This is a genomic window from Streptomyces sp. NPDC056480, assembly GCF_042795405.1.
In the GTDB taxonomy this organism is placed as follows: Bacteria; Actinomycetota; Actinomycetes; order Streptomycetales; family Streptomycetaceae; genus Streptomyces.
Map to the genome: position 1 here is coordinate 1 of NZ_JBHTSA010000014.1, position 57671 is coordinate 57671.

The window sequence follows — 57671 nt, forward strand, 5'->3', positions numbered from 1 at the left end:
GGGCCACCGCCCCGCGGTTCGGGCGGGTGGGGCCCCGGGTCCTGCCGGGGCCCCCCTTGGCTCGGGGGGGGGCCGGCGGGGGGGGGTGACGCCGGCCCGCCGGCCGCGGGGGTGCCCCCGGGCGCCCGTCGGCAGGTCGGCGCGGGTGCGTCAGACGGCCGTCCTGGTGTGGACGTACTCGACGAGCTGCGACAGGGCGTCCGGGTCCATCGACGGCATGACGCCGTGGCCCAGGTTGAAGACGTGCCCCTCGAGGTTCTTCGCGGCGGCCAGGACCTCGTCGGTCTTGGCCTCGACCACCTCGCGCCCGGCGAAGAGCACGGCCGGGTCCAGGTTGCCCTGGAGCGCCTTGCCGGGGCCGACGCGGCGGGCGGCCTCATCGAGCGGGACGCGCCAGTCGACGCCGACGACGTCCGCGCCGGCCTCGCCCATGAGGCCGAGGAGCTCGCCCGTACCGACGCCGAAGTGGATGCGCGGAACGCCGTACCCGGCGACCGCGTCGAACACCTTCACGGAGGCCGGCATCACCGAGCGGCGGTAGTCGGCCGGGGCGAGGGCGCCGACCCACGAGTCGAACAGCTGGACGGCGGAGGCGCCGGCCTCGATCTGGACCTTGAGGAAGGCCGAGGTGATCTCGGCGAGGCGGTCGAGCAGATCGGCCCACAGCTGCGGGTCGCCGTACATCATCGCCTTGGTGCGCTCGTGGCTGCGCGACGGACCGCCCTCGACGAGGTAGCTCGCGAGGGTGAAGGGCGCGCCCGCGAAGCCGATGAGCGGGGTGTCCCCCAGCTCCTCGGTGAGCATCCCGATGGCCTCGGTGACGTAGTGGACGTCCTCGGGAGTCAGGTCGCGCAGCCGGTCCAGGTCGGCGCGGGTGCGGATCGGGTCGGCGACGACCGGGCCGACGCCGGGCTTGATGTCGAGGTCGAGGCCGATGGCCTTGAGGGGGACGACGATGTCGCTGAAGTAGATCGCGGCGTCGACCTTGTGGCGGCGGACCGGCTGGAGGGTGATCTCGGTGACCAGCTCGGGCCGCATGCAGGACTCGAGCATGGGGATGCCCTCGCGCACCTTCAGGTACTCGGGGAGCGAGCGCCCGGCCTGCCGCATGAACCAGACGGGGGTGTGCGGCACGGGCTCACGCCGGCATGCCTTGAGGAACGCGGAGTCGTGCGTCCGCGACTGCTGCTTCGTCTGCTGGCCCTGCGGGCTGTCGTTGGCACTCACGCCCAGAATCTTCGCATGTGGCGGGAAGCCGCTCGTCCGGGCCGGGTGTCCTCCCTGCACAGAGGCCCCGTTCCGCCTACTCTTCCCCGCATGGCTGCGGCTCAGGGACATTTTTCCGATCATTCCGACGGCGATCGAGGGACGGACGAAACGGCGGACAGTACGGAGGCGAACCCGGTACCCCCCGCGTTCCGCCGGGCGGTGGAGGCGCTGCGCGCGGCGCGGTTGCGGCCCGAGATCGAGATCGACCCGACGAGGCCCCCGCAGCGCCTCGCCCCTCACGCGTACGCGGTCGAGGCGGCCGTCGTGGACGGCGAGGAGGACCTCGCGGACGGGCGGCTCGTGCTGCTGCACGATCCGGACGGCCACGAGGCCTGGAAGGGCACGTTCCGGCTCGTGACGCTGGTCCGGGCGGAGCTGGAGCCCGAGATGGCGGCGGATCCGCTGCTGCCCGAGGTCTGCTGGTCCTGGCTGACCGGCGCCATGGAGGCCCGGGGGCTCGCGTACGGGGAGGCGAGCGGCACGGTCACGATGGCGGGCTCGCACTACTTCGGCGGTCTCGCGGACCGCAGGCCGGCGACGCAGATCGAGATCCGGGCGTCCTGGACGCCGCGCGAGGGTCTGGGCGGGGTGCCGGACACCGGGGCACACCTGGCGGCCTGGTGCGATCTGCTCTGCCAGATCGCGGGACTGCCGCCCGCGCCGGCCGATCCGGCGACGGGTGCGGCGGGCACGGTGTCGGGCGCGGGGATCGTCTCGCTGCCCCAGCGGCGGGGGCCGCAGCAGGTCTGAGGGGTGGGATCAAGCCAACCTTCGGAGTGTCCGAACGACGGCCCCGCCACTCCCCCTCAGGGGTGACGCGAGGGGGCCCGCTCGTAGGATGATCGATCACGCGTCCGAATTGCCCTAATTGTTACTCACCAAATCGTGATCTTTCCCTAAAGGCGGGCGGCCCAGCTGCCGAAGGAACGAGTGACCCCTTCACAGCACGGGTTCGCCCCCGGCTTCTTCCCCGAGCCGGCTCCGTCCCGCATCCTTCCCCCCAGGAGGCCTGGTGTCCGTTCTCCTCGAGCAGCCCGCAAGCCTGGTCGCCTACCGCCCGAACAAGCCGACGGCCATGGTCGTCGTGGCCGACCCGCGCGTCCGCTCCACCGTGACCCGCCACCTGTGGGCCCTCGGAGTACGCGACGTGATCGAGGCTTCTTCCATCGCGGAGGCACGTCCCCGCGTCGGCAACCCGCGCGACATCTGCGTTGCCGACGTCCACCTGCCCGACGGCAGCGGCCTGACCCTGCTGTCCGAGACCCGCGCCGCGGGCTGGCCCAACGGCCTCGCCCTCTCGGCGGCGGACGACATCGGTGCCGTGCGCAATGCCCTCGCGGGCGGCGTGAAGGGCTATGTCGTCACCGGCACCCGTACGAACATCGGTCACCCGACCCGACCCGGCGCCGCCCCCATCGGCGCCGCGGCCGCGCGGCTCGGCCACCGCCGCCCCCCGGGTGCCCCGAGCCACCCGGGCGGCTACCGCGAGCTCTCCGGCCGTGAGGTCGAGGTGCTCCGGCTCGTCGCGGAGGGCCAGTCGAACAAGGCGATCGGCGTCTCCATGGGCCTCTCGGCCCTCACCGTGAAGAGCCACCTCGCCCGGATCGCCCGCAAGCTGGGCACCGGCGACCGCGCCGGCATGGTCGCGGTGGCCCTGCGGACGGGGATCATCCACTGACGGAGCGCTCGACGAGAAGCCGGCGCCTGTCGACGGAACGTTCCGTCGACAGGCGCTTGCCGTTCACCGATACCCTTGACAGGTGACCGACGCCCAAGAGACCGCAGCAGACACAGCACTGCGCACCACCGGGGGCGGCCCCCCGGACGACGATGTCCCTGCGAATGGGCTTCCGATCCCGTTGCTGGAGCCCCGCGAGGGGATTCCGCCCGTCGTCGAGACCGAGGACGCCCTCGCCGAGGTGATCGCCGCCTTCGCGGCCGGCCGCGGCCCCGTCGCCGTGGACGCCGAGCGCGCCTCCGGCTACCGGTACGGCCAGCGCGCCTATCTCGTACAGCTCCGCCGCGAGGGCGCGGGGACCGCGCTCATCGACCCGGTGGGCTGCCCCGACCTCTCCGGACTCGGCGAGGCGCTCGCCGGAACCGAGTGGATCCTGCACGCCGCGACCCAGGACCTCCCCTGCCTGCGCGACATAGGCATGCTGCCCACCTCGCTCTTCGACACCGAGCTCGCCGGGCGGCTCGCGGGCTTCCCGCGCGTCGGCCTCGGCGCGATGGTCGAGTCCGTCCTTGGCTACGCCCTGGAGAAGGGCCACTCCGCCGTGGACTGGTCCACCAGGCCGCTGCCCGAGCCCTGGCTGCGGTACGCGGCCCTCGACGTGGAGCTCCTCGTCGACCTGCGGGACGCCCTGGAGAAGGAGCTCGACCGGCAGGGCAAGCTCGAATGGGCGCACCAGGAGTTCGACGCGATCGCCTCGGCCCCGCCGGCCCCGCCGCGCAAGGACCCGTGGCGGCGCACCTCCGGCATGCACAAGGTGCGGCGCCGCCGTCAGATGGCGGTCGTACGGGAGCTGTGGACGGCCCGTGACAAGGTCGCCCAGCGGCGGGACGTCTCCCCCGGCAAGGTGCTCAGCGACGCGGCGATCGTCGAGGCGGCGCTCGCGGTGCCGGTGAACGTGACCGCGCTCATGGCGCTGCCCGGCTACGGCCACCGGATGGGCCGCCGTCAGCTCGAGCAGTGGCAGGCGGCCGTCGACCGCGCCCGCGCCCTGCCCGAGAGCGAGCTGCCCCAGCCGGGCCAGCAGGTGGCCGGCCCGCCCCCGCCGCGCGCCTGGGCGGACAAGGACCCGGTCGCGGCGGCCCGTCTGTCGGCGGCCCGCGCGGCGGTCTCGGCCCTGGCGGAGGAACTGAACCTGCCGCAGGAGAACCTGATCACCCCGGACACGGTCCGCCGCGTCTGCTGGGAGCCGCCGACCGCGGGCGACGCGGACGGTGTCGCCGCCGCTCTGACGGGCCACGGGGCGCGCCCCTGGCAGGTCGAACTGGTGACCCCGCTCCTCGTGAAGGCGCTGACGGCCACCGCGTGACCCCGTACGCCATCCGATTCGAGAGCCCCCGGCACGCCGAAATGCGCCGGGGGCTCCGTCATGTCCGGCACGCTTCGGGGTGTGACCTTCGCCGCTTGGGCCCCAGGGGCTGGGCAGCCTGGTTACCCACAAGTAGCATGGGGGAAGCAAGCGCACGCTTAGGCGTGTGCCGCAGCAGTGCCATCCCGCACCCTGGAGGAGAGCCATCGTGCCTCGTACCGTCAGGGACGTCGTCTTCGTCGACGGCGTCCGCACCCCGTTCGGCAAGGCGGGCCCGAAGGGCATCTACCACGAGACCCGCGCCGACGATCTCGTCGTCAAGGCCATCCGGGAGCTGCTGCGCCGCAACCCCGGCCTCGACCCCGCGCAGATCGACGAGGTCGCCATCGCCGCGACCACGCAGATCGGTGACCAGGGTCTGACCCTCGGCCGCACGGCGGGCATCCTCGCCGGACTGCCGCAGTCGGTGCCGGGCTACTCCATCGACCGCATGTGTGCCGGTGCGCTCACGGCCGTGACGAGTGTCGCCGGTTCGATCGCCTTCGGCGCGTACGACGCCGTCATCGCCGGTGGCGTCGAGCACATGGGCCGCCACCCCATGGGTGAGGGCGTCGACCCGAACCCGCGCTTCGTGTCGGAGAAGCTCGTCGACGAGTCCGCCCTCTTCATGGGCATGACCGCCGAGAACCTGCACGACCGCTACCCGAGCATCACCAAGCAGCGCGCCGACGAGTACGCCGTGCGCTCGCAGGAGAAGGCCGCCAAGGCGTACGCCGACGGCAAGATCCAGCAGGACCTGGTGCCGATCTCGGTCCGCCGCACCGACGCCTCCACCGGTGAGACCGGCTGGGGCCTGGTCACCGCCGACGAGCCGATGCGCCCGGGCACCACCCTGGAGTCGCTGGCCAACCTGAAGACGCCGTTCCGCGTCCACGGCAACGTCACCGCGGGCAACGCGGCCGGTCTCAACGACGGCGCCACCGCCTCGATCATCGCCTCCGAGGACTTCGCCCGCGAGAACGACCTCCCGGTGAAGATGCGCCTCGTCTCGTACGCCTTCGCCGGCGTCGAGCCCGAGGTCATGGGCTACGGCCCGATCCCGGCGACCGAGAAGGCCCTCGCGAAGGCCGGTCTGTCCATCGAGGACATCGACCTCTTCGAGATCAACGAGGCCTTCGCGGTCCAGGTCCTCGCCTTCCTGGAGCACTACGGCATCGCCGACGACGACGCCCGCGTCAACCAGTACGGCGGCGCCATCGCCTACGGTCACCCGCTCGCCTCCTCCGGCGTCCGTCTGATGACGCAGCTGGCCCGCCAGTTCGAGGAGAACCCGCAGGTCCGCTACGGCCTCAACACGATGTGCGTCGGCTTCGGCATGGGCGCCACGGTCATCTGGGAAAACCCCCACTGGGAGGGCAAGTGAGCACCACCGCCGAGCTTCTGAAGGGCGCCGCGGAGCTCTTCCCCGACGAGGTCGTCACGAGCGCCCACGTACGGCACTTCGAACTGCCCGCGGGTGCGGGCCGGTTCGCCCTGATCACGCTGGACAACGGCTTCGACCACACCAAGCCGACCACCTTCGGCCCGCAGTCGCTCGCCAACCTGAACACGGCGATCGACCAGGTCGAGGCCGAGGCCGCGAACGGTGAGATCACCGGCGTCGGCATCACCGGCAAGCCGTTCATCTTCGCCGTCGGCGCCGACCTCAAGGGCGTCGAGCTCCTGAAGAAGCACGACGAGGCGCTCGCCATCGGCAAGGGCGGCCACGACGTCTTCAAGCGGCTGTCCGCGCTCGCCGTCCCGACCTTCGCGTACTACAACGGCGCGGCCATGGGCGGCGGCGTCGAGGTCGGTCTCCACTGCACCTACCGCACCGTGTCGAAGGCCCTGCCGGCCTTCTCGCTGCCCGAGGTCTTCCTCGGTCTGGTGCCCGGCTGGGGCGGCTGCGCCATCCTGCCGAACCTGATCGGTGCCGAGAAGGCCGTCTCGGTCATCATCGAGAACTCGCTGAACCAGAACCGTCAGCTCAAGGGCAAGCAGGTCTTCGAGCTCGGCATCGCCGACGCGCTGTTCGAGGGCGCCGACTTCCTGGAGCAGTCGCTCATCTGGACGGCGTCCGTCCTCAACGGCTCCGTGACCGTCGAGCGCCCCGCGATCGACCGCGGCGAGGCCTGGGACCAGGCCGTCGCCAAGGGCCGTCTCGTGGCCGACTCCAAGGTCCACGGCGCCGCGCCGGCCGCCTACCGCGCCCTCGACATCATCGAGGCCGCCAAGGACGGCGACCTGCAGAAGGGCTTCGACGCCGAGGACCAGGCCCTCGCGGACCTGATCATGGGCGGCGAGCTCCGCTCCGGCATCTACGCCTTCAACCTGGTGCAGAAGCGCGGCAAGCGCCCCGCCGGCGCCCCGGACAAGTCGCTGGCCCGCCCGGTCACCAAGGTCGGTGTCGTCGGCGCCGGTCTGATGGCCTCCCAGCTCGCCCTGCTCTTCCTGCGCCGCCTCGAGGTGCCGGTCGTCCTGACCGACATCGACCAGGAGCGCGTCGACAAGGGTGTGGGCTACGTCCACGCCGAGATCGAGAAGCTGCTCGGCAAGGGCCGCATCAACCAGGACAAGGCCAACCGTCTCAAGGGCCTGGTCTCCGGCGTCCTGGACAAGGCCGAGGGCTTCGCGGACGCGGACTTCATCATCGAGGCCGTGTTCGAGGAGATGTCCGTCAAGCAGAAGGTGTTCGCGGAGGTCGAGGCGGTCGCCCCGGCGCACGCGATCCTCGCCACCAACACCTCCTCGCTCTCGGTGTCGGAGATGGCCTCCAAGCTCCAGCACCCGGAGCGCGTGGTCGGCTTCCACTTCTTCAACCCGGTCGCGATCCTCCCGCTCCTGGAGATCGTCCGCGGCGAGCAGACGGACGACGCCTCGCTGGCCACCGCCTTCGGTGTCGCCAAGAAGCTGAAGAAGACCGCGGTCCTCACCAAGGACGCCCCGGCGTTCGTCGTGAACCGCATCCTGACCCGCTTCATGGGCGAGATCCAGAACGTCATCGACGAGGGCACGTCGGTCGAGACCGCCGAGAAGGCGATCGAGCCCCTCGGCCTGCCGATGTCGCCGCTGGTCCTCCTGGAGCTCGTCGGCCCGGCCATCGGTCTGCACGTCTCCGAGACCCTGAACCGCGCCTTCCCGGAGCGCTTCACCGTCTCGCCGAACCTCAAGCGCGTCGTCGAGGCCGGCAAGCGCGGCTTCTACGTCTACAACGCCGAGAACGGCTTCAAGCCGGAGCTCGACCCCGAGGTCGCCGCCCTCCTCGTCCAGGGCGAGTCCGTCCTGACGGAGGAGCAGGTCCGCGACCGCGTCCTGGACGCGGTGGCGCAGGAGATCGGCCTGATGCTGGAGGAGGGTGTCGTCGCCGAGGCGCAGGACATCGACCTCTGCCTGATCACCGGCGCGGGCTGGCCCTTCCACCTGGGCGGCATCACGCCGTACCTGGACCGTGAGGGCGTCTCCGAGCGCGTCAACGGCAAGCCTTTCCTCGCGCAGGGCGTGGCGAGCGTCCCGGCGTAACAACCGGCCTCGCGCCCCCGGGCGTACGTGAACGGCCCCGGCACCTTCTCCAGGTGCCGGGGCCGTTCGCGTCGTCCGGGGGCGGTCGTCACCCCCCTATCGGGCGCCAGCTCTCCAGGAGCAGCCCCTCCGCCCCGGCCTTCTGCCGGGTGGTGATCAGGTTCCTGTCGCCGACCAGGGCCGTCACGACCAGCCGTCCGTCGAGCCCGCGGGTGAGGACGGCGGAGAGCTCGCCGTGCGCCGCTCCCCCGGTCTCGGACCACTCGATGCCCTGCTTCTCCTGCTCGCTCGGGTAGGCGGCGAGGGCGAGCCGGCCGTCGGCGGACCGCTGGGCGAGGACCGTGCAGTCGAAGCCGTCGATGAGACATCGGGTGGCGGCGAGCCGCCCGGTGCCCACGGCCGGACCGAGGACGGTCGGCTCCAGTTCGCGCTCCGGCGACCAGGCCCGGACCTGGCCCTCCTGGTCGAGGTAGAAGAGCGTCACGTGCCCCGAGGGGCCCGTGGTGGCCGCCAGGGTGCCCATGGTCACCGAGGCCGGGAGCAGGTCCTCGCGGATCGGCTTGGCCCCGGCCTCGCGCTGTACGTAGCGGGCGAGACCGGTGGCGTGCGAGCTGTACAGCTCGACGAGGCCGGAGCCGTTGGTGACGGCGACCGGCAGGGGATCCGTCCGGGAGCCGTGCAGGTCCCACCAGGGGTGCCAGCCGCCGGCGTCCTTCTGGGCCCGGACGCTCAGACCGCCGCCGCCGTTCCGTACGAAGACGTAGGCGCGGCCCTGGGCGTCCACCGCGACGGCCGGGTAGCCGTACCGCGGCCCCTTGCCGTTGGAGTGGCCGATCGAGCGCCAGGCGACCGCGGGGCGGCCCGTCTGGAACTGGACGCTGTGCACCAGCTCGACGTGGTCCTCGCCGCTGTTCGTGGGGCGCAGACCGACGAGGTGGACGTAGCGGTCGGCGCCCTGGCCGACCGAGAGGACGGGGGTCAGACCGTCGCCGCCGAGCGAGACGGGTCCGCTCCAGCTCCCGTCCGGCTCCTCGGTCCAGCGCACCACCTCTCCGTCCCGGGGGAGGTAGGCGCTGAACCGGCCCTCCTCCCCTCTGGTCAGCCACGCGCCCTGGAGCTCGGGAGCGGCGGAGGAACGGTCGGCGGGGGCCTGGGATCGATTAGCCATGGGGGGATCCAGCACTCCGGTCGTCGGAAGGAGTTCGGGCACGAAACGACTGTAGTCGCCCTGCCGAACGGTCCCTTCCGCGCCTGCGGTATCACCGCCTTACGGCCCGCTCAGTACTTCGCGCCCTGGCCCTCCTGCCCGAGCCGGCTGTGACTGCGTCCGTACAGGAAGTACACGACGATGCCGATCAGCATCCAGACCGCGAAGCGGAACCAGGTCTCGCCGGGCAGGTTGAGCATCAGCCAGAGCGAGGCGGCGATGGAGAGGATCGGCAGCGCGGGCACCCAGGGGGTGCGGAAGGCGCGGGGCAGGTCGGGGCGGGTGCGGCGGAGCACGATGACGCCGAACGCGACGACGACGAAGGCGAAGAGGGTGCCGATGTTCACCAGGGTCGCGAGTTCGTTGATGCTGGTGAAGCCGGCGACGATGGCGATGATCACACCGAGCAGGATGGTCGGCCGGTACGGGGTCTTGAAGCGCGGGTGGGTCTTGGAGAAGAAGCGCGGCAGGAGGCCGTCGCGGCTCATCGCGAAGAACACCCGGGTCTGGCCGAGCAGCAGGATCAGACAGACCGTGGTCAGGCCGACGGCGGCGCCGAAGCTGATCACGCCCGCGTAGAAGGGATGCCCGGCGGCCTTGAAGGCGTCGGCGAGCGGGGCGCTCACGGACAGCTCCGTGTAGTGCTGCATACCGGTCACGACCAATGCCACGGCCACGTAGAGCACGGTGCAGATGAAGAGCGAGCCGAGGATGCCGCGGGGCATGTCACGCTGGGGCAGCTTGGTCTCCTCGGCGGCGGTGGCCACCACGTCGAAGCCGATGAAGGCGAAGAAGACGACCGAGGCGGCGGTGAAGATGCCCATGACGCCGAAGTTGGTCGGCTCGTACCCGAAGAGGAGCTGCACGAGCGGGGAGTCCCAGTTGGAACCGCCGCCCTCGGGGGTGACGGCCGGCGGGATGAAGGGGTCGTAGTTGTCGCCGACGATGAAGAACAGACCGGCGACGATCACGATCATCACCACGGTCACCTTGATCGCCACGACGAGCGCGGTGATCCGGGCGGAGAGCTTCATGCCGAGGACGAGGACCACGGTCAGCACCAGGACCAGGATGAAGGCCAGGATGTCGAAGGTGCCGCCCGGCACGTCCGGCCCCTGGAGGGCCGCGGGTAGGTGCCAGTCGATGTTGTCCATGAGCGAGCGGACGTAGCCCGACCAGCCGACGGCGACCACCGCCGTGCCCAGGGCGAACTCCAGGACGAGGTCCCAGCCGATGATCCAGGCGGGCAGCTCGCCGATCGAGGCGTACGCGAAGGTGTACGCCGATCCCGCCACCGGCACCGTCGAGGCGAACTCGGCGTAGCACAGGGCGGCGAGGGCGCACACGATGCCCGCGGCGACGAAGGCGAGGGCGGTGGCCGGGCCCGCGTTCTCCTTGGCGACCTTGCCGGTCAGGACGAAGATGCCGGTGCCGATGATGACGCCGACGCCGAACACCATCAGATCCCATGCGGACAGGGATTTCTTGAGTGCGTGCTCCGGTTCCTCCGTGTCGCGGATCGACTGCTCGACCGTCTTGGTCCGGAAGACGCCGTTGTTGGCGCGTGGCTGCTGGTCCGTACTCACTCGTCGTACCTCCCTGCCATGGGGCTGCCCGCCCTGTGGTCAGAATGCACGCGAAAGGGCCGATCGGCACTCCGAAGAGTGAACCGATCGGCCCCTGGGTGACGCGGGGTGACGGTGACCGTCAGTCGCGGGCGGGCTCCACGGCCTGCGCGCTGCTCTCGAACCTGCCGTCGAGGCGCGAGACCAGACCGGTGACCTGCCGGGCGATGTCCGGGGCGGTCAGGCCGATCTCGGCCAGGACCTCGCCGCGGGAGGCGTGGTCCAGGAAGCGCGGCGGGATGCCGAAGTCACGCAGCGGCACGTCCACGCCTGCGTCGCGGAGCGCCTGGGCGACGGCCGAGCCGACGCCGCCGACGCGGCTGTTGTCCTCGACGGTGACGACGACCCGGTGACGCTCGGCCAGTGGGGCGAGGGCCTCGTCGACGGGCTTGACCCAACGGGGGTCGACGACCGTGGTGGAGATGCCGTGCCGGTCGAGCAGGTCGGCGATCTCCAGGCACATCGGGGCGAGCGCCCCGACGGAGACCAGGAGGACGTCCGGCCGGTCGGAGCCGGGCTCGCGGAGAACGTCCATGCCGCCGACGCGGCGCAGGGCGGGTACGGCGGGGCCGACCGCGCCCTTGGAGAAGCGGACCACGGTGGGGGCGTCGGTGACCTCGACGGCCTCGCGCAGCTGGGCGCGGACCTGGTCGGCGTCGCGCGGGGCGGCGAGCCGCAGGCCGGGGACGACCTGGAGGATCGACATGTCCCACATGCCGTTGTGGGAGGCGCCGTCGGTGCCGGTGACGCCGGCCCGGTCCAGGACGAAGGTGACGCCGCACTTGTGCAGGGCCACGTCCATCAGGACCTGGTCGAAGGCGCGGTTGAGGAAGGTCGCGTAGACCGCGAAGACCGGGTGCAGACCGCCGGTGGCGAGGCCGGCGGCGGAGACCGCGGCGTGCTGCTCGGCGATGCCGACGTCGAAGACCCGCTCGGGGAAGGCCTTGGCGAACTTGTCGAGACCGACCGGCTGGAGCATGGCCGCGGTGATGGCGACGATGTCCGCGCGCTCCTTGCCGAGCGCGACCATCTCCTCGGCGAAGACGCCGGTCCAGTCGGCGCCGGAGGAGGCGATGGGCAGACCCGTGTCGGGGTGGATCTTGCCGACGGCGTGGAAGCGGTCGGCCTCGTCCTGGAGGGCCGGCTGGTAGCCGCGGCCCTTCTCGGTGAGGCAGTGGACGATCACGGGGCCGCCGAAGCGCTTGGCGCGCGTCAGGGCGGACTCCAGGGCCTCGATGTCGTGGCCGTCGATGGGGCCGACGTACTTGAGGCCGAGGTCCTCGAACATGCCCTGGGGGGCGATGAAGTCCTTGAGGCCCTTCTTGGCCCCGTGCAGGGTCTCGTAGAGCGGCTTCCCGACGACGGGGGTGCGCTCCAGGATGTCCTTGCCGCGGGCGAGGAAGCGCTCGTAGCCGTCGGTGGTGCGCAGGGTCGCCAGGTGGTTGGCGAGGCCGCCGATGGTGGGCGCGTAGGAGCGCTCGTTGTCGTTGACGACGATGACGAGCGGGCGGTCCTTGGCGGCGGCGATGTTGTTCAGCGCCTCCCAGGCCATGCCGCCCGTGAGGGCCCCGTCGCCGATGACGGCGACGACGTGGTCGTCCTTCCTGAGGACCTCGTTGGCCTTGGCGAGGCCGTCGGCCCAGCCGAGGACCGTGGAGGCGTGCGAGTTCTCGATGACGTCGTGCTCGGACTCGGCCTGAGAGGGGTAGCCCGAGAGGCCGCCCTTCATCTTGAGCTTCGAGAAGTCCTGGCGGCCCGTGAGCAGCTTGTGGACGTAGCTCTGGTGGCCGGTGTCCCAGAGGACCTTGTCCTTCGGGGAGTCGAACACGCGGTGCAGGGCGATGGTCAGCTCGACCACGCCGAGGTTGGGCCCGAGGTGCCCGCCGGTCTTGGAGACGGCGTCCACGAGGAACGTCCTGATCTCGTCGGCCAGCTGATCCAGCTGTTCCGGGGAGAGCCGGTCCAGATCTCGCGGTCCCCTGATACGGGTCAGCAGAGCCACCCGTGCCTCCTTGCGTTTGAGCTGGTCGAGCTTGCCGATTTGTCGAGTCTAATGTTCCGTCTTGGATCGTGGGCATCGGGCCGGGGGGTGACGCGTCACCCCCACGGTCTACATGTCGCTGATCTGTACGGCTTCGCGCGCTGATCCGTACGGCTCCCCGAGGGTCGGGGTACTGCTCCGGACGCAGCAGTGCCCGGCGCCGGTTTCACGGCGCCGGGCGGTGTGGCGAGCGTTACGCGCGCGGGACGGGGTCCCTAGGCGCGTCCCGCCGTCTTCTGCGTCTTGCGGGAGACCGAGTCGATGATCACGGCGATGAGCAGGACCGCTCCGGTGATCATGTACTGGATCGCGTTCGAGGACAGGTTCATCTGGTTGAGGCCCTGGACGATCGACTGGATGACCAGGATGCCGAGGAGCGCCGACCAGACCTTGCCGCGTCCGCCGAACAGGGACGTGCCGCCGATGACCGCCGCGGCGATGCACATCATCAGCTGGTTGCCGCCGCCGAGGGAGCGGTCGGCGCCGCCGGTCGCGGAGGCGAGGAACAGACCGCCGATCGCGCCCATCGTGCCGGAGATCATGAACACCGAGATCCGGATCCACGAGACGTTGATGCCGGCGCGGCGGGCGGCCTCGATGCCGCCGCCGACGGCGAAGACCTGACGGCCGTAGGTGGTGCGGCGCAGCACGAAGTCGGTGACGAGCAGGATGACCAGGAAGATCACCAGGGAGAGCGGCAGGCCCTGCTCCTGGTTGAAGCCGTAGGCGGCGACGAGGACCAGGACCGCGAGGACTGCGGTGCGCAGGATGATCTCGCTCTGCGGGCGGTGCGGCAGGTCGGCGGCCTTGCGGCGGCGGGAGTCGCGCAGCTGGGCGAGGTAGAACGCGGCGACGACGGCCACGGCGAGGCCGTAGGCGGCGGCGACGTCGGAGAAGTAGTACTTGGTGAGGTCGGCGACGAAGCTGCCGATCGGGGTGGGGATGGTGGACTTGTCGCCCATCACCCAGGTCTGGAGACCGGCCCAGCCGAGGAAGCCCGCGAGGGTGACGACGAAGGCGGGCACGCCGATCTTGGCGAAGACCAGGCCGTGGAAGGCGCCCAGCAGGGTGCCGGAGAGGATGCCGAGGAGGATCGCGAGGCCGTCCGGCATGTCGGTGCCGAGGACGCCCCAGACCGAGCCGGCCAGACCGGCCACGGAGCCGACGGCGAGGTCGATCTCGCCGAGCAGCAGCACGAAGACGATGCCGACGGCCATGATGCCGGGGCCGACCGCGTACAGCGTGATCTGGTCGAGGTTGTACGAGGTGATGAAGTTGCCGGTGAGCGCCTGGAAGACGATGCCGATGACGATCAGGCCGACGACGACGGGCAGCGAGCCGATCTCACCGGAGCGGATCTTGCGCTTGAACTCCTCGACGTACCCCTTGAAGCCCTGCTCGCGCACGAGGAGGCGGGGGTCTACGGCGGGGATCGCGGCGGCGGCCGGGGCCTCGGTCACCGGGGCCGTCTCGTCGGGGGTACGGGGCTCGGGCACCGCTGCCTCTTCGCTCGCGGTGGGAGGGGTGTTGCTCACTTCGCTACCTCCGCGTTGCGGGCCTGACGGCGGGTCACGGCGTTGTCCGTGGCACCGGTGATCGCGGCGATGATCTCTTCGTGCGTGGTGGTGGCGACCGGGAAGGTGCCGTTGTTGCGGCCCAGGCGCAGGACGGCCACGGTGTCGGCGACGGCCTTCACATCGGCCATGTTGTGGCTGATGAGGATGACGCCGAGGCCCTGCTCGCGCAGCCGCTCGACCAGGTCGAGGACCTGGGCGGTCTGCTCGACGCCGAGGGCGGCGGTCGGCTCGTCGAGGATCACGATCTTGGGGTCGCCGACCAGGGCGCGCGCGATGGCGACGACCTGGCGCTGACCGCCGGAGAGCGCGGCGACGGGGATGCGCACGCTGGGGATGCGGATCGAGAGCGTGGAGAGCAGGTCCTTGGCCCGCTTCTCCATGGCGACCTCGTCGAGGACGCCGCCCTTCTTGATCTCGCGGCCGAGGAACAGGTTGGCCACGACGTCGAGGTTGTCGCAGAGCGCGAGGTCCTGGTAGACGGTCGCGACACCGAGGTTCTGGGAGTCGTGCGGGCGCTGGATCTCGACCTGCTCGCCCTCCCACTCGATGACGCCCTCGTCGATCGGGTGGACACCGGCGATCGTCTTGACCAGCGTGGACTTGCCCGCTCCGTTGTCGCCGACGAGCGCGACGACCTCTCCTGCGTGGACTTCGAGATCGACACCGGAGAGGACCTGAACCGCTCCGAACCGCTTGAAGATCCCGCGCAACGCCAGCACGGGCGCCTGCGTCTGGGACACGTGAACCAACTCCTTCGCCGCCCGCGGGCGGCGGCATGTCGCGCCGCCGGTGCAGCGCCAAAGTTCGAGGGGGGGCTGAGCTCGTCCGGCCCCCGGACCGACAGCGGGGTCTGGGTCGGCCGGGGGCCGGACGGGCAGGGGGACGGATCGTGTCGACGGGCACCGGTCGGGCGGCGGGGGAATCACCCTCCGGCGGGGGATCCACCCCTCTGACGGGGTTTCACCCTCGGCGGGCTCCTCACCCCGTGTCCGGGGCTTCAGCCTCTGTACGCGGGCCGGTGTCGGGATCCGTGACGCCGGGCCCTCAGGGGGCCCGACGGGCTCGGCTCAGGGCTTACTTGATGCCCAGTTCCGTGCACTTGGCGGCCAGGTCCGAGGTGCAGAGGTCGGCGGCCTTGTAGATGCCGTCCTTGATCACCGTGGTCTGGATGTTGGTCTTGTCGACGACGACCGGCGGGAACAGCGTCGACGGCACACCGTCGGTCGCGCCCTGGGCGCCGAGCTCCTTGCCCTGGAGCAGGTTCACCGCGAACTTGGCGGCCTCGGGGGCCAGCTGGAGCGGCGACTTGTAGATGGTGAAGGTCTGCGAGCCGGCGATGATGCGCTGGATGCCCGCGACCTCGGCGTCCTGGCCACCGACCGGGATGCCCTTGATGCCGGCGTTCTCGAGGGAGGTGATGACGCCGCCGGCCATGCCGTCGTTGGCCGAGTAGACCGCGCCGATCTTGTCCTTGCCGACCGAGGAGATCGCGGCGGACATCTTCTCGCCGGCGACCTTCGGGTCCCACTCGCCGGAGGCCTCGTAGGCGATCTTGCCGACCTTGCCGTCGAGGGCGGTGTGGGCGCCCTTCTTGAAGAGACCGGCGTTCGGGTCCTTCTCGTCGCCGTTGATCATCACGACGTTGGCGGAGGCGGCCTTGGCGCCGAGGGCGGCGAGGAGCGCCTGGCCCTGGAGCTCGCCGACCTTGTTGTTGTCGTGGCTGACGTAGGCGTCGGCGCCCTTGACGGCACGGTCGTACGCGACGACCTTGACGCCCTTGGCCTTGGCCTCGGTGACCCAGCCCTCGGCCTTGGTGGCGTCGACCGGGTCGAGCGCGATGACCTTGATGCCGTCGGCGATCAGCTGATCGAACTGCTGCTTCTGCTTGACGACGTCGGAGACCGCGTTGTTGTACACGACCTCGCAGTCGCCGCACGCGGCCTTGACGGCCTTCTCGAACTGGGGCTTGTCCAGAGCCTCGTAGCGCGAGGTCTTGTTCTCCGGAAGGAGCAGGCCGATCTTGGTCGAGCTGCCCTTGTCACCGCTGTCGTCGCCGCCGGCCTGGCCACAGGCGGCGAGCGAGAGGGCCATCGACACCGCGGCCGTGGCTATGACGGCGCGACGCGTCACTGCGTTCATTGGGGTTGCCTCCCTGACGAGGCCGCGACGTTGCGGCCGAGGTGGCACGAAGTCAACTCGGCCGTCACACCGACGTCAAGAAGTAAATCCTTAACGAGATGACAACGGTGGTGTTCGTTATCTAAGTGAACGCAAGGCGTGAGGTCGGAGCAGCCGCCGGCAGGGCACTCTCCAACAGGGTCGAATCGCCCATTTCGCTCAGCACGAGGGCCAGTGCGCCGAGCACCTCCGCGCGGCCCCCCAGGGCCCCCTGGGCCAGCGAGAGCTGCCGGGCGGCACTGGGGATCGCATACCGCGAGACGGAGTCCCTGATGGGCGCCAGGACCAGCTCCCCGGCCTCCGCCAGGTCGCCGCCGAGCACCACCCGGCTCGGGTTCAGAAGATTGCAGAGGTTGGCGATGCCGCTGCCGATGTGCCGCCCCACGTCGGCGATCACCCGGCGGCAGCCGGGGTCGCCCTCGCGGGCCAGCTGGACGACCCGTTCCATGGTCAGATCGGGGCCGTGGCTGGGCTGGAGCAGCGGCAGCACGTACCGGGCGGCCGTGAAGGTCTCCAGGCAGCCGCGGTTGCCGCAGCGGCAGACCGGGCCCGACTCGTCGAGCGTGATGTGCCCGATCTCCCCCGCGGTGCCGCCGGGGCCCCGGTAGACCCGCCCGTCGATGACGAGGCCGGCGCCGACGCCGCTCGCCACCTTGATGTACGCCAGGTCCTTGACGCCCCGCCCGCTGCCCCAGACGAGCTCGCCGAGCGCGCCGAGGTTGGCGTCGTTGTCGACGTGCACGGGGACGCCGAGGCGGCCGGAGAGCTCCTCGGCGGGGTTGATCCCGCTCCAGCCCGGCAGGATCGAGGTCGAGCCGAGGGTCCCGGAGGAGACGTCGATGGGGCCCGGCACACCGAGCCCGACGCCGATCACCTTGTCCGGACCGATCCCGGTGGCCAGGATCAGCCGCTTGACCAGCTGCTCCGCCCGGTCGAAGCCCTCCGCGGCGGAGGCGTCCACGTCGAGCGGCTCCGCCTCCTCCGCCAGCACCTGGTGGGCGAGGTTGCCGACGGCGACCCGGAGGTGGGTGTGGCCGAAGTCCACGCCGATCACGATGCCGGCGTCACCGGAGAGCGAGACGCTGCGGGCCCTGCGGCCGCCCGCCGAGGTGGGCGTGACGTCGACGGTGCCGCCGTCCTTCAGTTCCCGGACGATGTTGGAGACCGTCGCGGCGGACAGTCCCGTCGCCCGGGCGATCTCCGCCTGGGTGAGCGAGCCGGCCATGCGCACCGCCCGGACGACCCGTTCGAGATTGGCCCTGTGCAGAGACGTCTGCGACCCCGGAGTCTCCATCGACTCACTCACTCCCACCGTTTTCTCCAACATGTGAACTCTAAGGGGACGCTTTCGGCTTGCTCCCCGTCAAGACCTTGAGTGGCGGAGGGTCTGTGTCACACGACGCGCGGGGCCCCCGGCGCGGGTGCGCCGGGGGCCCTGGGGACCGCGGGATCGGGGTTACTTCACGGCGCCGGCGGTGAGACCGGCCACCACCTGCCGCTGGAAGATGATGTAGGCGGCGAGCACCGGGAGCATCGCCATCACCAGACCGGCGAAAAGGCCTGACCAGTCGCCCTTGTAGCCCTGGCTCGTGGCGAGCTGGACGAGGCCCTGGGAGAGCACCTTCTGGTCCTGCTCGGTGTTGAGCACCGTGGGCAGCAGGTACTGGTTCCACTGACCGAGGAAGTTGAAGATGCCGACGCTGATGAGGCCCGGCTTCGCCATCGGCAGCATCACCTGGAAGAAGGTCCTGGTGTGCGACGCGCCGTCCACGAAGGCCGCTTCCGCCACCGAGGTCGGCAGGGTGCGGAAGAAGGCCGTGAGGAAGAAGACGGTGAAGGGCAGCGAGTACGCGATGTAGACGAGGATCAGGCCGTGCGGGGTGTTGAGCAGGGCCATGTTCTGCATGACGTAGAAGAGCGGCACCAGCGCCAGGATGATCGGGAAGCTCATCCCTCCGATGAAGAGGAAGTAGATGAAGCGGTTCCCGGGGAAGTCGAAGCGGGCCAGCACGTACGCCGCCATCGAGCCGAAGAGCAGCGTGCCGATGAGGGAACCGCCGACGACCACGATCGTGTTCATGAAGTAGTCGCTCATGTGTGCCTGGGACCAGGCGCGCGACCAGTTCTCGAAGTGCAGGGTGTCGGGCAGCGACCACGGGGAGGTGAAGATCGCCCGGTCGGTCTTGAAGGAGGTCATGACCGCCCAGAGCAGCGGCATGACGACCATGATCGCCCAGATGATCAGGACGCCGTGCGAGAAGACGTTGAGGACCGCGCCCTCGCTCTTGGACTCCTTGCGGGGCTTGGCCGCCACCGTCTTGGTGACCACCGGTCCCGAGCCCCCCGAGGGGCCCGGGGTCTCGACGCCGGGGGTGGCAGTGTCGGTCGTCTTCATCAGAACTCCAGCCGCTCGCGCCGGCCCAGCTTCATCACGATGGCCGCGAAGGCCAGGGTGACGAGAAGGAGCGCGACACCGATGGTCGTTGCGTAGGCGGCCTGACCGTCCCGGAACGCCTTCTGGTACACGTACAGCGGAAGGACGACGGTGGAGTAGTCGGGCCCGCCGCCGTTGGGGCCGACGGTCATGATCTGGACGACGGCGAAGGACTCCGCGCCGAGCGCCAGGATGCCCATGTAGATCCAGCCGGACTGCACGGTGTCCCAGAGCAGCGGCAGGGTGATCTTGAAGAAGGTCGTGAAGCGGTTGGCGCCGTCGAGCAGCGCCGCCTCGTAGAAGTCCCTCGGAATGGACGCCATGCCGGCCGAGAAGAGGACGACGAAGAAGCCGACCGTGGACCAGACGAGAACCGCCATCACGCAGATGAGGGCGAGTTTCGGATCGCCCAGCCAGTCCGGCTGAATACTGCCGAGGCCCACGAGCTTCAGAGCGGAATTGATGGCTCCGCTATTCGGGTTGTAGGCGAACTGGAAGAGCAGCGCGACGATGGCGATCGACAGCACCTGCGGGAAGAAGTACACGATCTTGTAGAAGGCCGATCCGCGCACGCCGGCGATGGCCGCCCCGCGACGGCGCCGGCCGCCGACATTGAGCATGAACGCGAAGAACAGCGCGAGCCCGACGGTCACCAGCGGCAGCACCACCGCGAGGGTCAGACTGTGCTGGAGCGATTTCCAGAAGATCTCGTCGTCCAGCATTCTGCTGTAGTTGTCGAACCCGACGAACCCGAATTCGGGACTCAGTCCGCTCCAGTCCGTGAGCGAGTAGTAGATGGACTGGATGAAAGGCCAGATGACGAAGAGCGCGTAGAGCGCGAGGGGTGCCGCCAGGAACCCCACGATGAAACGGTACTTGCCGTGCTGCATTCCTACCGACCCCGATCTTCCCGCGGAGGCGCGCCGCGGGTGCCGCGCGCGAAGGGGCCGGGGCCCGCTCCCGGTCGGCGGGAAGGGGCCCCGGCACTGCTCACTGGTGCTTGTAGTGCTTGATCGAGGAGTCCTTGGCCGCCTCGTCGGCGAACTTCTGGATCTTCTTGATCGTCTCGGCCGGGGTCGCGCGGCCGGCCATCATCTCGCCGATGCCCGCGACACCGATCTTCTCCTTCTGGAGGGCGACGTACCAGTCCTGGAGGCGCGGGTTGACGACGTTCTCGCCCGCCTTCTTCAGGGCCGCGACCCCGGACTTGAGGCCCGGCGTCAGCTCGATGCCGTCGGTGCCGCCGTTGAAGGCGGAGAGGGACTTCACGGACTGCGTGAAGTTCTTGGACGAGGCCTCGCTGAGCATGATGCGCAGCTGCTCCATGCCGCCCTCGGGGTTGGCCGCCTTGGCCGGGACGATGAACGGCTCGCCGCCGGAGGCCCACATGGTGCCGAAGGGCATCTTGTCGGAGGCGTCGATGCCGCTCGGGGCGGAGACGGCCAGGTCGAAGTCGGCCGGCATGGTCTTCGCCGCCTCGTTCTCGACCCAGGAGCCGTTCGGGATGAACAGCGCCTTGCCCTCGGTCCAGGCGGTCTGCGACTGGATGTGGTCGAGGCCGGGGGTGCCCTTGAGGATGTAGCCCTTCCGGACGAGCTCGTAGTAGGCCTCGAAACAGGTCTTGACCGCGGCGTGCTCCCAGGCCTTCGGCTCCAGGTTGTCGATGGCGTCCAGGACCTCGCGGCCGCCGACCTTGCCGATCATCGGGTAGAGCGAGAAGGGGAGGTAGTACGGGTGCTTGCCCGCGTACGTCCAGCCCGCGATGCCCTTCTTCTTGGCCTTCTCGCAGACGGCCAGCATCTCGTCCCAGGTCTCGGGGTACTTCGCGTCGAGCGAGTCGAGCAGCTTCTGGGAGTACCAGACGCCGTAGACGGTGTACGCGTAGTAGAGGATCCAGACCGGGGCGCCGTCGAACTGGCCCATCTCGACGATGCCGGGCCGCAGGGTGTCGCGGACCTTCTTGTTCGGGTCGTCGACGGAGGCCGAGTCCAGGAGGGCGGTGAGGTCGGCCAGCTGCTTCTGGCCGACGAGGACGCCCATGTCCATCTGCTCGGCGCCGGAGTTGTCGATGAGGTCCGGCGGGTTGCCGCCGTTGAAGCGCGGCTGGAGCTCGGTGGTGATCTTCTGGGTGGGCGTGAACTTGACCTTGGCCTTGGGGTAATTCGTCTCGTAGACCTTGATCGCGTCCTTGGCGTACTGCTGTCCGAATCCGCCGTCGAAGAGGACGAAATCAAGCGGTGCCGACTCGTTCACCCCGAGCGGGTTCTTGTCGGACTTCGTGCCCTTCTCGACCTTCGCGTTTCCGTCGCCGCTGCTGCTCGCGCAGGCGGAGAGGAAGCCCATGGTCGGCACCGAAATCAGGCCGATCGCGGCAGAACGCTTGATCAGATCGCGACGGCCAAGGCCCTCATTGGTCTGAGCGGAGGTGGATCCCATGCTCAAGTCCTCGCCTTCATTCAGGACTCAGGCGGTGTACCGGTCGCCCGTACTCACTCGCCACAGGCGAAGGGCCCCGCCACCGCGGTCATTTGCAGCCGGGTCGTGCAGGCGTCGGGCCGTCGTGTGATGGAACCGACTGGCTGGACGCCGACAGGTATAGTCCACTTCCCTTCGCCTGAGCAAGATCGAAAGCAGGTTTCTACGGCCATCTTTCCCGAGTTGAGACCTCCGGGATAAGCACGCTGGATCTGCGGCGTTTCGTCCAACCACTCGTCCGTCAATGCCCTTGACAGTGCCTCAGACCTCCCCGTAGTGGGACACCTTGAGGGGTCGGTCCGGGGCGCGGCGGGGACGCGGGCGGGCAAAGCGGGCATACGGTCGGGATCGAAACAGTTGTGTCACAGACACCCGGAAAAGTAAGGATCCTGTGAGGGCGACCGGGGATCATAGGGGGACGCCGACCTCGACCATGCGTTCGATCGTCCGGCGGAATTCACTTGTCCCTCTCCCCTATGGAGTACTACGTGGCCAACTCTTCTGGCCTGAAGCGCTCGGGTCTCCTGTCCCGAGTCACGGTCGCCGCGATAACGGCCGCCCTGGTGGGCACCTCGACCGCCGCGGTCGCGGCGGAGCCGGGCCCGACGTTCAACCGCCCCGCGGCACAGCAGTCGGACCGCGTGTCCGCCGCCGCGGCCTCCGCCGCCTCCGCGCCCGCCCCGCTGAACAACCTCTACGGCGTGAACAGCGCCGGCACCGTCTGGGGCTACACCCCGGTCAGCGGCGGCGGCATCCAGCGTCTGGCCAGGGAGTCGGGCACCGGCTGGACGTCGTACAAGCACTTCAACCAGGCGGACGCGGACGGACGCCTGGAAGGCGACTGGTACCACTCCGACGGCTGGTACGCGGTCCGCAGCGACGGCCGGCTGAACTACACCGACGGCGGTCCCCTCCGCGACCTCGGCGGCGGCTGGAACATGTACAACAAGGTGCTCTCGGCCAGCAACACGGGCGGCGCCTCCCCCGACGACATCCTGGCCCGGGACAACTCCGGCGTGCTCTGGCACTACCTGGGCCTCGGCAACGCCGCGCTGAGCCAGCGCTACCGCGTCGGCGGCGGGTGGGACGCGTACACCCAGATCGCGGGCAAGGGCGACGTGACCGGCGACGGCCGCGCCGACCTGGTCGCCCGCGACCGCAGCGGCGTCCTGTGGCTCTACAAGGGCACCGGCGACTACCGCGCCCCGTTCTCCGCCCGCGCCCGTGTCGGCGGCGGCTGGAACATGTACAACTACCTGTTCTCCCCCGGCGACCTGACCGGCGACGGCCGCGCCGAGCTCGTCGCGCGCGACAGCCGCGGCGCGCTGTGGATGTACAAGGGCACGGGCCGCGCCTCCGTCCCGTACTCCGGCCGCGTGCAGATCGGCACGAACGGCTGGAACGGCTTCCGCGCGATGTTCTGATCGCCCCCGGCACAGCGAAAGGGCCCCGCTCCTCTTCCGAGGAGCGGGGCCCTTCCCGTACGACCGGATCCGGCGCTGGTGTCAGCCGCGGATCAGGTTGCGGAGCACGTACTGCATGATGCCGCCGTTGCGGTAGTAGTCCGCCTCACCGGGGGTGTCGATGCGGACGACCGCGTCGAACTCGACACCGGTGTCGGTGGTGACCTTGACCGTGCTCGGCGTGGTGCCCTCGTTCAGCTCCGTGACGCCCGCGATGGAGAAGGTCTCCTCGCCGGTCAGGCCGAGCGAGTCGGCCGACTGGCCGGCCGGGAACTGGAGCGGCAGGACGCCCATGCCGATGAGGTTCGAGCGGTGGATGCGCTCGTACGACTCGGTGATGACGGCCTTGACGCCGAGGAGCGCGGTGCCCTTGGCGGCCCAGTCGCGGGACGAGCCGGAGCCGTACTCCTTGCCGCCCAGGATGACCAGCGGGGTGCCGGCGGCCTGGTAGTTCTGCGAGGCGTCGTAGATGAACGACACCGGCGCGCCCTCGACGGTGAAGTCGCGGGTGAAGCCGCCCTCGGTGCCCGGCGCGATCTGGTTGCGCAGGCGGATGTTGGCGAAGGTGCCGCGGATCATGACCTCGTGGTTGCCACGGCGCGAGCCGTAGGAGTTGAAGTCACGACGCTCCACACCGTGCTCGGTGAGGTACTTGCCGGCCGGGGTGTCGGCCTTGATGGCGCCGGCCGGGGAGATGTGGTCGGTGGTGACCGAGTCGCCCAGCTTGGCCAGGACGCGGGCGCCGGTGATGTCGGTGACCGGCGTGGTCTCCATCGTCATGCCCTCGAAGTACGGGGGCTTCCGGACGTAGGTGGACTCGGTGTCCCACTCGAAGGTGTTGCCGGTCGGGATCGACAGCGCCTGCCACTGGGCGTCGCCCGCGAAGACGTCCTGGTAGGACTTGTTGAACATGTCCTCGCCGATGGCGTTGGCGACGACGTCGTTGACCTCGGCCTCCGTCGGCCAGATGTCGGCCAGGTAGACGGGCTTGCCGTCCTGGTCGACGCCGAGGGCGTCCTTGGTGATGTCCACCTTCATGGAACCCGCGAGGGCGTACGCGACGACCAGCGGCGGGGAGGCCAGGTAGTTCATCTTGACGTCGGGGTTGATGCGACCCTCGAAGTTGCGGTTGCCCGAGAGCACCGAGGTCACGGCCAGGTCGTGCTCGTTGACGGCCTTGGAGACCTCCTCCGGCAGCGGGCCGGAGTTGCCGATGCAGGTGGTGCAGCCGTAGCCGACGAGGTTGAAGCCGACCTTGTCGAGGTACGGGGTGAGACCCGCCTTGTCGAAGTAGTCGGTGACGACCTTCGAGCCCGGGGCGAGGGTGGTCTTGACCCACGGCTTGCGGGTCAGGCCCTTCTCGGTGGCCTTCTTCGCGACGAGCGCGGCCGCGACCATCACGTACGGGTTCGACGTGTTGGTGCAGGAGGTGATCGCGGCGACGGTGACGGCGCCGTGGTCGATCGTGTAGGTGGAGCCGTCGGGGGCGGTCACCTCGACCGGGTTCGACGGGACGCCGTTGGAGACGGCCGGGGCGTCGGAGGCCGGGAAGGACTCCTGGCCCGCCTCGTCGGCGGTGGAGACGTAGTTGCGCACGTCCTGGGCGAACTGCGCGGCGGCGTTCGCGAGGACGATGCGGTCCTGCGGGCGCTTCGGGCCGGCGATGGAGGGGACGACCGTGGAGAGGTCGAGCTCCAGCTTCTCGGAGAAGTCGGGCTCGGCGGCCGGGTCGAGCCAGAGGCCCTGCTCCTTGGCGTACGCCTCGACGAGCGCGACCTGCTGCGCGGAGCGGCCGGTCAGCTTGAGGTAGTTCAGGGTCTCGCCGTCGATCGGGAAGACGGCGGCGGTGGAGCCGAACTCCGGCGACATGTTGCCGATGGTGGCGCGGTTCGCGAGGGAGGTGGCGGCGACGCCCTCGCCGTAGAACTCGACGAACTTGCCGACGACGCCGTGCTTGCGCAGCATCTCGGTGATCGTGAGGACCAGGTCGGTGGCGGTGGTGCCGGCCGGGAGCTCGCCGGTCAGCTTGAAGCCGACGACGCGCGGGATGAGCATGGAGACCGGCTGGCCGAGCATCGCGGCCTCGGCCTCGATGCCGCCGACGCCCCAGCCGAGCACACCGAGGCCGTTGACCATGGTGGTGTGGGAGTCGGTGCCGACGAGGGTGTCGGGGTACGCCTGGCCGTTGCGGACCATGACCGTACGGGCCAGGTGCTCGATGTTCACCTGGTGGACGATGCCGGTGCCCGGGGGGACGACCTTGAAGTCGTCGAAGGCGGTCTGGCCCCAGCGCAGGAACTGGTAGCGCTCCTTGTTGCGGCCGTACTCCAGCTCGACGTTCTCCGCGAAGGCGGAGTTCGTGCCGAACTTGTCGGCGATGACGGAGTGGTCGATGACCATCTCGGCCGGGGAGAGCGGGTTGATCTTCGCCGGGTCGCCGCCGAGCGCCGCGACGGCCTCACGCATGGTGGCGAGGTCGACGACACAGGGAACGCCGGTGAAGTCCTGCATGATCACGCGGGCCGGCGTGAACTGGATCTCCTGGCTCGGCTGGGCCTGCGAGTCCCAGTCACCGAGGGCCCGGATGTGGTCGGCGGTGATGTTCGCGCCGTCCTCGGTGCGGAGCAGGTTCTCCAGGAGGACCTTCAGGCTGTAAGGGAGGCGCGCGGAGCCCTCGACCTTGTCCAGCTTGAAGATCTCGTACGACTCGTCGCCCACGCGCAGCGTGCTGCGGGCGTCGAAGCTGTTCGCCGACACGACAGTCTCCTTCATCAAAGTGCGCGTATTACCGCCATGCTGCCGCCACGACTCCCTCGCCGATCCGCTAAGGTAAGGCTTAGTTAGGCAAGCCTTACCGGGTGGGCGGCCGCGGTGCGCCGTAAGCAGTTATCTCGATGTCGAGATAACTCTAGTGCATCCCCGCTGCTCGGTCATGCCCGGCATGCCTGTGACGGCCGTCATCCTGACGGCCGTCCCGCGGGCGACCCCGGAGGCGCGGCGGGCGCGCCCGGCGGCACCGCGGCCCTCACCCGCCCGCCCGGCGGGTCGACGCGCGCGGACACAGCCGGGCCGGGACCGTGAGACCGCCCGGCGCGGGGGCGGGCAGGGCCGGGTCGAGCCGGGCCACCAGGGTCGTGATCGCCGTCTCCGCGATGGTCTCGGGCCGCAGCGTCACCGTGGTCACCGGCGGATCGGTCTCGGCGTAGGCCGGATCCTCGCTGGCGCAGACGAGGAGCAGATCGTCGGGGATCCGCAGGCCGTGGCGGGCCGCGGCGGCGAGGACCTGCCGGCCGCCGGGGTCGTACAGGGAGTGGACGGCATCGCAGGACCGGTCGGAGAACGCCCGGTCGAAGGCGTGGCCGGGCGCGTCCTCCGGGTCGAAGGTGATCACCGACGGCTCCCGGCCGTGCTCCCGGCACCATTCCCCGTACGCCCGGGTCACCGCTCCGGTGTAGTACTCGCGGCCGTACCCGGCGTGCAGGGCGATCCGGCGCGCGCCGGCGGCCGCCAGCCGGTCGAGGACCTCGCGGGTGGTCGCGGCGTGGTCGTTGTCGACCCAGACGTCGTCGGGGTGCGGGTCGGTGGGGCGGCCGTCGAAGACCACGGGGATGTCCCGGGCCCGCAGGGCGCGCAGCACCCGGTCGTCCTCGGGGCTGTCGAGCAGGAGCATGCCGTCGACGGTCAGGGTGTGCCACAGGGTCTCGCCGCCGCGCGCCGCGGGCAGGACCGTCAGCGCGTAGCCGAGGGCGTGCGCGGTGGCCGCGGCGGCGGTCAGCAGGCGGGAGAAGTAGGGGACCTCGAGGTAGTTCCAGGGCGCGCCCGCGTAGGTGGTGACGGCGAGGCCGAGCGTCCCGGTCCTGCTGAGGGGCGTCCGGCGCGAGCCGTAGCCGAGGGCCGCCGCCACCTCGCGGACCCGGCGCCGGGTGGACTCACCGAGCCGGCCCGTCCCGTTGAGGGCGTGGGACACGGTGGCGGTGGACACCTCCGCGGCACGGGCGATGTCGGTGAGGGTGGGCCCTGACATGCGCGCCATCGTACGGATTTCGCGGTCTCGGGAGGGTACTGGTTACGACGTTAATCAGCGAACGTCCGGCCACAGCCAATGTTTGGAGTGGTCATGACTTCTTCCCTGAGCCGGCGCACCGTCCTCGCCGCCGCCGGCGCGGCGGGTCTCGTCGGGGTCGCCGGGAGCCCCGCGGCGGCGGGCTCGCGCCCCCGGTCGGCCGCGCTGGTCGTGCACAACGCCCGGGTGTTCACCGGCCGGTCCGGCGGCCGACCCGTCGAGGCGGTGGCCGTCGGCCGCGACGGCCGGATCCTGGCGACCGGGCGGGGCGGCGAACTGCGCCGCCTCGTCGGCCGGGACACCGAGGTCGTCGACGCGCGCGGCGCGACCGTGATGAGCGGCATCCACGACGGTCACGTCCACCCCCTGGGCGCGGGCAGCCGCTCGCTGCGGCCCTCCCTCGAAGGGGCGGAGACGACACGGGAGGAGCTGCTCGCGATCCTGACCGGCTTCCTCAAGGACAGCCCGGGGCAGGAGCCGGACGGCTGGCTCGTGGTCGAGGACTGGAACCCGATCGGCCTGCTGCCGCAGGGCTCGCTCCCCCACCACTCGCTGCTCGACGCCCTGCCCACCCGCCGTCCGGTCGCCCTGGTCGGCGGCGACGGTCACAACATCTGGGTCAACGGCCGCGCGCTGGAGATCGCCGGCGTCACGGCCGCCACTCCGGACCCGGTGGGCGGGAAGATCGTGAAGGGCGCGGACGGCCGGCCGACCGGCGTCCTCAAGGACGACGCCCAGCCGCTGGTGACCCGGCACATCCCGGAGCCGAGCGAGGCCGAGCTGGTCGCGGCCTGCGCGCGGGTGCTCGCCCAGGCGGCGGCCTCGGGGGTCACCACGATGATGGACGCCCTGGTCGGGCGCGGGGAGCTGAGCACGTACCGGGCGCTCGCCGCGGCCGGGAAGCTGCCGCAGCGGATCGTCCCGGCGATCCGGCTCGACCCGGACCAGGCGAAGGACCCGGCGGCGGCGCTCGCGTACGCCCGGGGACTGCGCCGGGAGTTCGGCGACGTGCGGGGGCTGCGCTTCGGGATGATCAAGGTGTTCCTCGACGGGGTGATCGAGTACCCGGCGCAGACGGCGGCGCTCCTCGAACCGTATCTGGACGGTGAGGGACGTCCCACCACCAACCGGGGCGAACTGTATGTATCGGCCCTGGACTACGGACGGCTCTCGGCCGTCTTCAACCGGGCCGGCTGGCAGATGCACGCCCACGGCCTGGGCGACCGTGCCGTACGGACGGCGCTCGACGGGTACGCGTACGCCCGCCGCGCCACCGGGCTGCGCGACCCGCGCAACGCCGTCGCCCATCTCCAGCTGGTGGACCCGGTCGATCTGCGGCGCTTCGCCCAACTGGGCGTGGCGGCCTGCATGCAGCTGCAGTGGGCGTCAGCGGACACCTGGACGATGGAGGCGCTGCTGCCGTACATCGGGCCCGAGCGGCACCGGTGGATGTACCCGGCGCGCTCGCTCGAACGCCACGGCGCGGTGCTCTCGGGCGGCTCGGACTGGCCGGTGGACGCGCTCCAGGTGTGGAACCAGATCCGGACCGCGATCGACCGGCAGGGGGCGTACGGCCAGGGGCCTCTCCACCGCGACCTTGAGAGCCTGAGCCGCGCCTCGACGCTGCGGATGCACACGTACGGCACGGCCTGGCAGCTGCGGATGGACGGGGAGACCGGCACGATCCGGGAGGGACGGGCCGCCGATCTGCTGGTGCTCGACCGGGATGTCATGAGATGTCCGGTCGCGGACATCAGTGACACCGCGGTGCGGCTCACCCTGGTCGGGGGCCGCGTGGTCCACGACGCGGAGTCGGCCTCGGGCCGTTCGGCCTCCGCGGGGCTGGCCCGCGCGGCGTCCGCGCCGCGGCCCTCGACGTACGCGGCGGTGCACGGCGGCCGGCACCGGGCGTGCGGCTGCGCGGCGCACTGAGCTCCCGCACCCGCCCCCTCGCACCCGCCCGTACGGCCGCGGACGAATTGCCGCGGCCGTGCGGGCGGCCGACGATCGGGACATGTTCAGTGGCGCGCATGTGATTCTCTACACGCGGGACGCGGAGGCCGACCGGGCCTTCCTCAAGGACGTCGTGGGCTTCCCGCACGTGGACGCCGGGCGCGGCTGGCTCATCTTCAAGCTGCCCCCCGCCGAGGTCGCCGTCCACCCGACGGCCGAGGAGCCGAAGCACGAGCTCTACCTCATGTGCGAGGACCTCACCGCGACCCTGAAGGACCTGGAGGACCGGGGCGCGGAGATCTCACGCGCCATCACCGACCAGGGCTGGGGCCTGCTCGCCGCCGTACGGCTGCCGAGCGGGACCGAACTCCCCCTGTACGAGCCGCGTCACCCGACCGCGCACACCCTGTCACTCTGATGGCCCACCCCAACAGCAAGCACCATCTCATATCTGAGATAACGTGACGCCATGGCAGACGACTACCTCGTACGCATCGGCAAGCTCATCCGTGACGCCCGGCAGCACCGCGGCTGGACACAGACGCAGCTCGCCGACGCACTGGCCACGAGCCAGAGCGCCGTCAACCGGATCGAGCGCGGCAACCAGAACATCAGCCTTGAGATGATCGCCCGGATCGGCGAAGCACTCGACAGCGAGATCGTGTCCCTGGGTTACGCGGGACCCATGCACCTCAGGGTCGTCGGCCGCCGCCGGCTCTCGGGCGCCATCGACGTCAAGACGAGCAAGAACGCCTGTGTCGCACTGCTCTGCGCCTCCCTCCTCAACAAGGGCCGCACGGTCCTGCGCCGGGTCGCCCGCATCGAGGAGGTCTTCCGGCTCCTCGAAGTGCTCAACTCCATCGGGGTCCGCACCCGCTGGGTGAACGACGGCGTCGACCTGGAGATCGTGCCGCCGGCCGAGCTGGACATGGACTCCATGGACGCCGAGGCCGCGATCCGCACCCGCTCGATCATCATGTTCCTCGGCCCGCTGCTGCACCGCATGGACCGCTTCAAGCTGCCGTACGCCGGCGGCTGCGACCTCGGCACGCGCACGATCGAGCCGCACATGATCGCGCTGCGCCGCTTCGGCCTCGACATCACCGCGACCGAGGGCATCTACCACGCCCAGGTCGAGCGCTCCGTCTCCCCCGACCGCCCGATCGTGCTGACCGAGCGCGGCGACACCGTGACCGAGAACGCCCTGCTCGCGGCCGCCCGCCACGACGGCGTGACCGTCATCCGCAACGCCTCCTCCAACTACATGGTCCAGGACCTGTGCTTCTTCCTGGAGGCCCTGGGCGTACGGGTGGACGGCATCGGCACCACCACCCTCACCGTGCACGGCGTGCCCCAGATCGACGTGGACGTCGACTACTCCCCCTCCGAGGACCCGGTCGAGGCGATGAGCCTGCTCGCCGCCGCGGTGGTCACGGAATCCGAGCTGACGATCCGCCGGGTCCCGATCGAGTTCATGGAGATCGAACTCGCGGTCCTGGAGGAGATGGGCCTCGACCACGACCGCTCCGCCGAGTACCCGGCGGACAACGGCCGGACGCGCCTGGTCGACCTGACGGTCCGCCCCTCCAAGCTGGAGGCGCCGATCGACAAGATCCACCCGATGCCGTTCCCCGGCCTGAACATCGACAACGTCCCCTTCTTCGCGGCGATCGCGGCCACGGCGCAGGGCAAGACGCTGATCCACGACTGGGTCTACGACAACCGGGCCATCTACCTCACGGACCTCAACCGCCTCGGCGGCCGCCTCCAGCTCCTCGACCCCCACCGCGTCCTGGTGGAGGGCCCCACCCGCTGGCGCGCCGCCGAGATGATGTGCCCGCCGGCCCTGCGCCCGGCGGTGGTCGTCCTCCTGGCGATGATGGCCGCCGAGGGCACGTCGGTCCTCCGGAACGTGTACGTCATCAACCGCGGCTACGAGGACCTCGCGGAGCGCCTGAACTCGATCGGCGCGCAGATCGAGATCTTCCGGGACATCTAGGCCCCGAAGCCACGAGGCCCCCTCGCTCTCCAGGAGCGAGGGGGCCTTCGGCGTGGGGTGTCGGGGTGCTCGGGTCGGGGTGCTCGGGTCGGGGTGCCGGGGGTGTCAGGAGGCCATCGGTGTGCTCGGGTCCCGGTACGGCGCGCGCGTCGTCAGGCGGGTGAGGAGGGAGGTGCGGTGGTCGGGGTCGGTGGCCAGGTCGAGGGCCGTCCAGGCCATCGCGAGGCCGCCGTCGAGGACCGCGCGGTCGGCCTGCGGAGTCGTTCCGTACCGGGTGAACTCGGGGTTGTGCATGATCGTGTCGCCGCAGTCGTAGCCGATCATGGGGTGGATGGTCGGGACGTGGTGCGAGACGTTGCCCATGTCGGTGGAGCCGCCGCGGATCGAGGGGTCCTCGGCCTTGGCGTCGCGGCCCAGCGCGCGGGCGGCGGCGAGGTAGCTGCGGCCCATGGCGAGGTCCTGGCGGAGGTCGGCGTAGTCGTTGCCTACGGCCTCCAGGGCGAGTTCGGCGCCGGTGGCGAGGGCGCCGGCCTCGAAGCAGGCGCGGACGCGGGCCTGCAGCTCGCGGAGTTCCCCGTGGGTGACCGCGCGGCAGTCGTAGTCGGCGGTGGTGCGGGCCGGGATGACGTTGGCGGCCTCGCCGCCGGAGGTGACGAATCCGGAGACGACGGCTCCGGGACGCATCTGCTGGCGGTACGCGGCGATGGCGACCTGCGCGATCATCATCGCGTCGGCGGCGTTGACGCCGCGCTCGGGCATGGCCGCGGCGTGCGCGGCGCGGCCCGTGTAGCCGACCTGCCAGCTGCTGATGGCCAGTGAGCTCATGCCGACGGAGTCCGAGGGCGCGGCGTGCACCATCATCGCGGCGGCGACGTCGTCGAACGCGCCGCCGCGCAGCATGTCGACCTTGCCGCCGCCCGACTCCTCCGCCGGGGTTCCCAGGAGCTTGACGGTGATGCCGAGTTCGTCGGCCAGCGGTGCGAGCGCGAGGGCCGCGGTGACGGAGGCGGCGCCGTTGACGTTGTGCCCGCAGGCGTGGCCGATGCCCGGCAGCGCGTCGTACTCGGCGCAGATGCCGATGACCAGGTCGCCGCTGCCCGCGGTGGCGGTGAACGCCGTCGGCAGGTCGCACACGCCGCGGGTGACGTCGAAGCCGGCGGCCTCGACGAGGTCGGTGATGCGACGGGCGGCGCGGTGTTCCTCGTAGGCCAGTTCGGGGTCGGCGTGCAGCTGGTGGCTGAGGGCGAGGACCTCGTCCTGCCGCCGGGTCACGGTGTCGCGGGCTCGGGCGCGGAGCAGGTCGAGGGCGGTGGTCGCGGTGGTGGTCATGAGCGGGCCTCGCGGTCCTTCGAGGTGCGGTAGAGGAGGGCGAGCGCGGCGCCGGCCAGGGAGACGACCGCGCAGATCGTCCAGGAGGCGGTGTAGGCGCCGAGTTCGGGCAGGGTCTCGCCTGCCGGGGTGCGGGCGGCGAAGACGGTGAGGACGATCGCGGCACCGACGGAGCCGCCGACGTTGATGAGGAGTTCGTTGATTCCCGAGCCGACCGACGTCCGGTCGTGCGGGACGGACTCGACGGCGAGGGTACGGGTGGAGTGCTGGAGGAAGCCGATGCCGAGTCCGGCGACGGCGGTGGCGGTGAGGAACAGCGGCATCGAGCCGTGCCAGGCCAGGGAGCCGAGGTAGCCGGCGGCCATGAGCAGGGAGCCGGCGCACAGGGTGAGGCGGTCGGAGACCGCCGCGGCGACCTTGGGCGCGGCCAGGGCTCCGGCGGCGATGGCGAGCATGTTGGGGAGCATGGCCAGGCCGGTGGCGAAGGGGTCGAGGCCCAGTCCGTAGCCGTGCTCGGGCCCGGTGCCCATGAAGACGGGGTTGGCGACCTGGAGGCCGATCATCGGGACGGTGAAGGTCACGGTCACCAGGGAGACGATGACGACGTTCCGGCGCCGGAACATCCGGACGTCGATCATCGGCTCCGCGGTCCGCAGCTCGACGCGGACCCACAGGGCGGTGACCAGCGCGCCGCCGACGAGGCAGCCGAGGGTGCGCGGCGAGGTCCACTCCCAGCCGGGCAGTCCGCCCATGCCGAGACCGAGCATGATCGCGACGAGGCCCACGCACAGGAGGATCCCGCCCGCCCAGTCGATCCGTCCGCCGGGGCGCGCCTCCGACTCGGGCAGCAGCGGCCAGGTGACGGCCAGGGCGAGGCCGACGGCCGCGGTGGGGACCCAGAGGGCGGCGGTGGGGCTGTCGACGGTGCGGGCCACGAAGCCGCTGGCGACCAGGCCGACCGCGATGCCGGCGACGAGCGCGGCGACCATGAAGCTGATGCCGCGGCGGGACTCCCCGTCGCCGGCCTTGCCGCGGTCGCCGCCGCGGTTGCGCAGGATGCCGACGAGCAGCGGGAAGAAGCCCGCGAAGGCGCCCTGGAGGATCTGGCCGGCGAGCAGCACGCCGAAGGAGCGGCTGAAGCCCACGAGGACGGAGCCGAGCAGCACGATCGCGAGGTTCCAGCGCAGGACGCGCCGGTGGCCGTAGAGGTCGCCCATGCGGGACAGGACCGGCGTGAACGCGACGGAGGCGAGCAGGTTGGCGATGCTGATCCAGTTCAGCTCCGCGGCGGTGACCCGGAGGGTCTCCGTGAGGCCCTTCAGGAGCGGGGAGAGGAAGCCCTGGGTGATGCCGCTGGACAGCTCGACCAGTGCGACGGAGGCGATCACAGCGGCGCCGGGGGTCGCACGGACGGCCCGCGACGCCGTCGGCGCACGCAGGGTGTCGGTGTCCGTCATACGTACCACCTGTTCGGGGGGAAGGGCCCTGGGGCCTGGGCGTGGAGTGCCGGGAGCGCGGGAAGCGCGGGCGGGGGGCGGAGATGCCGTCGGCGGCCGGTCGTCGGCCCGGCGGCCACATGGCGAAATCCGCACCACAATGTCCCCAGCCGACAGGCAATCGGGCAAGAGTGCGCCTCACAATCGGGTGAAGGCGTCATTCGACGGGGCCCGAGCGGCGGATACAGGCACGGTCCGCCCCCTGACGGCCGTCCTCCGACACGCCCTCGCGACCCTTGGGGCCCGCACCGTAGGGTCCGGCCCCACGGCCCGCCCGCTCGCCCGCCCGCTCTCCCAGGAGGTCCCCGATGCCGACCGAGCCGCCCTCACGGCACGGTGCGCTCGACGCCCTGGACCACGCCGTGCTGCGGGCACTCCACCGCGACCCCCGCGCACCGTTCTCGGAGGTGGCCGCCGCGGCCGGGGTCCACGAGCGCACCGCCGCGCGCCGGCTCGACCGGATGACCGCGACCGGGGCGGTGCGATTCACCGCGGCCCTCGTCCCCGAGTACCTCGGCGAGGGCGTCACCGCCGAGGTGGCCGTGCGCTGCGCCCCCGGCCGCGTGCACGACACCGCGCTGGCCCTCGCCCGGCGGCCCGAGGCGCGCTCCGTGGAGGTCGCCACCGGCGCGCTCGACGTCTTCGCCGAGCTGATCGTGCCCGACCACGACGCCCTGCTCACCCTCGTCGACGCGGGGCTCGGCAGGCTCGACGGCGTCGTCGACATCCACTCCTCGGTGGTGCTGCGGCTGCTCCTCACCACCAGCGACTGGGCCCCCTACGACGACGAGCCCACCGACGTGCGCCGCCACGCCATCGAGGGCCGGCCCCTGCCCGAGCCGCCGGTGGTGGACGAGCTCGACCGGCGTCTGGTCGCGCTCCTCCACCGCGACGCCCGGATGTCCACCACGCGGCTGGCGCGCGAGCTCCGGGTCGGCGAGACGACCGCGCGCCGCCGGCTCGGCCGGCTGATGGACTCGCACGTCCTGCATCTGCGGCTGCACGCGGAGCCCGAGGTGCTCGGCTACCCCGTCGAGGCGCGGTTCCGGCTGGCCGTCGGGCACGCCCGCCTCGATGCCGCGATCCGCCGCCTGGCCGAGGAGCCGGCCGTCCGCCACCTCGTGGTGACGACCGGGACCACGGCCCTGCTCGGCTATGCGAGCCACCGTTCCACCCGGGATCTGCACGACTTCACCGCTCGGGTCCTCGGCTCGCTCGACGGCGTCACGTCGGCGGAGGTCGCCGTGCTGATGCGTACCTACAAGCGCGCCGGGTTCGAGTCGGGGCCCTAGGGGCGGCCCGTCGGCCTCGGCAACGGCTCGGCCCGTCCGGCGCGTGGTGGCTCAGGCGCCCACTCCGGGGCCCACCCCGCCCTTGAGGCGGTCGATGTCCGACTGGCGGACCTGGATCACGAAGAGGGCCACCAGCGCCCCGACCACGGCGAAGATCGCCGCCGTGACGAAGCCCGCGGAGACGCCGGAGGTCAGCACCTGGTCGCCCCAGGGGGCGGGGAGTTGGCCCGTTCTGGCGAACTCGGCCTTCTGCAGCGGTGTCGCCTGGGAGAGGAAGGCGGGGACCTGGGTGTCCGCCTCGTTGCGGCTGGCCGTGCCGAAGACCGTCACCAGGATCGACAGGCCCAGCGAACCTCCCACCTGCTGCATGGCGTTGAGCAGACCGGACGCGGCGCCGGACTCCTGGGGTTCGACGTTCGACAGCGCCATGATGGTCAGGGACACGAACATCAGGCCCATGCCGAGGCCGAAGACGAGGATCGGTCCGAGGATGCTGCCGAGATAGGTGGAGTCGATGTCGGTCAGGGTCAGCCAGGACAGGCCCGCAGCGGCGAGCACCGAACCCACCACCATGAAGGGCTTCGGGCCGTACCGGGGCAGCAGGTTGGACGTGAGGCCGGCGCCGACCCCGATGATCGCGCTGACGGGCAGGAAGGCGAGTCCGGTCGCCAGTGGGCTGAAGCCCAGCACCTGTTGGACGAACAGGGTGAGGAAGAAGAACATTCCGAAGATGGCCGCCGCCAGGCAGAGCATGATGACGTAGGTGCCCGAGCGGTTGCGGTCGGCGAACATGTGCAGGGGCGTGATGGGTTGCTGGGAGCGCCGCTCGATCAGGATGAACGTGGCCAGGAGGACGACCGCCGCGACGAACGAGCCGATCGTGTACGGATCGCTCCAGCCCTCCTGGGCGGCGCGGATGAAGCCGTACACCAGAGCCACCATGCCGAGCGTGGAGGTGAGTGCGCCGGCGAGGTCGAAGTGGCCCGGGTGCCGCTCGGACTCCTTGACGTGGCGCGGCGTGAGGAAGGCGATGACCAGCGCGATCGGCACGTTGACGAAGAAGATCCAGCGCCAGTCGAGCCATTGGACGAGCATGCCGCCGGCGACCAGACCGATCGCGCCGCCGCCGGCCGAGACGCCCGCGAAGACGCCGAAGGCCCGGTTGCGCTCCGGGCCTTCGTCGAACGTCGTGGTGATGAGGGAGAGCGAGGTCGGGGAGGCTATCGCGCCGCCGACGCCCTGGAGGGCGCGGGCCGCGAGGAGTTGCCACTCGCTCTGGGCCAGCCCGCAGAACAGTGAGGCCAGTCCGAAGAGCAGCACGCCGAAGATGAACACACGCCGCCGGCCCAGGATGTCACCGGCGCGTCCGCCGAGCAGGAGCAGACCGCCGAAGGTCAGGGTGTAGGCGTTGACGACCCACGACAGGCTGGTGGTGGAGAAGTCCAGCGCGGTCTGGATGTGGGGAAGCGCGATGTTCACGATGGTGATGTCGAGGACCACCATCAGCTGACACGAGGCGATCACGAACAGGGCGATGCCCTTGCCGTCCTTGCCGCTCTTACGAGGGGCGGTCGCCGTCGGAGTCTTCGGCTCGGGGGTTCTACTCATGGCAGTTCATGGCGCATCGCGCCCTCACCTGACGGGTCCGTGGGCCGGTCAGTCCACCTTTCGACATTAAGCCCGGCCCACGCGGGTGACCAGTTGATCAATGGGGGGACGGTTCGTCCAGGACCGCGAAGCCGTCCAGCTCCACCCTGGCCTGCTCGTCCCAGAGCCGTACGACTCCGATCACGGCCATCGCCGGATAGTCGCGGCCCGCCAACCGCCGCCAGATCCGCCCGAGTTCGGGTGCGTGGGCGCGGTACTCGTCGACGTCGGTGGTGTAGACGGTGACGCGGGCGAGGTCGGCCGGAGTGCCGCCTGCGTGCCGCAGGGCGGTGAGGAGATTGGCGAGCGCGGTGGTGAACTGCTCGGTCAGGGTGTCCCCCACGACGGCGCCGTCGCTGTCGAGGGCGGTCTGTCCGGCGAGGAAGACCAGCCGGCTGCCGGTGGCGGTGACGGCGTGGGAGAAGCCGGTGGGCGGGGCGAGTTCGGCGGGGTTGTGCCGGTGCAGGCTCATGGGGTCGGCTCCTCCTGGCTCATGGGGTCGGCTCCTTCTCGCCCGTACCGAAGCCGCGGGCCCGGGAACGTCGGTGGGACGCGTACAGCTCCTTGGCGATGATCGTGAGCTGGACCTCGGTCGCCCCCTCGTAGATGCGGGGTGCCCTGACCTCGCGGTAGAGGTGTTCGAGGAGGTGGCCGCGCTGGAGGGCGCGGGCGCCGTGGAGTTGGACGGCGGAGTCGACGACGTACTGGGCGGTCTCGGTGGCGAGGAGTTTCGCCATGGCGGAGCGCCGGGGGACGTCCGGGTCGCCGTCGTCGTACGCGCCGGCCGCCGCGTAGACGAGGAGGCGGGCGGCCTCGGTGCGGGTGGCCATCTCGGCGATCCGGTGCGCCACGGACTGGAGGTCGGCGAGGTGTCCGCCGAAGGCGGGGCGGTCGGCGGTGTGGGCGAGGGCCGCGTCCAGGGCGGCCTGGGCCATGCCGACGGCGAAGGCGCCGACGCTGGGCCGGAAGAGGTTGAGGGTGTTCATGGCGACCCGGAATCCCCGGTCGGGTTCGCCGAGCAGGTCGTCGGGGCCGACGGGGACGCCGTCGAAGGTGAGGGTGCCGAGGGCGTGCGGCGCGAGCATGTCGAGGGCCTCCCCGCCGAGTCCGGGCCGGTCGGCGGGGACGAGGAAGGCGGTGACGCCGCGGGCTCCGGCGTCCGGGGTGGTGCGGGCGAAGACGGTGGCGAAGTCGGCCTCGGGGGCGTTGGAGATCCAGCGCTTCTCGCCGTACAGGCGCCAGCCGCCGGTTCCGTCGGGGCGGGCCTCCAGGGCCAGCGCGGCGGCGTCGGAGCCGGCGCCGGGCTCGGAGAGCGCGAAGGCGGCGACGGCGCGCCCCGCGGTGGCCTCGGGGAGCCAGCGGGCGCGCTGCGCGGGGGTCCCGAAGGCGGCGACGGGGTGGGTGCCGAGGCCCTGGAGGGCGAGGGCGGTCTCGGCCTCGGTGCAGGTCCGGGCGAGGGATTCGCGCAGGAGGCAGAGTTCGAGGGCGCCCGCGTCGAAGAGCCGGGCGAGGAGGCCCAGCTCGCCGAGGGCGGCCAGGAGGGGGCGGTTGACCCGGCCCGGTTCGCCCTTGTCGGCGAGGGGCTTCAGGTGGTCGGCGGCGAGGGTGCGGAGCTCCGCACACCAGGTGGTCTGTGCCGGATCGAGCGAGAATGCGGGCATGTGGGCCCTCTCTGACGCCCTCGGGCGTCTTCGTCCCCGCACCGGGCGGCGTGCCTGTGCCGCCCGGTGCGTGCGTCCCTGCGCCGTACGGCGTCCGCGCGCCGTCCGGTGCCTTCTTCAGGGCGCTCGCAGGCACCCTTGTCGCGAACCGTTGACTGCCGTCACCAACACGATACGCTCGTGGAGCGACGGTCGACCCCACCACGACAGGGGGACGGACTCATGGAGCTGACACCCTCGGCCCACCTCGACACCTTCGCCCGTGACCGGCTGCCTCCGCCGGACCGGTGGCCGCGCCTCCTCTTCGACCTCCCCGAGCTGGTGTACCCCGACCGGCTCAACTGCGGCACCGAGCTCCTCGACCGCACGGCGGAACGATTCGGCGCCGACCGGCCCGCGTTCCACGACGGCGACGGCGGCGTCTGGACCTACGGCGGACTCCAGGAGCGGGTCGACCGCATCGCCCATGTCCTCACCTCCGACCTGCGGGTCCGGCCCGGCAACCGGGTCCTCCTGCGCGGCCCCACCACCCCCTGGCTCGCCGCCTGCTGGCTCGCCGTGATGAAGGCCGGCGCGGTCGCCGTCACCGTCCTCGCCCAGCAGCGCGCCCCCGAGCTGGCCACGATGGCCGCCGCCGCCCGCTGCACCCACGCCCTCTGCGACGTCCACAGCCTCGACGAACTCGTCGCGGCCCGGATACCGGGGCTCCGCGTCACCCCCTTCGGCGGGGAGGGCCCGGACGACCTGCTCACCCTCGCGGCCCGCCGCCCCGGCCCGTACGCGGCGGTGGAGACGGCCGCCGACGACGTGGCCCTCATCGCCTTCACCTCCGGCACGACCGGGCAGCCCAAGGGCTGTGTCCACTTCCACCGGGACGTCCTGGCCATCGCCGACACCTTCTCCGCGCACGTCCTGCGCCCGCTGCCCGACGACGTCTTCGCCGGTTCGCCGCCGCTCGCGTTCACGTTCGGCCTCGGCGCGCTCGTCGTCTTCCCCCTGCGGGCCGGGGCGAGCGCGGTCCTCCTCGAACAGGCCGGCCCCAAACAGCTGCTCGCCGCGATCGAGCGGCACCGGGTCTCGGTGCTCTTCACCGCTCCGACGGCCTACCGGGTCATGCTCGACGAACTCACCCAGGGCACGGCCCCCGATCTGGGCTCCCTGCGGCGCTGCGTCTCGGCCGGGGAGAACCTGCCGGAGACCACCTGGAAGGCCTGGTACGCGCGCACCGGCCTGCGCCTGATCAACGGCATCGGCGCAACCGAACTCCTGCACATCTTCATCTCCGCCGCCGACGGCGACATCCGCCCCGGCGCCACGGGCCGCCCCGTCCCCGGCTGGCAGGCCAGGATCGTCGACCGGGCGGGCAAGGACGTCCCGGACGGCGAGGAGGGGCTGCTCGCGGTGCGCGGCCCGGTCGGCTGCCGCTATCTGGCCGATCCCCGCCAGACGGAGTACGTACGGGAGGGCTGGAACGTCACGGGCGACACGTACGTCCGCGAGCCCGATGGCTACTTCCGCTATGTCTCACGCGCCGACGACATGATCATCTCGGCCGGGTACAACATCGCGGGACCCCAGGTCGAGGAGGTGCTCCTCGATCACCCCGACGTGGTGGAGACCGCGGTCGTGGGCCGCCCCGACGAGCTGCGCGGCCAGGTCGTCGTCGCCTACACGGTGGTACGGGAGGGGGTGCCGCGCGACGCGGGCACCGCCGCCGCGCTGCGGGCCTTCGTCCGCGCCCGGCTCGCCCCGTACAAGTCGCCCCGCGAGATCGTCTTCCTGGACGCGCTGCCGCGCACCCCCACGGGAAAGCTCCAGCGCTTCCGGCTGCGCGAGCCGGCGTGACGGCGGGCCCGACCACGGTGACGGCCGGCCCGCCCCGGCCGTCCCTCCCGGGCTCCCCCGGCCCGGCTCCCCCGCCCGGCCCCGCCCGACCCGGCCCGACCGGCGCACCACCCTCTAAAGTGATCACGTGGCCGAGCAGCACACCCCCCGATCCCTGATCGTCTCCCTCTACGGCGCGTACGGCCGTACGCCCGACGGGTCGCCGATGCCGGTGGCCGCGCTCATCCGGCTGCTCGCGGTCCTCGGGGTGGACGCGCCCTCGGTGCGTTCCTCGGTGTCGCGGCTCAAGCGGCGCGGGCTGCTGCTGCCGGGCCGGACGGCCGACGGGGCCGCCGGCTACGCCCTCTCGGACGACGCCCGCAGGCTCCTGGACGACGGCGACCGCCGCATCTACGCCCGTACCGAACCCAAGCTCGCCGAGGGCTGGGTCCTGGCCGTCTTCTCGGTGCCCGAGGCCGAGCGGCACAAGCGGCACCTGCTGCGCTCCCGGCTCGCCCGCCTGGGCTTCGGCACGGCGGCGCCCGGCGTCTGGATCGCCCCCGCGCGGCTGTACGAGGAGACCCGGAACGCCCTGGAGCGCCTGGAGCTCTCCCCGTACGTGGACCTCTTCCGGGGCGACCACCTGGGGTACGCGGCGACGGCCGGGGCGGTGGCCCGCTGGTGGGACCTGCCGGCCATCGCCCGGCTCCACGAGGAGTTCCTGGCGGCCCACGAACCGGTGCTGCGGGCCTGGCGTACGGCCCGAGCGGGCGCGGAGACCCCGGGAGCCGCGGAAGCTCCGGGCGGCGCGGCGGCCCCGGGCGGGGCCGAGGCGGCCTACCGGGACTATCTCCTCGCCCTGGACTCCTGGCGCCGGCTGCCGTACGCGGACCCGGTGCTCCCGGCCGAGCTCCTGCCCGACGACTGGCCGGGCCGGCGCTCGGCGGAGGTCTTCGCGGCCCTGCACGAGCTGCTGCGGGACCGCGGCGCGGAGTTCGTCCGGCCGTACGTGTCCGGGGCCGCGGACGGAGCCGGGTCCGGGGACTAGTCCCGGGGCCGGGACCGTACCGCCAGGGCCCGGAGCAGGCAGGCGAAGCCCACCGTGGTCAGGATCGCGCGGACCGCGTTCCACGCGACCCAGGGCCCTTCGAAGGCCGCGCGGGCCGCCGTGGGGTCCTCGGCCGCGGCAAGCGCGTCGTTGAGGGGCACGTTCGCCGCCGAGGTGACCAGGAAGACCGCAACGGAGAGGACGAGTGCGGCGAGCGTCCAGATCCGCGCCCGGGTCGCACGGTGCTGCCAGGCGGTCACCGCCGCGAGGATCGTCGCGCCGAAGAACGGGGTGAAGAAGAGCGGGTTCTGGATCACCTCGTTGATGTTCCGCATCACTTCGACATAGACCCGGTCGTCGCTGCGCGCCAGTGCCGGCATCACCGAGCACACATACGCGAACCACACCCCCGCGACCAGTCCGGTCGCCACCGTCGCCGCGCCGAGGACCGCCCCGGCACCCTTCCCGCCCCGCTGCTCTGTCATGTCCTCATTCAAGAGCACGGGGCGGTGCGCGGACCATGCTTGCGCGTCGCCCCCGCATACGCGGGCGTCCACGCACACCCTCCGGGGCGCTCCTCAGCCCCGACGGCCGGTCGGTGGTGGGCGGTTGCCCGCGCGGTACGGCGCCGGCCAGGGGGCCGCCGGGCCCTCGTAGTCCTGTTCGGCGGCGGCGTGCAGGGTCCAGTTCGGGTCGTAGAGGTGCGGGCGGGCGAGGGCGCACAGGTCGGCGCGGCCCGCCAGGAGCAGGGAGTTGACGTCGTCCCAGGAGGAGATCGCACCGACCGCGATCACGGGGACGCCGGTCGCGTTGCGGATCCGGTCGGCGTACGGGGTCTGGTACGAGCGTCCGTAGGCGGGGGTCTCGTCGGAGACGACCTGGCCGGTGGAGACGTCGATCGCGTCGGCGCCGTGCTCCCCGAAGGCGCGGGCGACGGCGACCGCCTCCTCGTCGGTCGTCCCGCCCTCGGCCCAGTCGGTGGCGGAGACCCGGACGGTCATCGGGCGGTCCTCGGGCCACACCTCCCGTACGGCGTCGAAGACTTCGAGCGGGAAGCGCAGCCGGGCGGCCAGGTCGCCGCCGTAGCCGTCGGTGCGGTGGTTGGTGAGCGGGGAGAGGAAGCCGGAGAGCAGGTAGCCGTGGGCGCAGTGCAGTTCGAGGAGGTCGAAGTCGGCGCGAACGGCTCGGCGGGCGGCTGCCGTGAACTCCTCGCGTACGGCGGCGAGTCCGGCGCGGTCGAGGGCGCGCGGAGTCTGGTTGACGCCGGGGCGGTACGGGAGGGGCGAGGCGGCGACGAGCGGCCAGTTGCCTTCGGGGAGGGGCTGGTCTATCCCCTCCCACATGCGCCGGGTGGAGCCCTTGCGGCCCGAGTGGCCGAGCTGGACGCCGATCGCGGCGCCGGGTGCCCGCGCATGGACGAAGGCCGTGATCCGGCTCCAGGCGGTGGCCTGTTCGTCGGTCCACAGACCGGCGCAGCCGGGGGTGATCCGGCCCTCCGGACTCACGCAGACCATCTCGGTCATGACGAGTCCGGGGCCGCCGAGGGCCCTGGCCCCCAGGTGGACGAGGTGGAAGTCGCCGGGGACGCCGTCCTCGGCGACGTACATGTCCATCGGGGAGACGACGATCCGGTTGCGCAGGGTCAGTCCCCGGAGCCGGAAGGGCGTGAACATCGGCGGGGTGCCGGGCGGGCAGCCGAAGTCGCGTTCGACGGTGGCGGTGAAGGCCGGGTCGCGGAGCCGCAGGTTGGCGTGGGTGACGCGGCGGCTGCGGGTGAGCAGGTCGAAGGCGAACCGGCGGGGCGGCCGGTCGACGTGCCCCGCGAGCTCCTCGAACCACTGGAGGCTGGCGGTGGCCGCGCGCTGGGTGGACTCGACGACGGGCCGCCGCTCGGCCTCGTAGGCGGCGAGGGCCTCGGCGGGAGTGGAGTGGTCGCGGAGGCTGTGGGCCAGGGCCAGGGCGTCCTCGACGGCCAGTTTGGTGCCGGAGCCGATGGAGAAGTGCGCGGTGTGGGCGGCGTCGCCGATGAGCACGGTGGTGCCGTAGGACCAGCGCTCGTTGACGACGGTACGGAAGGCGGTCCAGGCGGAGCGGTGGGAGCGCAGCTCCCGGCCGCCGAGCGCCTCGGCGAAGATCTTCGCGCAGCGGACGGTGGACTCCGCCTCGTCGAGTTCGTCGAACCCGGCGGCGCGCCAGACCTCCTCGCGCATCTCGACGATGGCGGTGGAGGCGCCGGCCTCGTAGGGGTAGGCGTGCAGCTGCATCACGCCGTACTCGGTCTCTGCGGTCTCGAAGCGGAAGGCGTCGAAGGCGAAGTCCGCGGCGAGCCAGATGTAGCGGCAGCGGTGGGTGGTGATCCTGGGGCGGAAGTGCGCGGCGTGGGCCTCGCGGGTGCGGCTGTGGACGCCGTCGGCGGCGACGACCAGGTCGTGGTCGGCGGCGAGGACCTCGGCGGGCGGGGCCTCGGTGCGGAAGCGGAGCCGTACGCCCAGGTCGGTGCAGCGGGCGTGCAGGATCTCCAGGAGCCGGCGGCGGCCGAGGGCGGCGAAGCCGTGGCCGGTGGAGGTGGTGCGGTGGCCCCGGTGGACGACGTCGATGTCGTCCCAGCGGACCATGTCGCGGCCGAGCGCCTCGTAGACGACGGGGTCGGCCTCCCGGATGCCGCCGAGGGTCTCGTCGGAGAGGACGACGCCGAAGCCGAAGGTGTCGGACGGGGCGTTCCGCTCCCAGACGGTGACCTCACGGGCGGGGTCGAGCCGCTTGAGGAGCGCGGCGGCGTAGAGCCCGCCGGGCCCGCCGCCGACGACGGCGATACGGGAGAGGGCGGGGGTGCGGGTGGGAGCGGGAGTGAGAGCGGGCACGGGAACGGGAACGGGAACGACGATGGGGGCGCGACGGGCGGCGGGGCCGGGATCCCGGTCGGGGGCCGGGCGAGCAGCGGAAGCCGGATCCCGACCGACGGCCGGACGAGCAGCGGAAGCCGGATCCCGACCGACGGCCGGACGAGCAGCCGAGGCCGGATCCCGACCGACCGCCGGGCGAGCAGCGGAAGCCGGGTCCCGAGCGGCGGCCGGGCGAGCGGCAGAGGCCGGGTCCCGAGCGGCGGCCGGCATCTTCAGCACCCCCGCCACTTCGGAGGGCGTTTCTCCGTGAAGGCGGCGTGGAACTCGGCGTAGTCCTCGCCGTTCATCAGGAGGGCCTGGGTCGCCGCGTCCAGTTCGATCGAGGCGGCAAGCGGCATGTCGAGTTCCGAGGTGAGCAGCGCCTTCGTCTGGGCGAGGGCGAGGGCCGGGCCGTCGGCCAGCCGGCGGGCGAGTTCGGCGGCCCGCTCCCCCGCCCCGCCCTCCTCGGTGAGTTCGGAGAGCAGGCCGATGCGCTCGGCCTCGGGAGCCAGGACGGGCTCGCCCAGCATGAGGAGCCGGGTGGCATGGCCGAGGCCGACGACCCTGGGCAGCAGATACGCCGCGCCCATGTCGCCCCCGGAGAGTCCGACCCGGGTGAAGAGGAACGCGAAGCGGGTCGTGGGGTCGGCGATCCGGAAGTCGGCGGCGAGGGCGAGGACGGCTCCGGCGCCCGCCGCGACGCCGTGGAGGGCGGCGACGACCGGGAAGGGGCACTCGCGGAGGGCCCGGACGACCTGGCCGGTCATCCGGTTGAAGTCGAGGAGCTGGGCGGTGTCGAGCGCGAGCGTGGCGCCGATGATCTCGTCGACGTCGCCGCCGGAGCAGAACCCCCGGCCCTCGCCGTCGAGGACGAGCGCGCGGACGGACCGCTCGCGGGAGAGCTCGGCGAGGAGGTCGCGCAGATCGGCGTAGGCGCCGAAGGTGAGGGCGTTGAGTTTCGCCGGGCGGGCCAGCGTGACGGTGGCGACGCCCCGGTCGATGTCGACGCGTAGATGGTGCCAGCGTGCCGTGCGGGGCGTGGAGCCGATAAAGGGGCTCATCCGGAACGGCCTCCTTCCTCCGTTCGGAGGGTATCACTCTCCTGTGACCATCGTCACGAGTACGCGATAAGGGAGGGATGAGGGCGTACCTCGGAAGGTCCTCGGCAGCCGATGCCGGAAGTCCCTGCCGATCAGGGAGGGGCGCCTCTGGAGAAATAATTTGCGCCTCGTAAGGTTGAAACCAGGACGTCTCGGGATGCCTCCACCCCACTCGCCCACCCCCACTCGGTGAAGGGAGCCTGCCCCATGCCCGAAGCCTCCGGACCCGCAGCCGGCCCGTCCGCCGGACCGGCCGGACCCGCCGGAACCACCGGCCCCACCGGACCCGCCGCCGCGTGGCGCGTCCGGCTGCCCCACACCACCGCCGCCGTGCCGATCGCCCGCGCCCTGATCCGTACCGCGCTCACCGACCTCGGCCCCGAGACGGCCGGCCGCCCCGACAAGGACACCGCCGAGCTGCTCACCGCCGAGCTCGTCGCCAACGCCGTCGAGCACACCGCCGGCCCCATCGACCTGGTCGTCGAGCTGCTCGCCGCTCCCGGCGGCTGCCAGATCGAGGTCCACGACGCCGAACCCGCCCGTACGGCCGAGCTCGTCTGCCCCGAACCGGGCGAGGTGGACCCCTGGCAGGAGCACGGCCGGGGCCTGCTCCTCATCCGGGCCCTCAGCAGCGACTGCGGCCACCGCCCCACCGCGCACGGCAAGGCGGTCTGGTTCACCCTGCCGGGGATACCGGCGCAGCGCCCTCGCTCGGAGCCGTGACCAGACGCGAGTGGCGGCGCCCGTAGAGGGCGTACACCAGCGTCCCGACGACCAGGAATCCGGCGAACTGCAGCCAGGTGGTCCAGCCCGTGCCCCACATCAGGTAGAGGCAGAACCCGATGCCGAGGACCGGGCTCAGGGGGAAGAGCGGCACCCGGAACGAGCGGGGCAGCTCGGGATTCCGGCGCCGCAGCACCATCACCGCGAGGTTGACGACCGCCATGACGGCGAGCGTGCCGATGGTGGTCAGGTTGACGACCACGTCGAGCGAGGCGAACGCCGCCGGTACGGCGAAGACCGCGGCCACGATCCAGGTGTTGGCCACCGGAGTGGCGGACTTCGGCGAGACCCGCTCGAAGACGCGGGGCACGAGACCGTCGCGGGACATCGACATCAGGATGCGGGTCTGCCCGTACATCACCGCGAGGACGACGGACGCGATGGCGACGACCGCGCCGAACGCGATGATCCCGCCGCCGACCGACGATCCGGTGACCTGGTCGACGACCAGCGAGAGCGCGGCCGGCTGATCGGCCACGGCGTCGGCGCCGAGGGCTCCGATCGCGGAGAGCGCGACGGCGCAGTAGAGGAGCGTGACGAGCCCGATGCAGATGAGGATGGCGGTCGGGATGTTCCGCCGAGGGTTCTTGACCTCCTCGCCGGCGGTGGTGATCGCGTCGAAGCCGATGTACGAGAAGAAGGCCACCGAGGCGCCCGCGGTGATCCCGGCCATGCCGTGGTCGGCGAACGGCGAGAGGTGGCCGGCCTGGAAGGCCGAGAAGCCGACGGCGCAGAAGACGATCAGGATCCCGATCTTGAGGATCGCCATGGCGGCGGTCGCCCGCGCGCTCTCCCGGACCCCGCGCACCAGCAGGGTGGCCGCGAGCGCGATCACGACCACGGCGGGCACGTTGACGACCCCGCCCTCGCCGGGTCCGGCGGAGAGCGCGGCCGGGAGCTGCCAGCCGGTGAGGCTTTCGAGCAGTTCGTTGAGGTACTGGCTCCAGCCGACGGCGACCGCGGAGACCGAGACGCCGTACTCCAGGAGCAGGCACCAGCCGACGAGGAAGGCGGCCCGCTCGCCGAGGCTCGCGTACGCGAAGGAGTACGAGGAGCCCGAGACCGGGATCGCTCCGCCCAGCTCCGCGAAGGAGAAGGCGGTGAAGACACAGGTGATCGCGGCGAGGACGAAGGAGATCACCACCGCGGGACCCGCCTCGGCGACGCTGTCGGAGAGGCCGACGAAGATGCCGGTGCCGACGATCGCGCCGACGCCGAAGCACACGAGCTGGAAGAGGCCCATGGTGCGCTTGAGGCCGTGGCCTTCGAGGTCGGCGCCGGATTCGGCGAGGAGCTGCTGCGGGGTCTTGATCCGCGAGGCGGACGGGGTCATGCGGTGGTTCTCATCTCTCATGGGCACGCGTCAGGGGGTCCGGACACGCAGGCCCGAACCCCCTGTAAGGGTGCGATCGTAAACCGCACCGCGTATATCCACCCAATCGGGCGTAAAGCTATGCCGTCGGAAGCACCGTGGGGATCACCGCGGGGATCGCCGTGGGCAGCGGACCGCCGGCCATCGTCGCGACCAGGACCGCCTTGATCGTGTGCATCCGGTTCTCCGCCTCGTCGAAGACGACCGAGTGCGCCGACTCGAAGACCTCGTCGGAGACCTCCAGCTCGGTGAGGCCGTGCCGGGCGTGGATGTCCCGGCCGACGTCCGTACCCAGGTCGTGGAAGGCGGGCAGACAGTGCAGGAACCTGACGTCGGGGTTCCCGGTGGCGCGGAGCACGTCCATCGTCACGGAGTACGGGGCGAGGGCGGCGATCCGCTCGTCCCAGATCTCCTTGGGCTCGCCCATGGAGACCCAGACGTCGGTGGCCACGAAGTCGGCGCCCCGGACCCCCTCGGCCACGTCCTCGGTGAGGGTGACCGTGGCTCCGCTGCTCTCGGCGAGCGCGCGGGCGGCGGCGACGATCACCTCGGACGGCCAGTAGGCCCGCGGGGCGACGATCCGGACGTCCATGCCGAGCAGCGCGCCGGTGACCAGGTAGGAGTTGCCCATGTTGAAGCGGGCGTCGCCGAGGTAGGCGAAGGAGATCGCGTCCAGCGGCTTGTCCGTGTGCTCGGTCATGGTGAGCACGTCGGCGAGCATCTGGGTGGGATGCCATTCGTCGGTGAGGCCGTTGAACACGGGGACGCCGGCGAAGGCGGCGAGTTCCTCGACGACACCCTGGCCGTCGCCCCGGTACTCGATGCCGTCGAACATCCGGCCGAGGACGCGGGCGGTGTCCTTGACCGACTCCTTGTGGCCGATCTGGGAGCCGGCCGGGTCCAGGTAGGTCGTGGCGGCCCCCTGGTCGGCGGCGGCGACCTCGAAGGCGCAGCGGGTGCGGGTCGAGGTCTTCTCGAAGATCAGCGCGATGTTCCGGCCGCGCAGCCGCTGGACCTCGGCGCCGGCCTTCTTGGCGGCCTTGAGTTCGGCGGAGAGCGCGATCAGGCCGCGGAACTCCTCGGCGGTGAAGTCCAGCTCCTTGAGGAAGTGGCGGCCGATGAGGTCTGTGGCCATGGGACGCGCTCCTGTGGGTACGGTCGAGGGGTCGGCGATCGGGGACGACGATCAGGACCCTGGAAGTGTATACGCACTTCAACATTTATATACAGCCCTGATTCCCCGTCCTCCTGCCCGTCGCCGACGGGGAGGCGTCCTCCCGTCGCCGACGGGAGCCGTCAGGTGGCGTCCCGCTCCACCGGGCAGCTCATACAGCGCGGGCCGCCCCGCCCCCGGCCCAGCTCGCTGCCGGGGATCTCGATCACCTCGATGCCCTGCTTCCGCAGATGGGTGTTGGTCGTGACGTTCCGCTCGTAAGCGACGACCACCCCCGGCTCCACCGCGAGCACGTTGCAGCCGTCGTCCCACTGCTCGCGCTCGGCCGCGTGCACGTCCTGCGTGGCCGTCAGGACCCGGATGTCCTGGAGGCCGAGCGCCGCGGCGATCGCACTGTGCATCTGCTCCGGCGGATGGTCCGTCACCCGCAGGGACTGGCCCGCGTCCCCCGGTTCGATCGTGTACGAGCGGAGCATCCCGAGCCCCGCGTACTGCGTGAACGTGTCCTGGTCGACCATCGTCATCACCGTGTCCAGGTGCATGAACGCGCGCCGCTTCGGCATGTCGAGCGCGATGATCGTGCGCGCCGAACCCGCCGCGAACATGCCCCTGGCCAGCATCTCCACCGCCTGCGGCGTCGTCCGCTCGCTCATCCCGATGAGCACGGCACCGTTGCCGATGACGAGCACGTCCCCGCCCTCGATGGTCGACGGGTAGTCGGTCTGCCCCTCCGACCAGTGGTGGAAGCCGCCCGCCTCCGCCCCCGTGAACAGGGGATGGTGCTTGTAGATCGCCTCGAAGTGCACGGTCTCGCGCTGCCGGGCCGGCCAGCGCATCGCGTTGATCGAGACGCCGTCGTAGATCCAGGCCGAGGTGTCCCGGGTGAAGATGTGGTTCGGCAGCGGGCCGAGGACGAAGTCGTCCAGGTCCATGGCGTGGAAACGGACCGAGGTCGGCTCCCGGTGCGCCGCCAGGAACTCCCGCTTCGTCATCCCGCCGACGAGCACCTCCGCCAGCGCGCCCGCGTCCAGCGAGTCGAACGCGTCCCGGAGATGGTCGGCGGCGAGCGGCCCGTACTCCTTCTCGTCGAAGACCCGGTCGAGCACCAGCGCGCGTGCGGCGGGGACGTCGAGGGACTGGCTCAGGAGATCCCCGAAGAGGTGCACCTCCACGCCCCGGTCGCGCAGTACGTCAGCGAACCCGTCGTGCTCCTGCCGGGCCCTGCGCACCCAGAGCACGTCGTCGAAGAGCAGGGCGTCCTTGTTGGTCGGGGTGAGCCGCTTCAGCTCCAGATCGGGCCGGTGGAGGATGACGCGGCGCAGCCGCCCGGTCTCGGAATCGACGTGGAATCCCATGCGCCCATCCTGACGGAGCGGGGCGCCCGTGGCCGGTGTTTCGGGACAGGCGGGGCCGGGACGCGTCGCGGGGCCGGCGACCTCGCCGCGGGGCGCGGCGACGGTCCGGGTGCCGGGCTGGGTGCCGGGCCGGGTGTCGGCGTCGGGCCGGGTGCCGGGCCGGGTGCCAGTGCCGACGTCGGTCCGGGTGCTGGTGCTGGGGCCGGGGCCGCGGCCCCGGCCGGTCAGCCGAACCATTGCCGTACGGCGACCAGCAGGAGGATCGCCGCCACCATGCCGCCGATCAGCAGCCCGGCGCGGCGCAGGAAGCGACGGGTGTAGCCGTTGCCCGGATCGTCCGGGAGGCCGGTGACGGCCCCGGGTGCGGACGGCGGCCCCGGGCGGCGCGCCGTACGGGGCACGCCGTACGCGTCCTTGAGAAGGGTGAGCCAGACGGCTTCCGGCAGTCCGGGGCGCTCGTCGTCGACGATCAGCCAGAAGGTCTCCCGGGCGGACGGCACCGGGCTCGTACGGAGCCGGGCGAGCAGCTCCCCCACGGTGCCCACCGGGGCGTCGCCGCGGGCGAGGAGCGGGCGGACCGCCCAGCGGTGCAGCTCGGCGGCGTTGGCCGCGCGCTGCTCCTCCGACGGGTCGGACGGGTCCGCGGACGCGCCCGACGGTGCCACGGCCCAGAACTCCTGGCCGATGGCCACCTCGCACAGCTCCCGGCGCAGCGGATGCTCCCAGGACGGCAGACGCCGGGCGGCCTCGCCGAGGAGGAGGGTGAGGACCACGTACGCCTGCGGGCGGCGCAGCGAATCCAGCAGCTCGCGGTTGCCGCCGCGCTCGACGAGCTCGCGCGCCTCGTCCACGGTGCGCGCGGCGGGCAGCTTGTGCAGGAGGCCGGTCTCGGCCTCCCGCTCCCGCCCACGGCCCCGCACGGCGGCCCAGGCCCGGCCCGAGGCCGTCCCCGGACCGGTCCACGCGGGCGCGACGAGGGGGAGAACGGGGCGGGGGTACGCGTCGGCACCCGCTGCTTGGGACGGGCGGGTGCCGGACTCGGCGGGCGACTTGGAGAGATCGGGGCGGGGCGGGGCGACGTCGGCGGTCCGGGTCCGGTCCGGCGTCGAGGGGTCGGCGGGGCGATCGAGGTGGGCGGAGGGGTCGGGACGGGGCTCGCGGTCGGCCGCGTCGCGGCTGTAGCGGGCGGGCTCCGGGGTCGGGTGCGGCACCCGGGGCGGAGCGGGGTGACGATCCGCCGAGGCTGCGCGACCGTACGGGTCGGGCTCAGGCGTCGGGTGGGAGGGGTGGTACGGCTCGGGGTCGGGGTCGGGTTCCGGTCGAGGCGAACGGCGGTACGAGGCGGGCTCGGGCGCCGGGCGGGACGTGCCGTACGAGTCCTGCTCAGGCGCCGGGCGCGGCGGGCGGTACTGCTCGGGCTCAGGCTCCGGTCGGGGCGGCGGGCGGTGCGCGTCCGGCTCAGGCGTCGGGCGCGGTGGGCGGTGCGCGTCCGGCTCAGACGTTGGGCGCGGTGGGCGGTACGCGTCCGGCTCAGGGGTCGGGCGCGGTGGGCGGTACGCGTCCGGCTCAGGCGTCGGGCGCGGCGGGCGGTGCGGAGTGGGTTCGGGGGTCGCGTGGGGCGGGTCCGTTCGGTGGGGCGGTCGGGTCGGCGGGGCGGCCCCGGGACCGGCCGGCGCCGCAGGCTCCCGCTCCGGCCGGTCGTCCGGACGGAACCACTCCTCGGGGCTCTCGTACGGACCGGGGCGGCCCGCTCCTCGGCGGTCTCCCCCGGCGGGTGCCGCGTCACCGGTCTCCGGGCGGTCGGCCGTGGCGTCGCCGGCCGTCGACGGGCGGTCATCGGCGGTCCTGCCCCCGAGGCTCCATCCCCGCTTCCGGCCCGGAGCCCTCCGGGTCTCCGGGGCGGACGGCGCCTCGGCGCGGGGTTCCACCGGGGCCGGGGGCCACGAGGCCCGGCTCGTGGCCCCCGGCGCGGGCGCGTACCCGCCGGGACGGCGGCCGTCGAGGACGTCAAGGGCCCGCACGGCCGTCTCCAGGAGTGAGGCGCCGCGGGCGGAGGAGGCGCCGTGGAGGGCACTGCCGACCGCGTACTCCCGCCCCTCCCCCTCCGCGACGCCCCTCAGGTGGTGGCGGACGAGCCGGGCCGCGATCTCCTCCGCCCGGTCGCCGACGCGCTCGCGCGGATCGACACGGCGCCGGTCGGTGTTGCGGCTCGCCGCGCCCGACCACCGGCCGACGAACACGAAGCGGAGCGCGGTGAGTTCGACGGTGTCGTGGGTGGCGAAGGTCCACCGGCGGCCGGTGAGCTCGCCGAACATGCTGTGCAGCCCCCAGAGCACGCGGCCCGCGGTGTCCCCGCGTTCGTCCAGGACGGTGAAGCGCTCGTCCTGGTGGCGCAGCAACTCCGCGACCATTCCGGTGAGTTCCTCGGCGGCCTGCTCCAAGCCGCTGTCGAGTTCCCACTGCCCGCGCCCGGTCGCGGGGACGAGGACCCGTTCCGGGATCACCGGCAGCTGCCCGCGCACCCGGGCGCCGTCCATGGCCGCGCCCTCCCAGTTCCAGGCGTGGAGCCCGAGGCAGGTGGCGGGTCCGAGGAGTCCTGGCGCGCCGACCAGGGCGTGGCAGAGCACGGACGTCCCGCCGTCGGCGTCGGTGAACGGCGTGCGGTGGATCAGCATCACCTCCGAGCGCCGCTGGAGCCGGATCAGCGCGGGCCGGGTCTCCTCGCCGCTGGCGCGCAGCACGGGCCCGGACATCCGGAAGAGGTTCTCAGCCTCCTCGCGGGGCCCGGACCAGGCCACCGGTCCGAAGCCGGTGCTGCCGGTGAGGTTCTCGCTGTCCCACCGGAACACGATCTGGTCGACCTCGTTCTCCGACCGTGTCATCGGTCGATCCCCTCCATAGGTCCCGCGGGTTCCGCCCCGGGCAACAGTCCGCACAGGGCGAAGAGCGACAGCAGTGGCGCGAGGACCCGGCGCGGCCGGGCCCCGTGCGGAAATCGGTCGCCGCGCGCCTGTCCGCCGGTGGCCGCGACGAAGTGCAGGGTGCAGTCGGCGCAGTCGTCGAAGGGCTTGAGCCAGGCGGGGCTGGCCCCATGGGCCAGGAAGGCGTACGCGTCCCGGCTCTCGGCCCGTACCGCGGCGGGGTCGTAACGGCCCGGCAGGGCACGGCCGAGCCAGCGGTCGACGACCGGTTCGAAGCGCACCAGGTCGCTCTTGTTGACGGCGAGCGCGGCGGGGGCGGCGACGAGTCCGCCGCGCTGCCGGGGGATCCGGTTGAGCACGGTGGCGAAGGCCTCGTCGCCGAGCTCGCGCAGTCGCAGTCCGCTCTGTTCCCGTACCGGTTCGAGCGAGGACAGGCGGAGGGCGCGCAGCGGGTCGAGGACGAAGATGAAGGCGTCGACGCCCATGAGGAAGCGGCCGACCTCGCTGTCCTGCGCGAGGTCCTCGCCCGCGAGGTCGAAGAAGACGACGGGCCGGGGTGTGGCGCCGCCCGCCGAGACGAGCAGGCCGTCGGCGAACCGGGCGAACGTCTGCTGCCCGGTGCGGCCCAACTGCCTCCCCTGCTGCAGGCTTTGGACCCGCTCGCGCAGATAGGCGCGGTGCGCCTCGGGGTTGAGCGGCAGGCATTTCAGTCCGTACGGTTCGAGGCCGCCGAGTTCGACCTCGCCCAGCATGGCGGCGAGCAGATGGGTCTTGCCGACGGAGGAGCTGCCGACGAGGGCGATGGAGAGCGGCTCGCCGTTGACGAGGTAGGGCAGCGGCAGTTCGTGACTCTCGTCGCCGTCCACCGTGTGCGGGCACAGGTGGTACGCCTTGCGCAGGGCGTCCGCGATGTGGGCGGGCCGGCGGTCGGCCCTGAGGTCCAGCGGGATGCGGTTGCCCTTGGCGTCGATGGTGACGAGCAGGCGTTCGTCGTACTCGACGGGGAGCAGGCAGTGCGGGCACATCCGGCTGCGGGACGGCGGCGCCTGGAGGAGTTCGGAGGGCGGCGCGGCCGCGCGCGGCGGTTCGGCGGCGCGGGGGGCGCCGTGGCGGGGCGCGGGGGCGCGGGGGGCTTCGCCGCCGCCGAAGATCTTGCTCATCAGGGAGGGGCGCGACGGGCGCGGGTCCCGCGCGGGAGCCTCGGGTGCCTCGGCGGCCGGACCCGCGCCCGGCCGGCTCCTCCCGGTCAGTGCGCGCTTCCGGGCGAGCTGGGCGTCGTACTGGGCGCGGAACGGTTCGAGCACATCGACCGCGTCGGCCCCGGACGCGAGCGGGTCGGGCACGTACAGGAGCCTCAACAGCTCGGCGGGCTCCGGTCGTTCCGTCGCGTTCGGGGAGAAGAGACCGCTGTGCTGGAGGGCGGCGAGGCGCCGGTAGTCGGCGAGGTCCGCGGGCGGCCCCTCCCCGCGGTCGGGGCGGCCGGAGAGCAGGTAGTAGGCGAGTTCGGCGACGGACCACAGGTCGTCGCGCGGGTCGACGGTGCCGCGCCCCGCGCGCTGCTCGGGCGACGCCCAGGGAGCCGCCCCGAAGGGTTCGCGCGCCTCTCCCGCGCGCAGCGCCGCGTACGGTTCGCAGAGCCGCACCCGGGCGCCGTCCCACCGGACGTTCTCGGGCGTGATCGCCCGGTGGACGAGGCCGAGGTCCCCCAGGAGGCGTACGGCCATGGCGAGTTGGCCGGTGATCCGCTCCTGGTCCTCGGCGCCGAGCCGCCCCGCCCAGTCGGAGAGGGGACGCCCGCTCGGCGGCCGGTAGAGCACGAAGGGTTCGGCGGCGGTCAGGTCGAAGCCGACGATCCGGGTGAGGACGCCGACGAACCTGTCGCCGCCGTACCGCCGTTCGAGGGCGACGGAGGCGGCCACCTCCCGCTCCAGGAGGCCGTACGCCCGGGGGTCGCCCTGCGCGGACGAGGCGAGCCGGTACTGGACGACGGGCACGCCACCGGCCCCCAGGACCGCCCGGCGCGCGAGGAACCCGGGGCGTCCGGGGGGCCGGTGGTCCTCCCCGTACCGCACGACGAAGCGGCTCTGCGCCTCCCTGGGGGTGAGGAACTCCAGTTCCTGGTAGTACGGGTGGGGCGGCGGGCTCGGTTCGCTCAGGTGGTCGGGGTGGTCCGGGCCGATGGGTCGGCTCGGACCGGTGCCCTGGCCGCGGTCGCCCTGGCCCGCGGCGTGGTTCCGGTCCTCGGGACGGTCCGGGTCGCGCTGGTCGTTCGGATGGTTCGGGTCGGTCACGGTTCTCCCGCCTCCTCGGCGCGGACGGTGTGCACGACGTCCGCGCGCAGTGGTACGAGGCGGAGGATTCCGGCGTGGCGTCCCGCACCGGTCCATACGACGTCCTCGGCGATGCCCCGCCAGATGTCGTCGCCCGCGGCCCCGCGCCGCATCGCCTCCGGTACGAACCGGACCTGCCGGGCGGCGAGCGGGTCGTGGGAGAGCAGTCGCATGTGCTCGGGGCCGCAGAGCGCGACCGTGCGGGCGGGGTCGTCCTCGGCCAGGACCAGCCGGGCCACCGCGTCCGGGGCGACGCCGGTGAGGCGGGCGGCGTCGGGCCGGTCGGAACGGTCGGTGAAGGCGGCGAGGCCGGAGAGCGCGTCCTGGTCGCGGAGGCCTTCGTAGCGGGGCGGCGGCGAGGCGGCGACGTCGCGCTCCAGACGCACCCGGGTGTCGTCCAGGAGCTCCGCGATGCGCTCCTCGTGGACCGAGGGCACCACGGCCCCGGGGTCACGCTCGACGCCCGCCCAGCACCGGTCGAGGATCAGGAGGGTCCCGGCGACCAGGTCACCGACGAGCGTGTCGACGAGCAGGGGTCCGCCGTCGCCGTACCGTCGCTCCAGCCACGCGGGCGCGGGGCCGGACTCGGGGCCGGCTCCCGGTCCGGCCCATGCCGCCCCGCCGCCGGCGGCGGGGTCCCGGTCGGAGGGCGCGGTCGACCTGTACGGCCCTGAGGGCCCGGCCGGCGCGGAAGGTCCGAACGGGTCGGAGGCGCCGAACGCCTCGGAGGGCCCGAAGGGATCGGAGGCGTACGGAGACCCGTCCGCCGGCGGGGCGGGGGGCCGTAGCGGCGACGGGACCTCCTCGTCCATGTCCGACCAGACGTCGTCCGCGCCGCCGTCCCCCCAGTCCTCCCAGCTCCACGACGAGGTGCCGCCGTCCGGCTCCGGCGGCCCGGCGGACTCCCTCCGGGGCCCCCGCTCCGCCGGGTCGGCCGAGTCGGCCGACGGCACGTACGCGTACCCCGGCCCCTGCGGGTGGGACGGACCCCGGCCGTGCGCGTCGGCCGTGTCCGCGAGGCCCCGGAGCAGCCGGGCCACCGCGCCCGCGCCCGCCGAGCAGTGGTGCCGCACCTCGGCGAAGAGCCAGTCGTGCACGGCGGTCGTGACCACCAGGCCCTGGACCTCGCGCAGGATCCGCCAGGCGTCCTCCGGGTCCGCCCGAACCCACCAGTCGTCCACGGCCCTGCTCCAGTCGCGGAGCGCGAGGAGGAAGACCGCCGTCAGGGAGGCCGCGAGGGCCACCGCCCCCGCCCACGGCGGCAGGCCGAGGAACTGGCCGAGACCCGCCCCGACGAGACCGCCGAGCACCCCGCCGAAGAGCCGGGGCGCCGCCCCCGTGGCACCTCCTCCGTCGATCCGCCCGTCCGGTGAACGGTTCGGCCTGCGCCTCAGCATCAGATGGGCGAGCCCGGCGGCGAGCACGCCGACGGCCGGACCGAGGACCCATCCGAGGACCGGCCAGACGCCCGCGAGCAGGGCCAGGAGGCCGGTCACGGCGAAGGCGACCGGCCGCGAACCGCCGGCCGTGAACGGGTACCGGCCGCCGAGCCGGCGCAGCCGCTCCGGCCCGCAGATCGCCTCCAGCCGGGCGAGCCGGGAGGCGCTGCCGACGGGCGCGGTGCGCGCGGAGAGCGCGGAGAGCCGGGCCGCCACGGAGCGCAACGGCAGCCCCTTGCCGATCAGTTCGTGGGTGTGGTCGCGCAGGGCGGGGACGATTCCGGCGCGCGAGATCTCCCGAGGCATCTCGGGCAGTTCGATGCCCCGGTCCCGCAGCACTCCCCGGTGCTCCACGGTGAGCCTGCTGCCGCCCGCGGCGGCGAACGCGTCCGCCACGGCGATCCGGAACCGTTCCAGCTCCCCCGCCACCCGCTCGATGTCCCCCGGCAGATCGACCGTACGGCCGACCCCCGTGAGGAGTCCGGCCGCGCCCCGCACCCGGTGGTAGCCGTCGACGGCGTCCTGGACGGCCTCGTCGCAGGTGGCGAGCCGGAGCCCCGCCCGGCCCTGGGCGGGCAGCCAGCGGTGGTCGGCCAGCGACCGCGGCAGGCTCTCGTCGAGGAGCAGCGCGAGCGCGGGCGGCACCTGCTCGGCCGACGCGGTGCCGGCCGGGACCTCCGGGCCGGTGAGCCCCTCCACCGCCTGCCGCCAGGCGCGGGCCCGCGCCTCGTCGGTGAGGTCGTGCTCCAGGACGCGCACGGCGGGCACGGCGACGCCGTGCACCACCTCGCCGAGTGCGCGCAGCACCGCGTCGAAGACCTCGGGGGTGGACAGGACGTCGACGAGCGGACGCAGCACCGCCTCCGCCGGGACGTCTTCCTCCGTCGTGTCGAAGAGCCACAGGACGCCGGCGGCGGGCGGGCGGAGGGTGAGGGTGCGGCGTACGGTCCGCTCGCCCCGGACCCCGACGGCCAGGCAGACGATGTGGGCGGGCCCGTAGGAGGAGAGCCGCTCGTACAGCAGCTGGTGGGAGACGAGCCGGTCGGCCTCGTCGAGGACGAGGAAACGGCGCTCGCCGCCGGGCTGCGGGGCGTCGAGGGCGGCCCGTACGACGGCGTCGGCGTCGTACGCC

Annotated in this window: 40 protein-coding genes (1 of these 40 running past the window's edge); 13 read left to right on the plus strand and 27 right to left on the minus strand. The window is 72.2% G+C overall.

Annotated elements, in window-relative coordinates; all coding sequences use genetic code 11:
* Window positions 1-150: 150 nt before the first annotated feature.
* Entirely contained in the window at window positions 151-1227 is a 1077-nt protein-coding gene (hemE, locus tag ACFQ79_RS09260) for a uroporphyrinogen decarboxylase (RefSeq protein WP_073906627.1), read from the minus strand.
* Between the two features lie 90 nt (window positions 1228-1317).
* Between hemE and ACFQ79_RS09265 the strand changes: the two genes are divergently transcribed.
* The 5 genes from ACFQ79_RS09265 to ACFQ79_RS09285 all read left to right on the plus strand — a co-directional run bounded on the left by ACFQ79_RS09265 (window position 1318) and on the right by ACFQ79_RS09285 (window position 7871).
* On the plus strand, window positions 1318-2019 hold the full coding sequence (locus tag ACFQ79_RS09265) for a DUF3000 domain-containing protein (protein WP_383580624.1): 702 nt from the start codon (window positions 1318-1320) through the stop codon (window positions 2017-2019).
* Between the two features lie 262 nt (window positions 2020-2281).
* The gene (locus ACFQ79_RS09270; protein WP_015037008.1) at window positions 2282-2947 is read left to right on the plus strand and encodes a response regulator transcription factor; all 666 of its coding nucleotides are present in this window, start codon (window positions 2282-2284) and stop codon (window positions 2945-2947) included.
* An 82-nt stretch (window positions 2948-3029) separates the two neighbouring features.
* The gene (locus tag ACFQ79_RS09275) at window positions 3030-4313 is read left to right on the plus strand and encodes an HRDC domain-containing protein (protein ID WP_383580627.1); all 1284 of its coding nucleotides are present in this window, start codon (window positions 3030-3032) and stop codon (window positions 4311-4313) included.
* Between the two features lie 208 nt (window positions 4314-4521).
* Window positions 4522-5736 carry an acetyl-CoA C-acyltransferase gene (locus ACFQ79_RS09280; protein ID WP_030322947.1) on the plus strand — a complete coding sequence of 405 codons (1215 nt, stop codon included), beginning with the start codon at window positions 4522-4524 and terminating at the stop codon, window positions 5734-5736.
* On the plus strand, window positions 5733-7871 hold the full coding sequence (locus tag ACFQ79_RS09285) for a 3-hydroxyacyl-CoA dehydrogenase NAD-binding domain-containing protein (protein ID WP_383580630.1): 2139 nt from the start codon (window positions 5733-5735) through the stop codon (window positions 7869-7871). Before ACFQ79_RS09280 ends, ACFQ79_RS09285 begins: the two co-directional genes overlap by 4 nt.
* Before the next feature lie 88 nt (window positions 7872-7959).
* Here the strand turns inward: ACFQ79_RS09285 and ACFQ79_RS09290 are convergent, their stop codons facing one another.
* From ACFQ79_RS09290 to ngcE, 10 genes are all read right to left on the minus strand, one after another.
* A complete protein-coding gene (locus ACFQ79_RS09290; RefSeq protein WP_383580633.1) occupies window positions 7960-9039 on the minus strand; it encodes a hypothetical protein in 1080 nt (359 codons plus the stop codon).
* 110 nt (window positions 9040-9149) lie between these two features.
* Window positions 9150-10664 carry an amino acid permease gene (locus tag ACFQ79_RS09295; protein ID WP_383580636.1) on the minus strand — a complete coding sequence of 505 codons (1515 nt, stop codon included), beginning with the start codon at window positions 10662-10664 and terminating at the stop codon, window positions 9150-9152.
* Window positions 10665-10785: 121 nt separating this feature from the next.
* The gene (gene dxs / locus ACFQ79_RS09300; protein ID WP_328942042.1) at window positions 10786-12705 is read right to left on the minus strand and encodes a 1-deoxy-D-xylulose-5-phosphate synthase; all 1920 of its coding nucleotides are present in this window, start codon (window positions 12703-12705) and stop codon (window positions 10786-10788) included.
* Between the two features lie 254 nt (window positions 12706-12959).
* Window positions 12960-14279, minus strand: a complete 1320-nt coding sequence (locus ACFQ79_RS09305) for a sugar ABC transporter permease (protein WP_383580639.1) — start codon at window positions 14277-14279, stop codon at window positions 12960-12962.
* Window positions 14276-15070: an ATP-binding cassette domain-containing protein gene (locus ACFQ79_RS09310; protein ID WP_030322939.1), complete on the minus strand. Its 795-nt coding sequence runs from the start codon at window positions 15068-15070 to the stop codon at window positions 14276-14278. Before ACFQ79_RS09310 ends, ACFQ79_RS09305 begins: the two co-directional genes overlap by 4 nt.
* A 325-nt stretch (window positions 15071-15395) precedes the next feature.
* Window positions 15396-16460, minus strand: coding sequence for a sugar ABC transporter substrate-binding protein (locus ACFQ79_RS09315; protein WP_383580641.1), 1065 nt, complete (start codon window positions 16458-16460; stop codon window positions 15396-15398).
* A gap of 121 nt (window positions 16461-16581) precedes the next feature.
* Complete coding sequence (locus ACFQ79_RS09320) at window positions 16582-17793, minus strand: ROK family protein (protein WP_383580643.1); 1212 nt, start codon at window positions 17791-17793, stop codon at window positions 16582-16584.
* A 162-nt stretch (window positions 17794-17955) separates the two neighbouring features.
* Complete coding sequence (locus ACFQ79_RS09325; RefSeq protein ID WP_383580646.1) at window positions 17956-18894, minus strand: carbohydrate ABC transporter permease; 939 nt, start codon at window positions 18892-18894, stop codon at window positions 17956-17958.
* Window positions 18894-19823 (minus strand): carbohydrate ABC transporter permease, encoded by a 930-nt coding sequence (locus tag ACFQ79_RS09330; RefSeq protein ID WP_030322933.1) that lies wholly within the window; start codon window positions 19821-19823, stop codon window positions 18894-18896. Before ACFQ79_RS09330 ends, ACFQ79_RS09325 begins: the two co-directional genes overlap by 1 nt.
* 100 nt (window positions 19824-19923) lie before the next feature.
* Window positions 19924-21369 (minus strand): N-acetylglucosamine/diacetylchitobiose ABC transporter substrate-binding protein, encoded by a 1446-nt coding sequence (gene ngcE, locus ACFQ79_RS09335; protein WP_383580648.1) that lies wholly within the window; start codon window positions 21367-21369, stop codon window positions 19924-19926.
* 527 nt (window positions 21370-21896) lie between these two features.
* Here ngcE and ACFQ79_RS09340 point away from each other — a divergent pair.
* Window positions 21897-22832, plus strand: a complete 936-nt coding sequence (locus tag ACFQ79_RS09340; protein WP_383580650.1) for an FG-GAP repeat domain-containing protein — start codon at window positions 21897-21899, stop codon at window positions 22830-22832.
* Window positions 22833-22913: 81 nt separating this feature from the next.
* Here the strand turns inward: ACFQ79_RS09340 and acnA are convergent, their stop codons facing one another.
* A complete protein-coding gene (gene acnA / locus ACFQ79_RS09345; protein WP_383580652.1) occupies window positions 22914-25628 on the minus strand; it encodes an aconitate hydratase AcnA in 2715 nt (904 codons plus the stop codon).
* A 268-nt stretch (window positions 25629-25896) separates the two neighbouring features.
* Window positions 25897-26895: a LacI family DNA-binding transcriptional regulator gene (locus ACFQ79_RS09350; protein ID WP_383580654.1), complete on the minus strand. Its 999-nt coding sequence runs from the start codon at window positions 26893-26895 to the stop codon at window positions 25897-25899.
* A 93-nt stretch (window positions 26896-26988) separates the two neighbouring features.
* On the opposite strand from ACFQ79_RS09350, the gene ACFQ79_RS09355 reads away from it, so the two are divergent.
* From ACFQ79_RS09355 to ACFQ79_RS09365, 3 genes are all read left to right on the plus strand, one after another.
* Window positions 26989-28866, plus strand: a complete 1878-nt coding sequence (locus ACFQ79_RS09355) for an amidohydrolase (protein WP_383580656.1) — start codon at window positions 26989-26991, stop codon at window positions 28864-28866.
* A gap of 82 nt (window positions 28867-28948) precedes the next feature.
* Window positions 28949-29305 carry a VOC family protein gene (locus tag ACFQ79_RS09360; protein WP_383580658.1) on the plus strand — a complete coding sequence of 119 codons (357 nt, stop codon included), beginning with the start codon at window positions 28949-28951 and terminating at the stop codon, window positions 29303-29305.
* Between the two features lie 51 nt (window positions 29306-29356).
* Complete coding sequence (locus tag ACFQ79_RS09365; RefSeq protein ID WP_209497345.1) at window positions 29357-30886, plus strand: UDP-N-acetylglucosamine 1-carboxyvinyltransferase; 1530 nt, start codon at window positions 29357-29359, stop codon at window positions 30884-30886.
* Between the two features lie 105 nt (window positions 30887-30991).
* Here the strand turns inward: ACFQ79_RS09365 and ACFQ79_RS09370 are convergent, their stop codons facing one another.
* Both ACFQ79_RS09370 and ACFQ79_RS09375 read right to left on the minus strand, forming a co-directional pair.
* The gene (locus ACFQ79_RS09370; protein ID WP_383580660.1) at window positions 30992-32215 is read right to left on the minus strand and encodes a M20 family metallopeptidase; all 1224 of its coding nucleotides are present in this window, start codon (window positions 32213-32215) and stop codon (window positions 30992-30994) included.
* Complete coding sequence (locus ACFQ79_RS09375; RefSeq protein WP_383580662.1) at window positions 32212-33672, minus strand: MFS transporter; 1461 nt, start codon at window positions 33670-33672, stop codon at window positions 32212-32214. The genes ACFQ79_RS09370 and ACFQ79_RS09375 overlap by 4 nt, the downstream gene beginning before the upstream one ends.
* Window positions 33673-34019: 347 nt before the next feature.
* Between ACFQ79_RS09375 and ACFQ79_RS09380 the strand changes: the two genes are divergently transcribed.
* Window positions 34020-35003: an Lrp/AsnC family transcriptional regulator gene (locus ACFQ79_RS09380; protein ID WP_383580664.1), complete on the plus strand. Its 984-nt coding sequence runs from the start codon at window positions 34020-34022 to the stop codon at window positions 35001-35003.
* Window positions 35004-35054: 51 nt separating this feature from the next.
* Here ACFQ79_RS09380 and ACFQ79_RS09385 read toward each other — a convergent pair whose 3' ends face one another.
* The 3 genes from ACFQ79_RS09385 to ACFQ79_RS09395 form a co-directional block, all read right to left on the minus strand.
* Window positions 35055-36611: an MFS transporter gene (locus ACFQ79_RS09385; RefSeq protein ID WP_383580666.1), complete on the minus strand. Its 1557-nt coding sequence runs from the start codon at window positions 36609-36611 to the stop codon at window positions 35055-35057.
* A 97-nt stretch (window positions 36612-36708) separates the two neighbouring features.
* Entirely contained in the window at window positions 36709-37122 is a 414-nt protein-coding gene (locus ACFQ79_RS09390) for a RidA family protein (protein WP_383580668.1), read from the minus strand.
* A 19-nt stretch (window positions 37123-37141) separates the two neighbouring features.
* Window positions 37142-38311, minus strand: a complete 1170-nt coding sequence (locus ACFQ79_RS09395) for an acyl-CoA dehydrogenase family protein (protein ID WP_383580670.1) — start codon at window positions 38309-38311, stop codon at window positions 37142-37144.
* A 222-nt stretch (window positions 38312-38533) separates the two neighbouring features.
* Between ACFQ79_RS09395 and ACFQ79_RS09400 the strand changes: the two genes are divergently transcribed.
* Complete coding sequence (locus tag ACFQ79_RS09400; RefSeq protein ID WP_383580672.1) at window positions 38534-40156, plus strand: AMP-binding protein; 1623 nt, start codon at window positions 38534-38536, stop codon at window positions 40154-40156.
* Window positions 40157-40283: 127 nt separating this feature from the next.
* Entirely contained in the window at window positions 40284-41183 is a 900-nt protein-coding gene (locus tag ACFQ79_RS09405; protein ID WP_383580674.1) for a PaaX family transcriptional regulator C-terminal domain-containing protein, read from the plus strand.
* Here the strand turns inward: ACFQ79_RS09405 and ACFQ79_RS09410 are convergent.
* From ACFQ79_RS09410 to ACFQ79_RS09420, 3 genes are all read right to left on the minus strand, one after another.
* Complete coding sequence (locus ACFQ79_RS09410; protein WP_383580676.1) at window positions 41180-41668, minus strand: DUF1772 domain-containing protein; 489 nt, start codon at window positions 41666-41668, stop codon at window positions 41180-41182. The genes ACFQ79_RS09405 and ACFQ79_RS09410 overlap by 4 nt on opposite strands.
* 93 nt (window positions 41669-41761) lie before the next feature.
* On the minus strand, window positions 41762-44044 hold the full coding sequence (locus tag ACFQ79_RS09415) for a bifunctional salicylyl-CoA 5-hydroxylase/oxidoreductase (RefSeq protein ID WP_383580678.1): 2283 nt from the start codon (window positions 44042-44044) through the stop codon (window positions 41762-41764).
* 254 nt (window positions 44045-44298) lie between these two features.
* The gene (locus ACFQ79_RS09420) at window positions 44299-45126 is read right to left on the minus strand and encodes an enoyl-CoA hydratase family protein (protein ID WP_266970163.1); all 828 of its coding nucleotides are present in this window, start codon (window positions 45124-45126) and stop codon (window positions 44299-44301) included.
* Between the two features lie 246 nt (window positions 45127-45372).
* On the opposite strand from ACFQ79_RS09420, the gene ACFQ79_RS09425 reads away from it, so the two are divergent.
* Window positions 45373-45888 carry an ATP-binding protein gene (locus tag ACFQ79_RS09425; protein WP_383580680.1) on the plus strand — a complete coding sequence of 172 codons (516 nt, stop codon included), beginning with the start codon at window positions 45373-45375 and terminating at the stop codon, window positions 45886-45888.
* Here the strand turns inward: ACFQ79_RS09425 and ACFQ79_RS09430 are convergent.
* The 6 genes from ACFQ79_RS09430 to ACFQ79_RS09455 form a co-directional block, all read right to left on the minus strand.
* Window positions 45842-47281: an amino acid permease gene (locus ACFQ79_RS09430; RefSeq protein ID WP_383580682.1), complete on the minus strand. Its 1440-nt coding sequence runs from the start codon at window positions 47279-47281 to the stop codon at window positions 45842-45844. The genes ACFQ79_RS09425 and ACFQ79_RS09430 overlap by 47 nt on opposite strands.
* Before the next feature lie 118 nt (window positions 47282-47399).
* A complete protein-coding gene (argF, locus tag ACFQ79_RS09435; RefSeq protein WP_383580684.1) occupies window positions 47400-48455 on the minus strand; it encodes an ornithine carbamoyltransferase in 1056 nt (351 codons plus the stop codon).
* A gap of 161 nt (window positions 48456-48616) precedes the next feature.
* Window positions 48617-49849 (minus strand): arginine deiminase, encoded by a 1233-nt coding sequence (locus tag ACFQ79_RS09440; protein WP_383580775.1) that lies wholly within the window; start codon window positions 49847-49849, stop codon window positions 48617-48619.
* 224 nt (window positions 49850-50073) lie between these two features.
* On the minus strand, window positions 50074-52731 hold the full coding sequence (locus tag ACFQ79_RS09445) for a hypothetical protein (RefSeq protein WP_383580686.1): 2658 nt from the start codon (window positions 52729-52731) through the stop codon (window positions 50074-50076).
* Entirely contained in the window at window positions 52728-55061 is a 2334-nt protein-coding gene (locus ACFQ79_RS09450) for a hypothetical protein (protein WP_383580689.1), read from the minus strand. Before ACFQ79_RS09450 ends, ACFQ79_RS09445 begins: the two co-directional genes overlap by 4 nt.
* Window positions 55058-57671 carry the 3' portion of a hypothetical protein gene (locus ACFQ79_RS09455; RefSeq protein WP_383580691.1) on the minus strand. The gene runs 71 nt beyond the window's last position, so the window shows 2614 of its 2685 coding nt (coding positions 72-2685); the start codon falls outside the window, past its right edge — the gene reads right to left on this strand; its stop codon occupies window positions 55058-55060. Before ACFQ79_RS09455 ends, ACFQ79_RS09450 begins: the two co-directional genes overlap by 4 nt.

Bases quoted from the DNA above. Each gene is read 5' to 3' on its own strand.
- ACFQ79_RS09355 (WP_383580656.1), top strand. From the start codon at position 26,989: ATGACTTCTTCCCTGAGCCGGCGCACCGTCCTCGCCGCCGCCGGCGCG.
- ACFQ79_RS09365 (WP_209497345.1), top strand. From the start codon at position 29,357: ATGGCAGACGACTACCTCGTACGCATCGGCAAGCTCATCCGTGACGCC.
- argF (WP_383580684.1), bottom strand. From the start codon at position 48,455: ATGGCCACAGACCTCATCGGCCGCCACTTCCTCAAGGAGCTGGACTTC.
- ACFQ79_RS09380 (WP_383580664.1), top strand. From the start codon at position 34,020: ATGCCGACCGAGCCGCCCTCACGGCACGGTGCGCTCGACGCCCTGGAC.
- ACFQ79_RS09395 (WP_383580670.1), bottom strand. From the start codon at position 38,311: ATGCCCGCATTCTCGCTCGATCCGGCACAGACCACCTGGTGTGCGGAG.
- ACFQ79_RS09430 (WP_383580682.1), bottom strand. From the start codon at position 47,281: ATGACCCCGTCCGCCTCGCGGATCAAGACCCCGCAGCAGCTCCTCGCC.
- ACFQ79_RS09440 (WP_383580775.1), bottom strand. From the start codon at position 49,849: ATGGGATTCCACGTCGATTCCGAGACCGGGCGGCTGCGCCGCGTCATC.
- ACFQ79_RS09420 (WP_266970163.1), bottom strand. From the start codon at position 45,126: ATGAGCCCCTTTATCGGCTCCACGCCCCGCACGGCACGCTGGCACCAT.
- ACFQ79_RS09425 (WP_383580680.1), top strand. From the start codon at position 45,373: ATGCCCGAAGCCTCCGGACCCGCAGCCGGCCCGTCCGCCGGACCGGCC.
- ACFQ79_RS09400 (WP_383580672.1), top strand. From the start codon at position 38,534: ATGGAGCTGACACCCTCGGCCCACCTCGACACCTTCGCCCGTGACCGG.
- ACFQ79_RS09410 (WP_383580676.1), bottom strand. From the start codon at position 41,668: ATGACAGAGCAGCGGGGCGGGAAGGGTGCCGGGGCGGTCCTCGGCGCG.
- ACFQ79_RS09385 (WP_383580666.1), bottom strand. From the start codon at position 36,611: ATGAGTAGAACCCCCGAGCCGAAGACTCCGACGGCGACCGCCCCTCGT.
- ngcE (WP_383580648.1), bottom strand. From the start codon at position 21,369: ATGGGATCCACCTCCGCTCAGACCAATGAGGGCCTTGGCCGTCGCGAT.
- ACFQ79_RS09265 (WP_383580624.1), top strand. From the start codon at position 1,318: ATGGCTGCGGCTCAGGGACATTTTTCCGATCATTCCGACGGCGATCGA.
- ACFQ79_RS09375 (WP_383580662.1), bottom strand. From the start codon at position 33,672: ATGACGGACACCGACACCCTGCGTGCGCCGACGGCGTCGCGGGCCGTC.
- ACFQ79_RS09350 (WP_383580654.1), bottom strand. From the start codon at position 26,895: ATGTCAGGGCCCACCCTCACCGACATCGCCCGTGCCGCGGAGGTGTCC.
- ACFQ79_RS09445 (WP_383580686.1), bottom strand. From the start codon at position 52,731: ATGACACGGTCGGAGAACGAGGTCGACCAGATCGTGTTCCGGTGGGAC.
- ACFQ79_RS09330 (WP_030322933.1), bottom strand. From the start codon at position 19,823: ATGCAGCACGGCAAGTACCGTTTCATCGTGGGGTTCCTGGCGGCACCC.
- ACFQ79_RS09360 (WP_383580658.1), top strand. From the start codon at position 28,949: ATGTTCAGTGGCGCGCATGTGATTCTCTACACGCGGGACGCGGAGGCC.
- ACFQ79_RS09315 (WP_383580641.1), bottom strand. From the start codon at position 16,460: ATGAACGCAGTGACGCGTCGCGCCGTCATAGCCACGGCCGCGGTGTCG.
- ACFQ79_RS09290 (WP_383580633.1), bottom strand. From the start codon at position 9,039: ATGGCTAATCGATCCCAGGCCCCCGCCGACCGTTCCTCCGCCGCTCCC.
- ACFQ79_RS09390 (WP_383580668.1), bottom strand. From the start codon at position 37,122: ATGAGCCTGCACCGGCACAACCCCGCCGAACTCGCCCCGCCCACCGGC.
- ACFQ79_RS09320 (WP_383580643.1), bottom strand. From the start codon at position 17,793: ATGGAGACTCCGGGGTCGCAGACGTCTCTGCACAGGGCCAATCTCGAA.
- ACFQ79_RS09370 (WP_383580660.1), bottom strand. From the start codon at position 32,215: ATGACCACCACCGCGACCACCGCCCTCGACCTGCTCCGCGCCCGAGCC.
- ACFQ79_RS09325 (WP_383580646.1), bottom strand. From the start codon at position 18,894: ATGAAGACGACCGACACTGCCACCCCCGGCGTCGAGACCCCGGGCCCC.